Source organism: Paenibacillus nanensis, assembly GCF_003583765.1.
Lineage (GTDB): Bacteria > Bacillota > Bacilli > Paenibacillales > Paenibacillaceae > Pristimantibacillus > Pristimantibacillus nanensis.
This window is the reverse complement of sequence record NZ_QXQA01000001.1, coordinates 519,043-576,713: the sequence shown is the minus strand read 5'-3', so window position 1 is coordinate 576,713 and position 57,671 is coordinate 519,043. Positions and strand designations below refer to the sequence as shown.

40 protein-coding genes and 1 riboswitch (2 of these 41 only partly in view) are annotated in these 57,671 nt (G+C 53.0%); of the genes, 8 read left to right on the top strand and 32 right to left on the bottom strand.

Annotated elements, in window-relative coordinates; genetic code table 11:
- Positions 1-99: the 3' portion of an MFS transporter gene (locus tag D3P08_RS02420; RefSeq protein WP_119597808.1), read on the top strand. The gene continues 1,170 nt to the left of window position 1, outside the view; only the last 99 of its 1,269 coding nucleotides appear in the window; its start codon lies off the left edge, out of view; its stop codon occupies positions 97-99.
- Positions 100-151: 52 nt separating this feature from the next.
- On the opposite strand, the gene D3P08_RS02415 is transcribed toward D3P08_RS02420, so the two are convergent.
- From D3P08_RS02415 to D3P08_RS02400, 4 genes are all read right to left on the bottom strand, one after another.
- Positions 152-1,825, bottom strand: coding sequence for an alpha-amylase family glycosyl hydrolase (locus tag D3P08_RS02415; RefSeq protein WP_119597807.1), 1,674 nt, complete (start codon positions 1,823-1,825; stop codon positions 152-154).
- 4 nt (positions 1,826-1,829) lie between these two features.
- Positions 1,830-2,669, bottom strand: a complete 840-nt coding sequence (locus D3P08_RS02410; RefSeq protein WP_119598013.1) for a sugar ABC transporter permease — start codon at positions 2,667-2,669, stop codon at positions 1,830-1,832.
- Between the two features lie 2 nt (positions 2,670-2,671).
- Positions 2,672-3,985: a carbohydrate ABC transporter permease gene (locus tag D3P08_RS02405; protein WP_119597806.1), complete on the bottom strand. Its 1,314-nt coding sequence runs from the start codon at positions 3,983-3,985 to the stop codon at positions 2,672-2,674.
- Between the two features lie 82 nt (positions 3,986-4,067).
- Complete coding sequence (locus D3P08_RS02400) at positions 4,068-5,381, bottom strand: sugar ABC transporter substrate-binding protein (RefSeq protein ID WP_119597805.1); 1,314 nt, start codon at positions 5,379-5,381, stop codon at positions 4,068-4,070.
- Positions 5,382-5,823: 442 nt separating this feature from the next.
- Between D3P08_RS02400 and D3P08_RS02395 the strand changes: the two genes are divergently transcribed.
- The 3 genes from D3P08_RS02395 to D3P08_RS02385 all read left to right on the top strand — a co-directional run bounded on the left by D3P08_RS02395 (position 5,824) and on the right by D3P08_RS02385 (position 9,508).
- Complete coding sequence (locus tag D3P08_RS02395) at positions 5,824-6,852, top strand: LacI family DNA-binding transcriptional regulator (protein WP_119597804.1); 1,029 nt, start codon at positions 5,824-5,826, stop codon at positions 6,850-6,852.
- A gap of 8 nt (positions 6,853-6,860) precedes the next feature.
- The gene (locus tag D3P08_RS02390; protein WP_119597803.1) at positions 6,861-8,822 is read left to right on the top strand and encodes a glycoside hydrolase family 15 protein; all 1,962 of its coding nucleotides are present in this window, start codon (positions 6,861-6,863) and stop codon (positions 8,820-8,822) included.
- 251 nt (positions 8,823-9,073) lie between these two features.
- Positions 9,074-9,508: a Dps family protein gene (locus D3P08_RS02385; protein ID WP_119597802.1), complete on the top strand. Its 435-nt coding sequence runs from the start codon at positions 9,074-9,076 to the stop codon at positions 9,506-9,508.
- Positions 9,509-9,768: 260 nt separating this feature from the next.
- Here D3P08_RS02385 and D3P08_RS02380 read toward each other — a convergent pair whose 3' ends face one another.
- Together D3P08_RS02380 and D3P08_RS02375 are read right to left on the bottom strand one after the other, a co-directional pair.
- The gene (locus D3P08_RS02380; RefSeq protein WP_119597801.1) at positions 9,769-10,404 is read right to left on the bottom strand and encodes a fumarylacetoacetate hydrolase family protein; all 636 of its coding nucleotides are present in this window, start codon (positions 10,402-10,404) and stop codon (positions 9,769-9,771) included.
- A gap of 36 nt (positions 10,405-10,440) precedes the next feature.
- On the bottom strand, positions 10,441-12,381 hold the full coding sequence (locus tag D3P08_RS02375) for an ABC-F family ATP-binding cassette domain-containing protein (protein ID WP_119597800.1): 1,941 nt from the start codon (positions 12,379-12,381) through the stop codon (positions 10,441-10,443).
- Between the two features lie 162 nt (positions 12,382-12,543).
- Here D3P08_RS02375 and D3P08_RS02370 point away from each other — a divergent pair, with 162 nt between their 5' ends.
- Complete coding sequence (locus D3P08_RS02370; RefSeq protein ID WP_119597799.1) at positions 12,544-13,131, top strand: guanylate kinase; 588 nt, start codon at positions 12,544-12,546, stop codon at positions 13,129-13,131.
- Between the two features lie 207 nt (positions 13,132-13,338).
- Here the strand turns inward: D3P08_RS02370 and fumC are convergent, their stop codons facing one another.
- Positions 13,339-14,724, bottom strand: coding sequence for a class II fumarate hydratase (fumC, locus tag D3P08_RS02365; protein ID WP_119597798.1), 1,386 nt, complete (start codon positions 14,722-14,724; stop codon positions 13,339-13,341).
- A gap of 99 nt (positions 14,725-14,823) precedes the next feature.
- The gene (locus D3P08_RS02360; RefSeq protein ID WP_119597797.1) at positions 14,824-15,492 is read right to left on the bottom strand and encodes a bifunctional 2-keto-4-hydroxyglutarate aldolase/2-keto-3-deoxy-6-phosphogluconate aldolase; all 669 of its coding nucleotides are present in this window, start codon (positions 15,490-15,492) and stop codon (positions 14,824-14,826) included.
- Positions 15,493-15,716: 224 nt separating this feature from the next.
- Between D3P08_RS02360 and D3P08_RS02355 the strand changes: the two genes are divergently transcribed.
- Positions 15,717-16,391, top strand: coding sequence for a class I SAM-dependent methyltransferase (locus D3P08_RS02355; protein ID WP_119597796.1), 675 nt, complete (start codon positions 15,717-15,719; stop codon positions 16,389-16,391).
- 37 nt (positions 16,392-16,428) lie between these two features.
- Here D3P08_RS02355 and D3P08_RS02350 read toward each other — a convergent pair whose 3' ends face one another.
- From D3P08_RS02350 to D3P08_RS02335, 4 genes are all read right to left on the bottom strand, one after another.
- Positions 16,429-17,646 carry a multidrug effflux MFS transporter gene (locus D3P08_RS02350; RefSeq protein ID WP_119597795.1) on the bottom strand — a complete coding sequence of 406 codons (1,218 nt, stop codon included), beginning with the start codon at positions 17,644-17,646 and terminating at the stop codon, positions 16,429-16,431.
- A gap of 143 nt (positions 17,647-17,789) precedes the next feature.
- Positions 17,790-19,112, bottom strand: coding sequence for an ABC transporter substrate-binding protein (locus tag D3P08_RS02345; protein WP_119597794.1), 1,323 nt, complete (start codon positions 19,110-19,112; stop codon positions 17,790-17,792).
- Positions 19,113-19,134: 22 nt separating this feature from the next.
- Positions 19,135-21,771, bottom strand: a complete 2,637-nt coding sequence (locus D3P08_RS02340) for a putative bifunctional diguanylate cyclase/phosphodiesterase (protein WP_119597793.1) — start codon at positions 21,769-21,771, stop codon at positions 19,135-19,137.
- A gap of 146 nt (positions 21,772-21,917) precedes the next feature.
- Positions 21,918-22,003: riboswitch (cyclic di-GMP riboswitch) on the bottom strand.
- 77 nt (positions 22,004-22,080) lie between these two features.
- Complete coding sequence (locus D3P08_RS02335; protein WP_119597792.1) at positions 22,081-23,271, bottom strand: MFS transporter; 1,191 nt, start codon at positions 23,269-23,271, stop codon at positions 22,081-22,083.
- 164 nt (positions 23,272-23,435) lie between these two features.
- Between D3P08_RS02335 and D3P08_RS02330 the strand changes: the two genes are divergently transcribed.
- Positions 23,436-24,260, top strand: coding sequence for a 3'-5' exonuclease (locus tag D3P08_RS02330; protein ID WP_119597791.1), 825 nt, complete (start codon positions 23,436-23,438; stop codon positions 24,258-24,260).
- A 39-nt stretch (positions 24,261-24,299) separates the two neighbouring features.
- A complete protein-coding gene (locus D3P08_RS02325) occupies positions 24,300-25,208 on the top strand; it encodes a DMT family transporter (RefSeq protein ID WP_119597790.1) in 909 nt (302 codons plus the stop codon).
- Between the two features lie 66 nt (positions 25,209-25,274).
- Here D3P08_RS02325 and D3P08_RS02320 read toward each other — a convergent pair whose 3' ends face one another.
- The 20 genes from D3P08_RS02320 to D3P08_RS02225 all read right to left on the bottom strand — a co-directional run.
- On the bottom strand, positions 25,275-27,041 hold the full coding sequence (locus D3P08_RS02320) for a cache domain-containing sensor histidine kinase (RefSeq protein WP_338068697.1): 1,767 nt from the start codon (positions 27,039-27,041) through the stop codon (positions 25,275-25,277).
- Positions 27,038-28,606 carry a response regulator gene (locus D3P08_RS02315; RefSeq protein ID WP_119597789.1) on the bottom strand — a complete coding sequence of 523 codons (1,569 nt, stop codon included), beginning with the start codon at positions 28,604-28,606 and terminating at the stop codon, positions 27,038-27,040. Before D3P08_RS02315 ends, D3P08_RS02320 begins: the two co-directional genes overlap by 4 nt.
- A 141-nt stretch (positions 28,607-28,747) precedes the next feature.
- Positions 28,748-30,436 carry an extracellular solute-binding protein gene (locus tag D3P08_RS02310; protein WP_119597788.1) on the bottom strand — a complete coding sequence of 563 codons (1,689 nt, stop codon included), beginning with the start codon at positions 30,434-30,436 and terminating at the stop codon, positions 28,748-28,750.
- A 67-nt stretch (positions 30,437-30,503) separates the two neighbouring features.
- On the bottom strand, positions 30,504-31,400 hold the full coding sequence (locus D3P08_RS02305) for a carbohydrate ABC transporter permease (RefSeq protein WP_240647214.1): 897 nt from the start codon (positions 31,398-31,400) through the stop codon (positions 30,504-30,506).
- 32 nt (positions 31,401-31,432) lie between these two features.
- Positions 31,433-32,407, bottom strand: coding sequence for an ABC transporter permease (locus D3P08_RS02300; protein WP_119597787.1), 975 nt, complete (start codon positions 32,405-32,407; stop codon positions 31,433-31,435).
- A gap of 252 nt (positions 32,408-32,659) precedes the next feature.
- Positions 32,660-33,577, bottom strand: a complete 918-nt coding sequence (locus D3P08_RS02295) for a proline dehydrogenase family protein (protein WP_119597786.1) — start codon at positions 33,575-33,577, stop codon at positions 32,660-32,662.
- 707 nt (positions 33,578-34,284) lie between these two features.
- Positions 34,285-34,923, bottom strand: coding sequence for a hypothetical protein (locus D3P08_RS02290; RefSeq protein WP_119597785.1), 639 nt, complete (start codon positions 34,921-34,923; stop codon positions 34,285-34,287).
- A gap of 129 nt (positions 34,924-35,052) precedes the next feature.
- Positions 35,053-37,128 carry a beta-galactosidase gene (locus D3P08_RS02285; protein ID WP_119597784.1) on the bottom strand — a complete coding sequence of 692 codons (2,076 nt, stop codon included), beginning with the start codon at positions 37,126-37,128 and terminating at the stop codon, positions 35,053-35,055.
- Between the two features lie 32 nt (positions 37,129-37,160).
- A complete protein-coding gene (locus tag D3P08_RS02280) occupies positions 37,161-38,213 on the bottom strand; it encodes a glycoside hydrolase family 53 protein (RefSeq protein ID WP_240647212.1) in 1,053 nt (350 codons plus the stop codon).
- An 81-nt stretch (positions 38,214-38,294) separates the two neighbouring features.
- Positions 38,295-39,173, bottom strand: coding sequence for a carbohydrate ABC transporter permease (locus D3P08_RS02275; RefSeq protein ID WP_119597782.1), 879 nt, complete (start codon positions 39,171-39,173; stop codon positions 38,295-38,297).
- Positions 39,174-39,200: 27 nt separating this feature from the next.
- Positions 39,201-40,097, bottom strand: a complete 897-nt coding sequence (locus D3P08_RS02270; RefSeq protein WP_119597781.1) for an ABC transporter permease — start codon at positions 40,095-40,097, stop codon at positions 39,201-39,203.
- A gap of 203 nt (positions 40,098-40,300) precedes the next feature.
- Complete coding sequence (locus D3P08_RS02265) at positions 40,301-42,004, bottom strand: type 2 periplasmic-binding domain-containing protein (protein WP_119597780.1); 1,704 nt, start codon at positions 42,002-42,004, stop codon at positions 40,301-40,303.
- A 119-nt stretch (positions 42,005-42,123) separates the two neighbouring features.
- On the bottom strand, positions 42,124-43,737 hold the full coding sequence (locus D3P08_RS02260; protein WP_119597779.1) for a response regulator transcription factor: 1,614 nt from the start codon (positions 43,735-43,737) through the stop codon (positions 42,124-42,126).
- A complete protein-coding gene (locus D3P08_RS02255) occupies positions 43,730-45,493 on the bottom strand; it encodes a sensor histidine kinase (protein WP_119597778.1) in 1,764 nt (587 codons plus the stop codon). Before D3P08_RS02255 ends, D3P08_RS02260 begins: the two co-directional genes overlap by 8 nt.
- 151 nt (positions 45,494-45,644) lie before the next feature.
- Positions 45,645-46,604 carry an Ig-like domain-containing protein gene (locus D3P08_RS02250; RefSeq protein WP_119597777.1) on the bottom strand — a complete coding sequence of 320 codons (960 nt, stop codon included), beginning with the start codon at positions 46,602-46,604 and terminating at the stop codon, positions 45,645-45,647.
- A gap of 19 nt (positions 46,605-46,623) precedes the next feature.
- Positions 46,624-50,187: a glycosyl hydrolase 53 family protein gene (locus tag D3P08_RS02245; protein WP_119597776.1), complete on the bottom strand. Its 3,564-nt coding sequence runs from the start codon at positions 50,185-50,187 to the stop codon at positions 46,624-46,626.
- 1,026 nt (positions 50,188-51,213) lie between these two features.
- Positions 51,214-52,617, bottom strand: coding sequence for an aldehyde dehydrogenase (locus D3P08_RS02240; protein ID WP_119597775.1), 1,404 nt, complete (start codon positions 52,615-52,617; stop codon positions 51,214-51,216).
- 79 nt (positions 52,618-52,696) lie between these two features.
- On the bottom strand, positions 52,697-54,088 hold the full coding sequence (locus tag D3P08_RS02235) for an MATE family efflux transporter (protein ID WP_119597774.1): 1,392 nt from the start codon (positions 54,086-54,088) through the stop codon (positions 52,697-52,699).
- Between the two features lie 67 nt (positions 54,089-54,155).
- The gene (locus tag D3P08_RS02230; RefSeq protein ID WP_338068696.1) at positions 54,156-56,045 is read right to left on the bottom strand and encodes an LTA synthase family protein; all 1,890 of its coding nucleotides are present in this window, start codon (positions 56,043-56,045) and stop codon (positions 54,156-54,158) included.
- 230 nt (positions 56,046-56,275) lie between these two features.
- Positions 56,276-57,671, bottom strand: the 3' portion of a protein-coding gene (locus D3P08_RS02225) for an ABC transporter ATP-binding protein (RefSeq protein ID WP_119597773.1). 368 nt of this gene lie beyond the right edge of the window; only the last 1,396 of its 1,764 coding nucleotides appear in the window; its start codon lies beyond the right edge, outside the window; the stop codon is at positions 56,276-56,278.

The following is a 57,671-nucleotide window of genomic DNA, read 5'->3' as shown; positions in this document are numbered from 1 at the left end:
TTCGGACCTGCGCTTATCATTACGTACAGCGGCGCCGTCATGCTGCTCATCAGTATGGCCGCGTTCGTCTTTATGAAAAATACGAGAACGCTGGAATAGGTCCATCCAAACAAAAACGGCCCCGGAGCAATCCGGGACCGTAGACCAAAGCTTATTTCAAAATCACTGTCGAATATGGCGGCAGCGTCAGCGTTGTGCCGTCAAGCGCCGCTTCCTCCGAGGTGCTGTGCGCAAGCGTCTGGAACGCGCCGTACAACTCGGATGCGGCAAGCTCCGTCGTCTGGGCTTCGCCGGACAAATTATGCACGACAAGCACGCGCTCGGATTTCGTTACACGCACATAAGCGCTCAGCTTGCTGTTCTTCGGCTCAAGCTTGAACTCGCCGATGCCGCCGTCACGCAGAGCCGGCTCCTCGTTGCGCCAGCCGATCAGCGTCCGGTAATGCTCGAGAAGCGAGCCTGCCTGTCCCGACTGCGCATCGACCGAAACGGCACCTGCATCCTTGTTATAACGCGAAGCCATCCATTCGGTCTGCCCTTCTCCGCCGGCGGAATCGCTGTACCATAGCATTGGCTCCCGAATATATTCATCCGGCTTCATGCCTTGCATGCCGATCTCCTCACCGTAATACAAGTACGGCGTGCCCGGCAGCGTAAACAGCAGAGCAGCGGCCATCTTCGCATGGTCGGCATTGCCGCCGAGCTCGCTCATGACGCGGTTCTGGTCATGGTTGCTTAGGAAAGGAGCGTCCACGAAGCTGCCTCCGGACGATTTCTCATAAACGCCGTAAGCTCTGCCAAGCGAAAACGCCAGGTCCGGATCCGTCTCGCTCTTTGCCGCGTCGATCAATTTGCCTGCCAGATCGAAATGAAACGCGGAATTGAGCGCCTGGTCGAAATACGGCGCGATAATCGCCAGCGAATCCCATACCTCGCCGATCAAATACGCGTCCGGATTCACCTCATCCATGCCTTTGCGGAAATCCTGCCACCACGCTTTATTCGCCGCCTGCACGTCAGGCGTACTGATCGTGGACTTGAAATCGCCGAAAATGTGCTTTGCCGCGTCTAAGCGGAAGCCGTCGAGACCTTGCTCCAGCCAAAATTGTCCGATCTTGATCATTTCAGCACGAACCGCAGGCTCATCGAAATTCAAATCAGGCATCCCGCTCCAGAAGACGCCGAGATAACGCAAATGGCCATAGCTGTGCCATGGATTGCCGTCCACCGCGCCATCCGTCTGCAGCTTATCTTCCGCCGAAGCGATATGATACCAATTCCGGTAAGGACTGTTCGGATCCGCGAGCGCATCCTTAAACCAAGGATGCTCATTGCTGGTATGGTTCACAACGAGGTCCATAATGACTTGAATATCTCGCTTATGCGCCTCGTCCAGCAGCCGCTTCAAATCTTCAAGCGTCCCGTATTCCGGATTAACCGCGTAGTAGTCCGTCACGTCATAGCCGTGATAGCTTGGCGAGGCGTTGATCGGCATCAGCCAAATCCCGCCGACTCCTAGCTCCTTGAGGTAATCCAGCTTTTCCGTCACGCCGTTCAAATCGCCGATGCCATCGCCGTTCGTGTCGTAGAAGGAACGGACGAATATTTCGTAGAACACCCTGGACGGCTGCTCATCGACCTCGAAGGATGCAGGAACGGCAGCGTCATCCGCTGCCGCTCCTCCGTTCTGCGCCAAGTTTTCCGCCGCGTTATCGCCAGGCTTCTCGGCATTTCCGCCGCCCGAAGAAGTGCAAGCGGCAAGCAATGAGGCGATCAGCGCCAGCTGAAGCCATAAGATAGAAATTTTTCTCTTCTGCCGGAACATCCGATCATCCTTTCGAAGCGCCGGATGTCAAGCCTTGCACCAGGAAACGCTGCAGGAATACGAACAGCAGCGTGATCGGAATGGCGATCAGAACCGCGCCGGCGGCGAACAAGGTGAAGTTGCTGTTCTGCGACGTATTGACCAAATCCCACATCCCGACCGCAAGCGTCCAGTTCTCTTTACTGCGCAATACCAGTCTCGCGAAAATAAAGTCGACCCAAGCGCCGGTGAACGTCGTCAATGCGACGTAAGTCAGCATCGGCTTAGACAATGGAAGCATAATTTTCACGAACACTTGCAAGTGAGTCGCGCCGTCCATGCGCGCCGCTTCGTCCAAGCTGCGAGGGATCGTATCGTAAAATCCTTTTACAATAAACCCGCCAAGGACGGAGCCGGCAGAATAAACGAGAATGAGAGCCGCGTGCGTATCCAGCAAGTTAAGCTGCAGAAGCACGATAAAGACCGCGATCATACTCATGAAGCCTGGGAACATGCCCAGTACCAGCATGACCGTGAGCGTTGATTTTCTTCCGCGGAACCGGAATCTCGACAAGGCGTACATGCTAAGCGTCGTCAAGATCGTCGAGAAGATCATCGAAAGCGTCGCGATCTTGAGCGTGTTCAGGTACCAAGTGCCGTATTGAAACCGGTTGTTCGTGAACAGCTCTTTATAATGAACAAACGTAAACTTTTCAGGAAAAAACGTAGGACTGAACAACGACGTACCCGGCCGCAGCGAGGAGACCAGAACCCAAATCGCTGGATAGAGACAGCAAACCGCGATTGCGATAAGAATAATGTAGCTGACAGTCAAACGAAGCGCGTTCGCCGATTTAACGCCCATTTTCATTGGATCATATCCTCCTCTTTAAAGGATTTCGTGCGGCGGTAGCTGAAGATCGATATTGATGCGATGATGATGAAAATAATAATACCGATCGCTGCCGACATATTGAACTGGCTGTTGTTCAGCGTCAGCTTATACAGCCACGTGACGAGCAAGTCGGTGCTGCCCGCATACTGATAATCGCCGTTGACCGGATCCCCGTTCGTCAGCAGGAAGATGACGTTAAAGTTGTTAATGTTGCCCGCAAATTGCGTAATAAGAATCGGGGCTGTCGAGAACAAGATGAACGGTAGCGTAATAATTTTAAATTTCTGGAAGCCGGTCGCTCCGTCCACATCGGCAGCTTCGTACAGATCCTTCGGAATGGCGGTCAAAATACCCATAATCAGCACCATCGATACCGGAATGCCGACCCACATGTTCACGATAATAACGGTTACTTTCGCCCAGAGCGGGTCCGTCAGCCAAGGCAGCTTGCCCAGCCCGAAGTAGCTTAAGTACTGGTTGATCGGTCCGAATTGACCGTTGAACAGGTTCCGCATGACGAGAAGGGAAATCAGCTGCGGAATCGCGTATGGCAGAATGAAGATGGTGCGCCACATTTTTTTGAAGCGAACGCCCTTCGATTCAACAAGCAGCGCCACGAGCATACCGCCGAAATAAGTCGTAACGGTAGCGATGACCGCCCAAATAACCGTCCAAGACAAAACGCCAAAAAACGTGGCGCTCCATGTTTTGAGCGTTAACAGGTTCGTAAATGTTTCAAAGCCTACCCAGTCCACCAGTGATTTCGGCGGAATATGATTAGGCGACGCGTAGTTCGTGAAAGCCAGCATAATCATGAAGATAATCGGCATGATCGTAAAGAACAGTACGCCGAGCGCAGGCAGCGAAAGCATCAAATACGGGAAGTTTTTATCCGTCAAATGAGCCCAAGATTGTTTGAATGCCGCCGGCTGTCCCCCATTATCCCGCAATTTGCCCGTAACGTACGCATCGCGAATGTTCATAATGTAGAAAATCAGGAATACAGCAAATACTAATAACGTAATTAATCCGCTAATGAGCAAATAGATGGAATGATCGCCTTCCACCCGCACCATAACCTTGCCGACCTTTTGAAAGCCTTGCGTTTTTTCGCCCAGGGTAATAACGCCCCAGAAAGCCTTACCCAAATTAGGTATGAAGTAAAAGAGCGCTGCCGCTTCGACAACGATAAAGATTAAGCCTTTTATGAACTGGCGGTTATACAATTGGCCAAGCCCCATAAAGAGGAATGACAAAATACCTGCAATGCCGCGATGACGATTCATACCGCCGGGCTCCCTTCCTTTCATGTAAACATCGGTTCACCCGCCGGTCAGGCCGGCGGGTGGTCCCCATGCTTCATTTTTATTATTGAGCTGCTGTCGCGCCATTGTTGGCGTCTTTAATTTGTTGTACCGCGTTGTCCAGCGCTTCCTTCGCGTCTTTGCCGGAGTTCCATACATCGGAGAACGCCGCCGCGATTGGGCTCCATACGTTGCCCATTTCAGGAATGGATGGCATTGGAGTGGATTGGTTGAACTGCTCGACGAAGCCTTTTACGATTTCGTTGTTTTGAACGCTCGGATCAGCTGTTGCTTCCGTGTTTGCAGGGATAGCGCCTGTAATTTCGAAGTCTTTCAGCTGAGCTTCCTTCGTGGAAGCGAAACGCGCGAACAGACGAGCTGCGTTAGGGTATTTCGAGTAGCTGTTTACATAGAACGCTTTAATGCCAGAGAAAGAAGATGCCGGTTGACCGTTGATCGTTGGCAGCGGAGCTACGCCGAAGTCGATGCCAGCCGCTTTGTAGTCAGCGATTGTCCAAGGGCCGTTGATGTCGAATGCCAGCGTGCCGCCAGTGAACAGGCCTTTTTTGATGTCATACGTTACGTCGCCGGAGTTCATTGGAAGAATTTCCTTCAAGGAACCGTAGAATTTCAGACCTTCAACCGCGCCTTCCGTGTTCAGACCGATGTCGTCTTTGTTCGTGCCGTTGTCGCCGTATACATAACCGCCTGTGGAGATGAACGGATAGTTGAAGTAGAAGTTACCCACTTCCCACATCAGAGCGAATTTGTTAGCGTTCGGATCGTTGAATGTTTTAGCGAATTCGACGATTTCTTCGAATGTTTTAGGCGCTTCAGGGCTCAGCGCTTTATTATAGAACAATGCGTAAGTTTCAACGGAACGCGGGTAGCCGTACATAACGCCTTCATATGTTACCGCGTTCACTGCAAGTTCGGAGTTTTCGCTTTTGGATTGCTCTTCGTAGAAGTCGTTCGGAAGAATAAGACCCGCGGATACCGCTTTACCAAGGTTGTCGTGCGGGAATACCACAACGTCGGCGCCAAGGCCTGCAGGGCCGTCGGAGATCAATTTGTTCACTTGGTCAGCTGCGCCAAGCTCTTCGAATTTTACTTCTATACCGTATTTTTCAGTAAATTCCTTTGCGATTGCTTCAATGAATGGACGCTCTTCTTTGGATTCCCATACGAGAAGCGATGCGCCCTCTTCCGGCGTAATGTCCTCGCCTTCCGCTTCGGATCCAGCGTTATTAGCCGGTGCGTTTGTTGCCGTGTTGTTTGCTGCGTTGTTCGCGCTGTTTGTGTTGCCGCTGTTGTTGCCACCGCAAGCGGCGATGACGAACAATGCTGCAATCATCGTCAAAACAAGCATTTTCTTCATTGTTCAAGATCCCCTTCCGAAAAATATGGATATGCTCCGAATAAAGCCGCTTTCTAACCGTTTCTCTCTATGGTGACAGCCACCAAAATGCGCAAACGTTTGTACATTTTCCTCGAAAAAACGCGATTTCTTTCGATATCGCCTTTTCTGAAATCGCTTTTTCGATGAAAAATAGTTATGAAAGCGTTATATTCGTGTCTTCACTATACAACACGGCGGTGATTTTGTTAAAACGTTTGCACAGTTCGTTTTTCGGGATAATTACTTCCTTACCTCCGTTTACCTCCTTTTATCTCGTTTCTGCTTAGTTTTTCGTCATTTGTGCATTGCATGACCAAGATATATATTTACATGTGAGCAACAGTTGCATTAGGATGAACATATTATGAACGGATTTACAAAAATTTAAAGGCACGTCTGCTCATTGGGGGCCTAGCACAGCATGGTTACAATAAAAGATATAGCAAAAGCCGCAGGGGTATCGCCCTCTACGGTGTCGCGAGTCGTATCGAATCATCCGAGAATAAGCAAAGCGACTACTTTAAAAGTTAAAAAAATAATGGACGAGATGGGCTACCATCCCAACATGATGGCGAAGAGCTTGGTGTCCAAAACGACGCGGACACTAGCCATTATGCTGCCGCGTCCTGCCGAAGAGCTGTTCCAGGACTTCTTCTTCGGGGAGCTCCTCCGGGGCATTCTTACGCAATCGACCCGCGCGGGCTACGACATGCTGCTGGCGGCCGCCACCTCGCCCCAAGACGAAAGCGAAACGATCTCCCGCCTTGTTCTTGGCAGACGAGTCGACGGCGTCATCCTGCTCTCCGCGCGAACGAATGACCCGCTCATCGATCTGTTGAATCAGCACAACTTCCCGACGGTTCTAATCGGCCGTTCCGAAGGACATCACAACATTTTGTCCGTCGATAACAACAACGAACAAGCCGCATATGACGCGACACAGCACTTGATCATTCAGGGCCATGAACGAATCGGCTTCGTCAGCGGTCCTCCGAATTTAACCGTCTCGCATGACCGGATGGAAGGCTACCGCAGGGCGATGAAAGAAGCCGGACTGCCGATTCGTTCGGAATGGATCGTCGAAGGCGAATTTCTGCAGCAAAGCGGTTATCGGGCAATGTCGTTTATGATGGGTCTGCCGGAGCGTCCGAGCGGACTAGTCGTCATCGATGACGTTGTCGGATTCGGCGTTCTCCGCGGCTTGAACGAGCTGGGCTACTCCGTTCCGAACGACATCAGTCTTGTAAGCTTTAACAACATCGCGCTGTCCGAGCTTGCCACGCCTCCGATCAGCTCGGTTGACATCGGCACGTACCAGCTGGGGTATACCGCCTCTCAATTGTTGATCCGGCGTATTCAAGAAGACGAGATTTATCAGACGCGTATGGTTATTCCGCATAGGCTGATTGTCCGGGACTCTTCGATTCAAGCATTAAATAAAAGGAGCTGATTGTTTTAATGAATCCGAATAAACCTTACTTAGTAGACGCTATTATCGGCAACTCCACCCTGCTCGCTTCCATGGGGCGCACAGGGCGGATGTACCGTCTTTGGTGGCCGAATATTGATACGCCTCAGCATGTGGACGCGATGCGGACAGGACTTCAGCTGGAGGATGGACGCATCACTTGGTTCGACGCCGACCAGGACGGCTGGAAGCATGAATGCTCCTACTTGGACCGCAGCAATGTTCTGCGCGTAACCGCCAATGCCGCTGGCGAAGCGATTGCGGTTGACAGCTTGCACTTTGCGGTGCCGGAGAGCAATCTGCTGGTCCGCCAATATACGTTTACGAATACAGGGGAACAAGCGGCAAGCTTTCATTTCCTGCTTCATTCGTCGTTCCTTATTAGTGAAAACGGTCTCTACAATACGACCATGTTTAATCCTGAAGCGGACGCGTTAATTCATTTCCGCAGCGGTTATTTTTTTGCGGTTTCAAGTGCAAACGTATGCGCAAAATACCAGGCTGGTCTTTCGTGGGAGCAAGTCCAAAACGGAGAGCTGAACGGCAACCGCATCGATATGCGTCCTGACGGCGCTTTGTCTTGGTCCGTTCGCGAGCTAGCTCCGGGCGCAAGCGTAACGATCCCTGTCTACGTCGCGGCTGGCCGGAACGAAGAGCAGGCGCTTGAAGAACTGGCCGGCGCTCGGAGCAAACCGAGCGAGCAGCTGGCGGCATTGACGAACGAGTATTGGCATAACTTCGTGAATAACGCCGCGCCATGTCCGATTGACCGTCCGGACATTAAGGAAGTGTATGAGCGCTCCATCCTTATGTTCAAGCTCATGTCGGACGAGAAAACCGGCAGCATAATCGCCGCTCCGGAATTCGACGAGCAGTTCTCGCGCTGCGGCGGATATTCCTATTGTTGGGGACGCGATGCGGCATTTATTACAACGGCGCTTGATAAAGCGGGTCTGTCCGAGCTTTCCGACCGCTTCTACGCATGGACGCTCACTGCGCAATCGCCGGACGGCTCATGGCAGCAGCGCCATTACCACGATGGCGGATTGGCGCCGTCATGGGGCCTTCAAATAGACGAGGGCGCCTCGATTCTTTGGGGAATGTGGCAGCATTATATCGAGAAGCAGGATCAAGCCTTTGCCAAGCTGGTATGGCCTGCGGTCGAACGCGGCGCAGCCTTCCTGCTTAGCTTCATGGATGAATCGACAGGCTTGCCGAAGCCAAGCATCGACCTGTGGGAAGAGCGCGAGGCCTCGCATACGTATTCCTCTGCGGCTGTGTACGGCGGCTTGACAGCAGCGGCTAGCTTCGCGGAGCTGCTTGGCGAAGCAACCCTCGCGGCTGCCTGCCGCAATACGGCAGCCCGCATTGCGAAAGCGATTAAGGATGACTGCTGGAATGAAGATCGCGGCAGCTTCTACCGCGGTCTTAACCTAAAGGTCGGTGCTGATAAGTACGCGGAAGCAAAGGCAGCCGGTCTCGAAGGTCATATCGAGGAGCTTGATAAAGGGTACGTTAAGCATGTCCTGAAGCATGATCCGATTATCGACATCAGCTTGATCGGCGTTTCCGTACCATTCGGAGCTGTCGCGGCGGAAAGCGATCAAATGCGAAGAACGGCTGACGCCATTGAAGCGGCGCTGACCGTTCCGGGCGTAGGCGGCATCAAACGGTACGAGGACGATATTTATATCGGCGGCAATCCGTGGATTCTGACAACGCTGTGGCTGGCGCATTACCGTATTGCGACAGGCGACCTTGATGCGGCGCGCAAGCTGCTCGATTGGGCGATTGAGCATCGCACGGAAACCGGCTTGCTCCCTGAACAGATCGACAAAGTAACCGGTGAGACCGCTTGGGTTGTACCTCTTACTTGGTCCCATGCGATGTTTGTTCTTACGATCTTTATGCTGGCGGAAGCGGAAGCGAAAATATCCGCTGCTTCTAACTAATTTATATAAGCCATTCACAGTCTGAGCCGGCTGTGGGTGGCTTTTTTCGTTATTGAGATACAGATCCTTGACAAATCGCGATTATTTTATAATAATTATAAATAAGGAATTGATCTAAATTTAATGATCGTATTTTCTATCGTATCTCCGTATTTGAAACGGCGCTTTGGCAAAGACTAGCATAAGCGAATAAGCCGGAAGCCTTTTATACGGAACAATTATACTCCCCCATTTGAAAGGATGATATTAAGATGACTATTCAACAACATCTGAACCGCCAAATCGCCAACTGGAGCGTGCTCTATATTAAGCTGCACAACTACCATTGGTACGTGAAGGGCTCCCAATTTTTTACGCTCCACGAAAAATTCCAGGAGTTTTACGAAGAAGCAGCCCTGCATGTCGACGAAATCGCTGAACGTCTGCTTGCCATTAAAGGCCAGCCTCTTGCGAAAATGAGCGATTATTTGGAAACCGCCAGCGTCAAAGAAGCGGCGGGCAACGAAACCGCCGTCGAGATGGTCGACCAGCTGATCGAGGATTTCACCGTCATTATCGGCGAATTGAAGGAAGGTATGGAGGCCGCGCAAAGCGCCGGCGACGAGACAACAGCCGATATGCTCCTTGCGATTCACACCAGCCTGGAGAAGCATGTATGGATGCTGAGCGCGTTCAACGGCCGCTAATCTAATATGGCTTAATGGACGAACCGTGTAGGGTATGATTTCTGCGGTCACGCTTGTATCCAGATTCATTGAACAATCGTCCAAGATGCGATCCGGATACATAGCGGGCTGCGGCTGCCTACAAAAAGCTCCTTGCTCTTGTTTGTTGCTGGCATGGTCTATCCATGATAACAAAAATGAAGCCCTGATCAGAATGGAAGTTGGACTAACCGCCATTCTGAAAAGGGCTTCTTTTGTATTCGATATAAGCACTATAGATGTTATTTCATTGCGATCCGGCAGCTTCCAAGCTTCTCCTCGCCCCAGTATGCTTCAAGCACGTCGCCATCGCGAAGAGCTGCTACGCCGGCCGGCGTTCCGGTGAAGATCAAATCTCCCGCGCCAAGTCCGTAGTTGTCTTCAATATGGCGCACGATTTCGGCGATGCCGAAGATCATGTCCTTCGGGAATCCGTGCTGCGCCGTCTCTCCGCTGCGGATTAGCTTAAAGTCCCCTTCCGCAATAGCGGCTTCCCCGGGATAAGGGATCCACTTGCCCAGCGGCGCGGAGTTTTTGAAGCCTTTGGCCGCAAGCCACGGGTGACCCTTCTTTTTCAAGACGGATTGCACGTCGCGGAGCGTCAGGTCAAGGCCAAGCGTCATCGCGTCGAAGCACTCGTCAATCGGCATGCCCGGCTTGTAAGCTTCGGCTACGCGCAGAACGACTTCCAGCTCGAAATGAACCTCGCCTTGGTTCGCCGTAATTTGAATTTCCCCGCCGTTCATTTCCACAGCGGCATGAGACGGCTTCGTGAACATCATCGGCGAGTCCGGCACCTCATTGCCCAGCTCCAGCGCATGCAGACGGTAATTGCGTCCAATACAATACATGTTGCGAATCGTTGCGTTCGTAGTCATTGTCGTGTGTCCACCTTTTCGTCGTGTTTGTTCTTCCTAACGTTTCTGAGCTGCGATCCGTTCCGCCAGCTCATTAAGCTCGGCCCACCGGTCCATCAGCGATTCCAGCTTCTCCTCCAGCCGCTGCTGCTCCGCGGCCAGCTCCTGAAGCTTAAACGAGTCGCTGCTTGCAGCTTCCATCGCCTTCGCAACGTTAGCAAGCTCCGCTTCCGCCTCCGCGATCCAATCCTCGATCGACTCAAAGTCCTTCTGGTCCTTGTAGGACATCTTCAGGGCGCGCTCTTTCGCTTGCGGCTTCGCCTCGTCGGACGACTGCTCGGACGCTTTCGCGCCGGTCGTCTTCGCGGGGTTCGCTGCCGCAGAAGCGGTTGACGCTCCCCGTTTCTCCGCATAGGCCTGATAGTCGGAATAATTGCCCGTATGCATCGTAATGACCCCGTCGCCTTCAAACGCAATTATTTTCTCCACCGTCCGGTCGAGGAAATAACGATCATGGGAGACGACAAACACAACGCCCGGGAAATCGTCCAAGTAGTCTTCAAGCACCGTCAGCGTCGCGATATCAAGGTCGTTGGTCGGCTCGTCGAGCAGCAGCACGTTCGGCGCGCTCATGAGCACGCGCAGCAGCTGCAGCCTGCGCTTCTCTCCGCCGGACAGCTTGGCGATCGGCGTCCATTGCATGGCGGGCGGGAACAGAAACCGCTCCAGCATTTGGCCCGCGGATATCGCCGTGCCGTCCGCCGTCCTCACCTGTTCCGCTTCTTCCCGGATATACTCGATGACCCGCAGCGTCTCATCCATCTCTTCCCGCTCCTGCGAGAACCAGCCGAGCTTCACCGTAGGCCCAAGCTCGACCTTGCCCGCGTCAGGCTCAAGTCTGCCCGCAATCAGCTTGAGCAGCGTAGACTTGCCGCTTCCGTTGCGGCCGACGATGCCTACGCGGTCCTCCGGCACGGCAATATAGCTGAAATCGCGGATTAGCATGCGGTCCCCGTAGCTTTTGGATAGACCTTCAGCTTCCATAATCTTTTTGCCAAGGCGGGAGGACGCGACGGATACATCCAGCTTCCCGTCCGCGGCTTTGGGCGCCGCCGCCTTCAGCGCTTCGAACCGGTCGATCCGCGCCTTCTGCTTTGTTGTGCGCGCTTTGGCGCCGCGCCGGATCCAGGCGAGTTCGTTGCGCAATAGATTTTGCCGCTTCGCCTCCGATGCCGCCTCTCGCTCCTCCCGCTCCAGCTTCAGCTCCAGAAAGCGGCTGTAATTCGCTTGATAGAAATACGCCTCCCCCCGGTCCAGCTCGATCACGCGGTTGCTTACGCGGTCCAGGAAGTAGCGGTCATGCGTAATCATCAGCAGCGCGCCTTTGCGCTTCTGCAGCATGCCTTCGAGCCATGCGACGGACTCGTTGTCGATATGGTTCGTCGGCTCGTCCAGAATAAGCACATCCGATGGAAGCAGAAGCGCGGCCGCCATCGCCACCCGCTTGCGCTGACCGCCGGACAGCGTCTCTACCTTTGCGTCATATTGCTGGATGCCCAGCTTCGACAAAGCGGTTTTCGCGTCATTCTCCAGCTGCCATGCGTCCAGCTCATCCATCTTCGCGTTCGCCGCGATCAGCTCCGCCTGCAGCTTCTCGCTGCCCGGGTTCAGCGCGATCGCTTCCATCGCGGCCGCATAGGCCTGCACCGCGCGAAGCTGCGGGGAATCCCCTCCCAGCACATGCTCGAGCGCCGTCTCCCCGGCCTGGAATACCGGATCCTGGGTCAGCATCCGAACGACCACTCTGCCGCCAACCGATACCGTGCCGGAATCCGGGGGCTCGACACCCGCAATCACCTTCAAAAACGTCGACTTGCCGGTGCCGTTGACGCCGATAATGCCGATTTTATCCCCTTCCTCCACGCCGAACGTGACGTCTCGGAACAATACCTTCTCGCCATAGGTTTTCGTTATATGTTCAACCGATAATAAATGCATACTGTTAACCTACTTTTTCAAATAATAGAGCCGCTTGCTTGCGGCTATCTGTATCATAGCATAAAACGGCGCTCTTCCGCACGAAAGGCGGCGGCTTCTCCATTAAGAAAGCGGTCCGGAAGTCCGATATAAGACATAACGAGAGAAAGGAGCGTGCTTCTGATGATCTCTTCCCCTTACCTATTCGTTTTCACCGGCACAAGCGGTTCCGGACGGAAGACAGCAGCGCATCAGGCACTCAAGGACAGCGGCGTCCAGCATATTGTTTCATGCACGGATCGTCCGCCTCGCTGCATAGAGCAGCCGGACGGAGACTACCGGTACTTAAGCAAGGTGCAGTTTGAACTGATGAAACGGAATGATTTCTTCGCAGAATCGGTTCGTATCGACCAGTTTCATTACGGGATCGGCAAGAAGCAGCTCGATGCCGCTCTTCATTCCGGCAGGCACGTCTATATGATTTTAAATCGCGAGGGCTGCGATGTTATGCGGGAGCTTCACGGCGAACGGGTCATCCGGATCTTCCTCTATGTAGACAAGGCCACCGTACAAGAAAGATTGGAAGCCAAAGGCATGTCCTATGAGGTAATCGACCGTTACCTCGCGCATTACAACGACGAAGTCACCTACCGCAAACAATGCGAGCATGTCATTCTTAACGCGGACTTAAACGAGACGGTGCAGCAGGTTCGCGATATTGTCGGGCGGTATGTTGGCAGCACGAGGGCACCATACGATTCGGGGAATTGAGGCGGCCGCCGCCGGACATTGCCCAAGACGCCGCAGGTGGAATATTCGATTACAGAATATGGACGCGGCTCATCTGAGCATATCGATCAGAAAAATGAATACCAAATGAGGAGTTATTGACGTCCTTCTTTGAACACCTTTCCCAACCAATGCAAAAAACCAGCCCTCACAAACCAAGGGCTGGTTTTTCGCTTTCAAAGCTATAAATTAGCGTTTGCCGATCATATTCTCCGGGCGCACCCACTGGTCGAATTGCTCCGAAGTGAGAAGGCCGCTGGCGATTGCGGATTCCTTCAGCGTGAGGCCTTGCTTATGCGCGTTCTTCGCGATCGCCGCCGCGTTCTCGTAACCGATATGCGGGTTCAGCGCGGTAACGAGCATCAGCGATTGCTCCAGGTTGCGCTTGATCACCGCTTCATTCGGCTCGATGCCGACCGCGCAGTTGTCGTTGAAGGAGATCATGGAATCGGCCATCAACCGAACCGATTGAATGAAATTGTATAGGATAACCGGTTTGAATACATTCAGCTCGAAGTTGCCTTGGCTTGCCGCCATGCCGATCGCCGCGTCGTTGCCGATAACTTGGCATACCGCCATCGTCATCGCTTCGCTTTGCGTCGGGTTCACTTTGCCCGGCATGATGGAGCTGCCCGGCTCGTTCTCCGGAATCGTAATTTCGCCGATGCCGCAGCGAGGTCCGCTTGCCAGCCATCTCACGTCGTTCGCAATTTTCATCAGATTTGCGGCCAGCGCCTTAATCGCGCCGTGCGTATAGACCATTTGGTCATGGCTTGTTAGGGAGTGGAACTTGTTTTTCGCCGTAATAAACTTCTTGCCTGTCAGCGCCGTTACTTCTTCCGCTACCGCAACCGCATAGTCCGGATGGGCGTTCAATCCCGTGCCGACGGCCGTGCCGCCAAGCGCCAGCTCACGCATCGTATCTACGCTCTGAACGAGCATGGCGCGCGTATTGTCGAGCATCGAATACCAGCCGCTGATCTCTTGGCCGAATGTAATCGGCGTCGCGTCCTGCAGGTGCGTACGGCCGATTTTGACCAGGTCGGCGAACTTCTCCGCTTTCTCCTTCAGTGTGCCGTTCAGCACATCAAGCGCCGGCAGCAGAACGTCCTCTACCGCAATAACGCCCGCGATGTGCATTGCTGCAGGGAAGGTGTCGTTGGAGCTTTGCGAACGGTTCACATCGTCATTCGGGTGAACGCGCGTAGCGCTGCCTCTCGACTCCAAAATTTGGTTCGCGCGTCTTGCAACAACTTCGTTGACGTTCATATTCGTTTGCGTGCCGCTGCCTGTCTGCCATACGACCAGAGGGAACTCGTCATCCCATTTGCCGCTTAGAATCTCATCGACAGCTTCAGCGATAACGCCGGCTTTCTCTTCATCCAGCACGCCAAGCTTACGGTTCGCAAAAGCGGACGCTTTCTTGACGATCGCCATTGCATATACGACTTCAATCGGCATCCGCTCGCCGCCGATTTTAAAGTTCTGCAAGCTGCGCTGTGTTTGCGCGCCCCAAAGCCTGTCCGAAGGCACCTTAATTTCGCCCATCGTATCCTTTTCAATCCGGTAATCCATGTTCAGAACGACTCCTTTGCCTCTATTAGTCCAAAAAGAAAACTCTTTTTCTGTTATAACGCTAAACGCGGCGAGAAGCAAGCCGAGCGCGGACCTCTCCTACAGTCCTTTCGCTTCGCGGTAAGCCGCCATATACGAAGCCGCTTTCTTCTCGATCAGCGAGAGGTCGCCCGTCTTCACGGCTTCCTTCGTCAAGTCGGAACCGATGCCCACCGCAACCGCTCCGGCTTTGACCCAATCCTTCAAGTTGTCGAGCGATACCCCGCCGGTCGGCATAATGTTCGCTTGCGGCAGCGGGCCCTTAATTGTAGGAATGACGCTTGGGGAATAGAGGTTGCCCGGGAACAGCTTCACCACGTCAACGCCGAGCTCGAGCGCGCTTTGAATTTCTTGAATCGTCATCGTGCCCGGCATCACCGGCACCGCATACCGGTTGCAAAGCTTGATCGTATCCGCGTTGAGCGCAGGCGCAACGACATATTCGGCTCCCGCCAGGATCGCCGCTCGCGCCGTCTCCGGATCAAGCACCGTTCCAACTCCGATAATGGCATAGTTATCCGCATCAGGAGCCGCGTCGCTGGAATATTCCTTGGCCAGCTGCTCGATCGCCTTCAACGCGAAAGGCACCGTCATCGTTATTTCGATCGCTTTAATGCCGCCTTTTATCGCTCGTCTTGCCATTTCCGCCACTTCTTCCGGAGAATCCGCCCGCAGAACCGCAACGACACCCGCTTCCGTTAGTTGACGCAAAATTTGATGCTTTTTCATCCTTCCCATCCCTCTTCCCTTTTTGAATGTTTTTGTTCGAAAAAGTTCGTATTTCCTAGCGCCATTATAGACTTTTTCCCTATAGGCTTCAATATAAGAGATTGCTAGCCTCTTAAGATAAAACGGTCATAGATAGGAAAAAACTATTAAGATTATTGGTTTTATATATTTCCCCTATATCGCTTCCTGGCGTAATATGAAAACCAAATAAAGGAGGGATTACGATGGATCAACAAGTCAAAAAACAATTCGATGCGGCGGCAAAACAATACGATGGGCAGCGAAGGGGACTGATTCCTTGCTTCGACGGCTTCTACGGCGCAGTCGTGGAATGGACGGAAGTCCAGACCTCCGAGCCGCGCATCTTAGATTTAGGCGCCGGTACGGGACTGCTGTCAGCCATGCTGCTCGCCAAATACCCGGACGCCCGCATGACGTTAATCGACTTCAGCTCGGATATGCTGGAGCAGGCGAAAGCGAGATTTGCCGGAAACGATCGCATCGCCTATATTACGGCCGATTATACTTCCTATCCATTCGATGAGCCCTTCGACGCCATCGTCTCGTCGTTGTCCATCCACCATCTCCCTCATCCCCAGAAGCAAGCGCTGTTTAAGAGCATCCGCGGATGGTTAAAGCCGGGCGGACGATTCATCAATGCCGACCAGGCAGCCGGCGCCACGGAGCTGTTCGACCAGACCTATAGACAGCTTTGGCTGCGCGACTGCGCTGCAAGCGGCCTAAACGAGGACGCGATCCAAGCCTCCGTGAAACGCAGAAGCTTCGACATTAACGCCAAGCTTATCCAGCAGCTGGAGTGGCTTCAAGACGCAGGCTTTTCAGATGTAGATTGTGTGTTTAAATCCAACGAGTTCGCCGTATTCGTTGCGCAGGCGTAACAACAGCCATGGCTAAAGACGGACATCTTTTCCTTCTTTAGCCTTTTTTATTTCGTTTCGTCAGAAAAATAAAACAGCACACCGATGCCGCTACGAGCAGCAGCATGACGACGGCAAGCGGCATAGCCGTGCCTTCTCCGCCAAGCCCTACGAGAGGCGCGGCAGCGCCACCGAATATAAAGCTCAGCATGCCGAGCAGCGCCGAGGCGCTGCCCGCGTTGCGCCCCTGATCCTGAAGCGCAAGCGATGTCGTCGTTGTCGAGATAATGCCTACGCTGGATACGACGAGGAAAAACGCCGGTATGACCCCGGCTAACCCGAGATCCTGCCAAATGGAAACGAACAGCAGAATGGCTCCCGCAGAGGAAAGCGTAAGTCCGGCGGCAAGCAGCTTCCGCGCTTCCACTTTACCGGCCAGTCTGCCTGCAATCTGGCTCGCTATAATAATGCCCGCCCCGTTCAAGCCGAAAATCAAGCTGTAGCCGCGCGGCGTCACTTCATATATTTCCTGCAGCACAAACGAAGAACCGGAAATATAAGCGAACATCGCCGCCATCATTAACCCTTGCGTAACGGCGTAACCCATAAAGGCGGGATGGCCTAATAATCCCTTGAACGTCCGAAGCGTCGTGCCGACTCCGCCGCTTAACCGTCTCTCTTGCGGCAGCGTCTCCTTCAGCGCGGTCAGGACGGCCGCAAACATAAGCACTCCCGCGCCGGCAAGAACCGCGAACACGCCCCTCCACGAGGTAAAGGTCAAAATTTCCGCCCCGATCATCGGCGCAAGAATCGGCGCCGCTCCATTCACCAGCATCAGCAGTGCAAAAAACTTCGTTAACTCCGCCCCGGCGTACATATCCCTTACGCTGGCGCGCGCGATGACGATGCCCGCCGCGCCGGCAAGCCCCTGCACGAACCGCAGGCCGATGAAGGTCCAGATGTTCGGCGAGATTACGCAAAGCAGAGAGACGACCACGTAGACGGCAATGCCGATAAGCAGCGGCTTTCGGCGTCCCCTCACATCGCTGATTGGACCGACGATCAGCTGTCCAAGCGCGATGCCCAGCAGACAGGCTGTCAAGCTAAGCTGCGTGACGGATGCGGATGCGCCCAGCTCCTCCGACAGCGTCGGAAGCGCCGGCAAATACATGTCAATGCTTAGTGGCCCAATTCCGGACAAGGATCCCAGAATGGCTGCAATCATCAGCCTTCTCGAACGAGGTAAAGGCTGCGATATCGTTTGTTCCGTGTTCATTTCAAGCTGTGCACTCCCTTCTCTCTAGCTGCTAACAAAACATAAGTAACATTTTAACCCCGTATCAAGGATCTGACAATGAAAACAACGGCAGCGGCTGTCCGATCCGCTCGCACGCCGCTGCCGTAGCTCTAACTCCTATTTTATTGGGAACTCTTGGGCAAATAAGATTTCAAAATGTCGATCTCCTTGCCCATTTCCGTTAGAATCGCTTGCTCCGCTTCCGCAATAATCGCAGCCGCGTCTTTTTTGCGTTCAATGCCTTTATTGACCGCTTGGCTCCATATCCCCTTCGCCCGCCCATCGAGCGGAGTCAGCCGATGCTCCTTCATGTTTTCCGTAAGCTGCATGTTCAAGACATACAGCCTTTGGCCGCCGAAGAAATCGTCGGTCTCTTCCAGCTTCGCCGCATTCGCCTCCCGCGCCGGTATGTAGGCAGGAACGCTGCCGCCAATTCCTTTTAAAGGCCATTCCGTCGCTGCATATTCAATAAACGCCCATGCCCAAGCCTTCTGGTCGGAAGCGGACGGCAGCATGAAGCTGGTGCTGTTCGACCATCCATACAGGTGGAACGGCAGCCGGGTCGCTCTCCACTTGCCCGAGGTATCGGGAGCCCAGGCCTTAATCTGATCGGCGCCCCAAGTGCCCATATAAAGCATGGCAAGGTCGCCGTCGCGAACCGTCTGTGAGCCGGCTTCCGTCCATACGTCTACCAAGGACACTAACCCTTCCTCATGCACTTTCTTCACAAAATCGAGCGCATTCCGGTACGTTTCGTTATTACGGCGGAAAGCCATACTCTCGTCGAACACGCCTTGCGTGCTGTCATACAGCGCTGTAATCTCCGTCGCCCACTGTGCAATATAGCGGTCGTCCTTCTTCAAAGCTCTTGCGACAGCCAGCCAATTATCCGGATTCTCCATGAAGAGCGCCAGCTCCTCCGGCTCGGAAGGAAAACCGTACTGCTCCATAATATCCGCCCGATAATAGGTCATGAGCGTTGAGCTGCCATACGGGAAGCCGATCATGGATGTCCCGTCGAAGGAATAATTGCTGTCCCACAAGCTTTCGCGGAAATCCGCCCGGTATTGCTCAGCGCCGTAATCCGCCAAATTTTCCAGTCCCGCTATCGTCGTAAACTGCCCGAATTGCTCGCTGTCTACGACCATCACATCCGGCGTTTCGCCCGATGCGAGCGCTTCTTTGTAGACGGTCGCATAAGCATCGAAAGGAAAAGCTTTAACGGTTAAATCGACGTTCGGATATTTCTCTTCAAAGCCTTCTTCTATGGACTCCCAGCCCGCATAATAAGCCCATACCTCTAATTGAACCGGCTCCATCGAGCGCTCGCTGATCTTCTCGACCGCAGGCGGCGTCTCTACCTGAACGGTTGCATTGCCGCTGCAGCCGCTAATTGCAGCTGCCGCGAAGAGCATGCTCAACATGCTTGTCATTCGCTTTTTCATAGGCGTCTCCTCAATATTTTGCTTAGACTTCTCTTTCGTTGCGGCTTTGAATATACCGTTCAAAACGCTCCTTGGACAGCGGCTTGCTGAAATAATACCCTTGCAGCTCGTCACAGTTCAGCCCGGCGAAGAAGCTTCTCTCCTGCTCCGTCTCGATTCCTTCCGCCACAACCTTCAAGTCCATACTGTGCGCAAGCTCGATAACCGCGCGTACTACCGAGGACTTCCTTCTATCCCGGTCCGCATTCTCAATAAAATTCCGGTCGAGCTTCACGACGGAAATCGGAAGCCGCTGCAATTGGTTCAGCGAAGAATAGCCGGTGCCAAAGTCGTCAATCGAAACGCCAATCCCCATGTCGCGTATTTGCTTTAGGATTTCGATCACGTCATCAAGCTTGCGTATAAATACGCTCTCCGTAATTTCGATCCGAATAAACTTCCCTTCCAAACCCGTCTCCTGCAGGATTTGCCGGATGTTGTCCACGAGCGGAACTTGGCCGAAATGCTTCGCCGACAGATTGACCGATACCGGCAGCGACATCAGTCCCCCGTCCTGCCAAGCCTTTGTTTGCCGGCAGGCCTCGCGGAATACCCACATATCGATATCGATAATCAAGCCGGTAGATTCCGCGAGCGGGATAAATTTGGCCGGGGAGATGAAGCCTTTCTCCGGATGGTTCCAGCGAACAAGCGCCTCGAACCCGACCGGCTCGCCCGTATGGGGATCCACCTTCGGCTGATATTCCAAATAGAGCTGCCCGGCTTCGACCGCATTCCTCATGCCGTTCTCCAGCTCCATTTTTTCGCTTAACGAATCTTCAAGCTCCTGGTTGTAAAACTGGTACACGCTCATACCCTTGTCTTTGGCGACATACATCGCGATGTCCGCTTTTTTGACAATATCGTCAATGGATGTGCCGTGGTTGGGGTACACGCTGATTCCTATGCTCGTTGTCGTATACACGGAGGATTCGCCCAGCATAAACGGCTGGTCAAAAGCGGCGCATATGCGTTCCGCGAGCTCCCGAGGCGCGCGTTCTTCACGGAAGCGCTGCACGAACACAAACTCGTCCCCGCCTAACCGGTAGACGCTGCAGGAAGAATCGGACAGCGCCTGAAATCGCCGAGCGACATGGCACAGAAGCACATCTCCAGCCGCATGGCCAAGCGAGTCGTTAATTTGCTTGAAACGGTTCAAGTCAAGGAACATAACGGCGACGCGTTCGCCGCTTCCCTCCAGCTCCGAGAACATTGCGCCAAGCGCCTGTTGGAAATGATGCCGGTTCGGAAGCCCGGTCAAGCTGTCATAGTATGCCAGGTGATGAAGCTTCTCCTCGGATTCGCGCAGCTGCGCGTTCATACGCTCCGACTCCCGAAACATCTGCACCAGATTGTGCGACATGTCCTTTACGTTGTGGACAAGAGAATTAATTTCGAGAATGCTGCTGGTTGGCCAATCCAGCGATATTTTGCGCTTCAGCTTGTCCGGCAGGTTAGTCGTCGAGCCGGCTAGCTCCATCAGGCCGCGGCTCAGCCAGCGGCTCATGGCGAAAGCAAGCGCCCCCGCTGCCGCGACGCTGGCCAGCATATAGAGGAGATGATAGAGATAGTCTTTAAAAATTTGTTCCTTGTAGTTTTCAATTGGATAACTAATGGTCAGTAACAACGGGACACGGTCGCTTATATTCGCCTTATATACGTAACGCGCGTCGCGCCACTTCTGAGTAGGCAGCAGTCTAGATGATGAGCTCTTCGGCATCTCGATATAGAAGTTGTCCGCAATATCCTTGGCTGCCCGGATAGACAGCACGATCCCTTCAGCCCATGGTACAGGGTTTGACGCCGCCAGCAAGCGCTGCTCCGGGTTCATAACGGCTAAGTCGAACGCTTGATTCGCCGCGTGCCGGTCTACGATATCGTTCAAATAACTGAGCTGAATCATATTCTGCAATCGAAGACCGAGCATGTCTTCTTCGCTCCACTGTTTCAGTTCATCCGCAATCATATGCGCCGTATTGCGGGAAGCCTGATTAGCCGCATGCATCGTAGCATCATAAGAATTCCAGCCGCTGATCATCATGACGAGCAAAAACGGCAGCGTAACGGTAATAAGCGTTACGTTCATCAAAGCGCAGCTGAACGGAACCGACGTCCGTCCGCCGTCTCTCCCAAATCTCAACCTGCGCAGAATAGGCAAACAATCCGTCATCCCGGCGATGAGCGTATTAAAAAATCCATTCACCGCTGATATTGCCAGCAGTACAAAAAACTCCATCCCAGAAAACGGTCCCGTTCTTAGATAGATCAGCAAAATTAGCGGAAAGCCGAACACCGTCCAAAAGAGGACATCGGCCGCCAATACGGTAATTTTCCTCCTCGGGAGCAGTCCAAGCCAGCAAAGCTCGAGCAAAAAAATCAATATAAAATAGGGAGCGTCAAAAAAGAAAATCGCGACGGTGTAAGCGATTCCAGAACACGCCAAGCCTATCCGCAGGCCGTACAGCCTCATCAGCATAAGCAGCGGAATATTGGCGAATACAAACGTGATGCCGTAAATAAGCTGCAGATGCTGCGCAGCGCTAAAGATTGAAAGCGCGAATGCTCCTGCAAAAAACAGCCATCGGAGCATCAGCTGGGAGTGAACCTTCCGTTTCCACATAGGCACACGGCCCTCCTAAAGCGAGAAGTCTTCATCTTTGATGCAAAAATAAGGGGTCCGCAACGGTATGTATAGATTAGAAAAGGCCCAGCCGCTATTTCAGCAACCAGGCCCGAATGATCCAATGACAATGTAGGTAGAATCAGATGTGCAACCCGGCGATCATAAAAAAAGTTTTGTTAGACCCGTGGCTTTGCGTCCTATGCTTTCGCATAGTTTGCCTTTTTATTCAGTTTCAATTACTAATCCGATTTTACTAGATTCCATCTCATTTTCATAGATCCATTGTCCTATTTCGCAAAAATATTTTTAAAGAGCGGCGCCTTCTTCAACATGCGAGGCTCCGCGCCTGCGAAGCGCTGCAAATAAGACGGCAAAGCCAGCTAATCCGAGCGCCGCCATGACCGTACCCGCCATATACATCGCCGGCGCTCCCATCTCCTGGAACAGCCACCCTCCGATTAGCCCCGCCGCCAAGCCTGACAGCCCGCCGTAGACAAGCGCGTATACCGCTTGACCGGACGCGCGGAACTCGGCCGGAACGAGCAGAGCCGTCAGCTGGGTCCCTATATAATAGAAGCAGCCGAACGTGACGCTGTGCAGCAGCTGCGCCGCCATAATTTGCGCCGCGCTGTCCGCCCCCGCCATAACCAGCCATCTGACCGCGAATAGGAGGCTGACGAATATTAAGCAGAAAAGCATCGTCTTTACGTCTCTTTTCAAATAGCGGTCAAGCAGCAGGAATACGGGGACTTCAAAGATCGAGGATAAAAACGCCGCCCAGCCGATCATTTCGGCCTGACCGCCTAACTCCGCTATATACAAGCCTATAAACGTATGGTTCATCGAATTGGGAACGGATAGGACCAGCCCAACCATAAGGAACAAAATAAAAGTCCGATTCATAAAGACGGACCGGTAATTCACCTTCTTCTTTTCCGCTTGCGGCTTCGCTTCCCCTCTTGGAAGACCAAGGGCGAACAGCAGGGACAACAGCATCATCGCCGTAAATAAAATCCACAGCCGCGTGATTCCAATCTGTCCGATTGCAGGTCCGGCGGAAGCGGCCATGACCGCCCACCCCAATGACCCCCATAGACGAAACGTCCCAAAGCTATATTTGGTCCCTTCAATCGCATTCAGAATCAAGCTGTTGCTTTGCGAAAACAACGGAACCTGAAAGAAAAAGAAAAGAAGCATCGTGAAATAAATCAGCGTATGCGATTGCGCAAGGAAGACGATCTGCATCAGGACCGCCGCGCTGACCAGCATCACGATCAGCACCATCCGCAAATTGCGGAACCGGTCGCTCATGTAGCCCCAGAACGGATTGGCGAACAGCGATACGACGGGACCGCCGGCCATCAGCGCCCCAATCTCAAGCGTTGACCAGCCGATCTCCTGCAGGTATAAGGCAAAAAACGTGCTGTAAATCGATAACGCTCCAAAAATTAAAAAATTAAAAGCCTTGATGATGGAGTACCGGGTGTTCGATCTCATGCCTTCACTTCCGCCTCCGCTTCCGAAAACCGCTATTTGGCTCTAGTATAATGGAATCCCGGCCAAAATTATATAACGTTTCCGGCTTCCGCGCATAAGCGTTGCGCATTTCGGCTGCGAATCTGCTAGAATGGATACTGCGAGCAAAATTGGAGGTTGTTGATTTGGACTATATCGTACTCGACATTGAATTTAATGGGCGCAAATTCGCCAGCGATCTGCCAATGGAAGTCATCGAAATCGGCGCGGTGCGCCTGGACGCGTCCTTGAACCCGATAGACGAATTTACGGATTTCATTAAACCTGTGTATTTCGCCAAGCTGAATTCTTTCATTCAGAAAAAAACCGGCATTCCGCAAGAAAGCATCGATGCTGCCGAGGGATTCCCAAAGGTGATCCGCGATTTCCTCGCGTGGCTCTCCAAAAGCGAGCAGCCGATGCTCATTACATGGGGCGGCGAAGATCTGAAGCGGATAGTGCTCGATACCCGAATGCATAAATTGGATGACGCTTATTGGCTGGCCGTCCCGTACTTCGACCTGCTTAAGGGGTTTCTGCGCGTCAAAGGCTTAACGAACGACGTGAGCGTCGAAGCGGCGCTTGCCGATCTCGGGTTATCCTCGGAAGGCTCCGCCCACCGCGCGTTAGACGATGCCCGGATGACGGCCGACATCTTCCGTCAAATATACGATCAGCTCGATTTCAGTTACGTTCAGCACTATAAGGATCTGTTCACCAACGCGAAGGAGCGCAGGCTCGTGAAGAATGCGATCCGTCTGCTGCGCTCGCAGAAGCTCGAGCCGACATGGGAATCGTTCGCGGAGCATGTCTTGAAGGATAAGGTGAAGCTGGACGATCCCCGCAAGGAAGCCGAGATGAAGGAGTACTTCATGGCGGAGCTGGAGAAAAAAAACGCGAAAGCGTCCCCTCCCGGCAAAAATAAAGCCGCGGCGGCTAATGAACCGAATCAGCCGGCAAAAAATGATTAAGCATTACATTTTATTGGGTTATGGGGAGAAACAACATCGATGAATCACAACACGAAAAGCTTTATCGGAATTGAACTGCTGTATGTCATCGGCATTATCGCCATCTCGTTTTCCTCGATCTTCGTGCGATGGTCGGACGCGGATGTGGCGGTCATTGCCATGTACCGGCTGTATTTAACCAATCTTCTGCTGCTGCCCGTCGCGTGGAAATACCGGCATGTGCTGTTTCGGTTGACTGCCCGCCAGTGGGGATGGCTGGCTGCATCCGGCGCAATGCTGGCGCTGCATTTTCTGCTGTGGATGGCCTCGCTTCGATTAACGACGGTCGCCAGCTCGACCGTCATCCTGACGTTAGAGCCCGTGATGGTTATGGTCGGCTCTTACTTTCTGTTCCGTACGAGAACCAACAGCGTAATGCTCATCGGCATGGGAATCGCCATTGCCGGCTCGGTCGTTATCGGAGCAGGCGATTTCAAGCTGTCCGGGGACGCGCTGCTTGGCGACTTGTTATCGTTCTTCGGCACCGTTGCCGTCGCGATCCATGTGCTGATCGGCAAGAAGCTGATGGAGAAGATCGACTCCTTCCCTTACAGCTTCTGGGTCTTCGCGTTTGCGGCTACCTTCCTTGCCTTCTATAATGTCGCGCAGGGCAACCGCTTTACCGGCTACGAAGCGAAGGAATGGGGCATCTTCCTGCTGCTGGCGATCGTGCCGACGCTGTTCGGCCACTACTTGTTCAATTGGCTGCTGAAATATATGAATGCCACCGCCGTCTCCATGTCCGTGCTGGGCGAACCGGTTATCTCTTCCATCCTGGCATGGGTTCTTCTGAAGGAAGCGCTGACCGGCTATCAGCTTGGCGCCGGCCTCTTCATTCTGTTCGGCGTATGGCTGTTCATTCGGCACGGCGATCGCGCGAAGGCAACGAAGACGCTTAGCGCGTCATAAGAAAAGCATCCGCATAGGCATGGGCACCGCTGATCGAGCGGCCCTGCGCATACGGATGCTTTTTCCTTATCCGGCCAGCGGCGCGGCTTTCGCGAGCGGAATTTTGATCGATACCGTCGTGCCGATGCCTAAGCGGCTGTATAAACTTACGCCGTACGCGCTGCCGTAGTACAGCTTGATGCGTTGGTTGACGTTGCGGATGCCGTATCCGACGCTCGTGCCCTCCTCCGGATCGTTCATCTGCTGCAGCAGCTCCGCGCTTATGCCGACGCCGTCATCGATTACTTTAAATAAAATATGATCTTCCTCAAGCGTGCCTACGATACGGATATGAATGCGGTCCGCGCACCAAGCATGCTCCAGCACGTTCTCGATGAAAGGCTGGATGATCAGCTTGATCGTCGTAAACTCCATAATCCGGGGATCGATATCGAAGGTGACGCCCATTCGCTCTTCATATTTAATCTTCTGGATATTGATATAAGCTCTGGCCTGCTCCAGCTCCTCGCCAATCGGCAGCAGAATGCGGCCCTCGTTCAATGATAGACGGTAAAACTTCGCAAGATCCATCACCATTTGCTGCAGCTTCTCAAGCTCCCCGAACTTGGCAAGCCGATTGATCGACGATAAGGTGTTGTATAAGAAATGAGGATTGATCTGGGCTTGCAGCATATCCAGCTCCGCCTCTTTTTTGTCCAAGTCGGCAACATATACCTTATGAATAAGCTCCCCGATATTTTGCCCCATCTCATTGAGCGCCCTGGAAATTTGGCTGAACTCGTCGTTCCCTTTGAAATTAATCCGCTTGTGGAAATTGCCCTCCTGGAAGGAGTCCAGCACGGAGACGATTTTGTTCACTTTCCTCGAGAAGTAGTTGGACATCAGCGCGCCCGAGACAAAATATACGACCGTAAACACGAAGCAAATCAAAAACGTCAGCCAGCGAACCTCATTTACCTTATTTTCAAAAATCGTATTCGGAATAACGGCGGTGATGCTCCAGTTCAGCTTCGGGATGACTTTATCGATGATCAGATGACCGGCAAAATCCTGCTCGTTCCACGTATCCCCGACTTGATAGATCGAATTGCCGGAAACTCTCATGACACGGTTGCTTGCATCTTTAATGTAGATCGTGGCTTCGTTGCCGATTTTCGAATAATTCACCGTCTCGAACAAATCCGACAGATAGACGCTTTGCCGAATAAATCCGATCTCTCCCACCTTGTCCGCAACTTGCACGTTAACCAGCCGTCTCAGCAAGGAGATCCGGCCGAATGCAGCATCATCCTCAACCTGCTTCCACACGATCGTCTGCCCGTATAATTCCTCGGGGAAGTCCCGGTACCAATCTCTATTCTCGATTCGCGTAATATGGTAGAGATCGTAAGGATTCTCCAGGTGCTTCAGCGGATCGGTCCCCCTGTAGTTCCGGTAAATCTCCGGAAAATCAGGGTTGTGAATATAAACCGAGAGCCACAGCTTAATGCTGGACGCCTCTTTGTATGCCGTAATTTTGGGAAGCACCAAATTGGTCGTCGCCTCGTAGCCTACCCAGCCCATCTCGAAATTGCGCAGCGCGCCCGCTAACGCCTGGTCATAATAAAAAAAGTCCGAAACGCGAATCAAATCTTCGATTTTATAAGAAACGTTGTCGTTAATTTGGCTTAGCGTTCCGTTCGCGCTGCTCTCCATCTGCTCCCGTATCGACTTCACGTAGATGGAATTCGCAATATACCCTATAACAAGCACCGGAATGACAATAAATACGCAATAAGAGAGCATCAGCTTATAGCCGAACGGCAGATACCGGTATTTTCGCATCATTTTCATAGCTTTCTGCGGTACTCCAGCGGCGTTTTGCCATGATAGTCCTTGAACTGCCTGCTGAAATACGGTAGGTAACGGTACCCGATCAGACCCGCGATTTCATACACCTTCAGATTCGTCTCCATAAGCAGAGTCCCTGCCTTCTCCATGCGAAGCATCGATACATAATCGCTGAAATTCATATTCATTTCTTCTTTAAAGATCTGGCCCAAATAATTGGGGGAGAACGAATATTTCTCCGCGACATCCTTAAGCGTTATGTTTTCATGCAGCCGCTGCTTCACATCGCTCACAATATCTTGAACCAGCTTCCAGTTTTTTTTCTGTTTTTTGTTCTGCAGCAGCTCCGAAAGCTCGTAAACCCGGTAACGCAGCCACGTATGAATCTCATCGATCGTCTCATATTGAAGCAGCACATCCAGGCTGTTAAAATCCAAATTCAGCATTTGGAACAAATCCTCGTTGCTCTTCTGCAAGTACGCGTCCAGCTTCATCAACAGGAAAATCGTAAAATTTTGAATCGAAAACTTCGACCGCATATTGTTCGCAAGACCGTACAGCATCCCCAGCTCATCGTGCACCTTCACTAGATCATAGCTGGTCATCGCTTCAAACAACGCGTCGAGCTGGATGTCCAGGCTCTGCACATCCTTCATTTGCGACGCTTGAACAGCATCGTGGTGTATAACCTTTCCTTTTCCGTAAAATACTTTATAGTCCAGCGCGGCCAGCGCTCTCTTATACGAGTCCTTCAGCGCATACGGCGTATGCACGGCCTCTCCGACCCCTATCGTTACCGTAAAAGGAGCCTCCAAAGCATCTCTGCCCAGCTCCTGCCGGAGCTGCTCCAAAGGAACGGCCGCCTCTAGCAGCAGCCCCATGCGCCGGTCTGTCACCCGGCAAAAATGCCGGATGCCGAGCTTCTTGCATTTGCTTAGAAGCGCACTCCAAAAAACGTTCGACATCTCCGCCTCGTCCAACGTTACGTTCGCATTTTTCATTCGAATCCAATCATCCCGCTCCGCGATGACGACCTGAACCGGCCAACGCATTTGGGTGAGCCCGTATTCCTCCATGAGCGAATCTGATGTGCTCAGATTCCAAGAGCCCTCCAGCAATTGCAGCATATATTCATTTTTGGCCATCGGAACCATGCGCTTGTACAGCTGCTCCGTCTCGAGCAGCTTTTTCTCCTCGTCCAGCTCGGCGCGGAGCTTACGCAGCGATTCGATCAATTCGTTATCATCCATCGGCTTCACGACATAGCTGCAAGCGTTAAGAGATAAAGCTTGCTTGACGTAATGGAAGTCCTGATATCCGCTTACAAAAATAATTTTGATCTTCTCGTGAATATCCAGCGCCTTCCGGGCAAGCTCCAACCCCGACATGTTGGGCATGCGCACATCGGTAATGAGAATATCGATTCTTTCTCTCTCAATGACCTCGCTTGCGGCAAAACCGCTCGTGACGGCCGCAACGACCTCCATGCCAAGCTCAGCCCATGGAATAAACGTCTGCATGCCCCTTAAATCCAAAATCTCGTCATCGACTAGCAAAACCTTATACATGGGTATCTCATCTCCAAGTCTATCGTCTAGTAAGAGCTGTTCATACGGCAAAGGTTATAAAGTCTACTCAATGACAATCCAAAAAGGGTATACTTTTTTACAGTATACCCTCTCGGTATAATTTTTTGAATATTGTAATAACTAGTTCCCGGCGATAATGGCTTTATTCTTCTGCCAAGCTTCCGTACGGAATGCGAGCAGATCCGCGTATCCAGCCTCTTGCGCGTCCTTCTCCGCTTTATCCAGAATCGAGTCGACTTCAGCATCGTCCTTCGCCATTACAGCTTGCGCATACGCCTGATCCCAGATATCGTCCACGCGCTGCTTCACGATACCGAGCTCGCTGTCCGGCAGCGGATCAAGGTTAATGAATTCCGTTGCGTTCGCCTGCGTAAGCCATGTAATCGTGCTTTGGTAGCGAGCGGCCCAGTTTTGCTCCTCCGGCGGAAGCTTCGCTTCATATTTCATTTTCGCTGGATCGATGTAGCCTGTGTTGCCGTTCCACATGATCGGGTCATGCGCTTTTTGAAGCTCCAGCACCTCAGCCGCGTCATATTGGTCTGTGAAGATCGGGTGGCCGTCAGCGTCAAAGCCCTTCCAGTTCTTGCCCTCCGGACCGAAGAACAACAGGGATTGACCTTCCGGACCTGTATACCAGTCAAGGAATGCGAATATTTTTTCAGGGTCCTTCGCGTTTTTCGTAATGACGTTTACGTTCCAGCCCAATGCCGTGTATGTGCCTGGGAAAATTTTATTTTTATCCAAGCCCGGTTTGTGGATCGGCCAGATCATGAAATATCCCGCGTTCGGATCTTGCTTCGCCAGCTCTTGGTGAGCCTGCATCGCGATCGTCGTCGGGCTGGAGGAAGCGAATACCGCTACGCGCCCTTGCATTACTTTTTCTTCGATTTGGTCTACGGTTTGCGTGAAAGCGTCTTGCGAGATCAGCTTCTCTCTGTACAGCTTCGCGATATATTTCATCGCCTCGCGGAACACCGGATCCGTAAAGAGAGACGTTAATTGCTCGCCTTGCGGAACAGCGCGAAGGCTTGCGTTCAGGTAGGAATAAAGATAATTTTCTCCGAATGCGGTGTACAGCACGCCGAGACCTTGCAAGTCTTTCGCCAGATGCGGCTCGTAAGGCACGACGGTATCGCCGTATTTCGCTTTCACAGCCGTTAAGTAATTGTAAAGGTCATCGGTAGTTTCAAGCGGCGGCGAACCGAGCTCTTCATAGATCTTCTTGTTGATGACATAACCGGCGTTGCCGTTCGGACGGCCTGTGTACCAGTTCGGGAATTGATAGAGCTTGCCGTCTTCGGAACGAAGCAGGTTGAGGTCTTTCCCCATCCATGTCTTCAGATTCGGGTATTTATCCAAGTAATCGTCGAAAGGAACAAGCATACCGGCCTGGCGCAATCTTTCTACGTCCGCGCCGCGGTCCATCCACATTACGTCGGGGAGAGACTGCGAAGCGATCATGGTGCTCAGCTTCTGCTCAGGGTTGCCTCCGGCGGAGACCGGAACGATGTTAAGCTGCTTGTTCTCTTTCAGCCATCTGCCCGCAACGGTGCTGTCCCATGCCGGAACATCGTACCAGCTGTAGTGGCCGTACATGCTGAATTCAAGCGGTTCGGAACCGAATTCCCATACATCGGAAGGCGCCTCTGACGGAGTTTCATTGCTGTTGCTTGGCGTGTTTGAGGCTTCGCTTGATGGCGAAGGGCTGGGCTCGTTCTTGTTGTTGTTCGAGCTGCATCCCGCAAGCACTGTTGCCAGTACGAGGATAGCGGATACAAGAAGCATTGTCGTTTTTCTAACTTTCGTCATGCTTGTACTACCCCTCTCATTGTCGTTTTTATGTCCAAAGCTACTATCGCTTTAAACCGTAGTCAGCCTACTCCTTCAGCGAGCCGATGAGCACGCCTTTCACAAAATACTTCTGAACGAACGGGTACACCAGCACGATTGGAATGGTGGCCACCATCATGGTCGCCATTCGGAGCGATTTGGTTGTAACCGTGCGCAGGCTTTCTATACGCGCCGCAGACGCTGTATCTAAATTGCTGGACATTTCCGTTACGATATTGGCGTTCAGTATTTGTTGAAGCATCGTTTGGATCGGAATCAGCTTTTCGTTCGAAATATAAATGCTCGGCACGAACCAATCGTTCCAATGCGCAACCGCAGTGAACAGCGAAAGCGTTGCGATAACAGGCCCCGACAGCGGGAGAACGATTCGGAATAAGATCCCCCAATTCGTAGCCCCATCCATTTGCGCGGATTCTTCAAGCCCTACCGGAAGGCTTTTAAAAAACGTTCTGAATATGATCATGTTCCATACGCTGATGAGCGCGGGAATGATAAACACAAGGAATTTGTTCATCAGTCCCAAGGAACTGATAAGCAAGTAAGTCGGAATGAGACCTCCGCCGAAATACATCGTGAACACAAAGAAGAACATATAAAAGTTTCTGCCGATCAGCTCTCTCTTCGTCATGCCGTAGGCTAGAATGGCCGTCATTAGAATCGATGATAAAGTTCCGACAACCGTCCGGCCTACCGTTACGAAGAAACCGTTAATCAAACGTTCGTCCTTGAACACGATCTCATAGTTTTCCAAGCTGAACGCCCTTGGCCAGAACGTCACGCCTCCTTTGGAGGTGTCGATGCCGAGATTAAAGGATACGACAAGCGCGTTCCAGAACGGATAAAAGCAGCTGAAGGACAGTGCTATGAGAAAGACATATATCAGGATAATCATGGTTCGGTCGCTAAACCCTAGTCGCTTCAAAGCCGTTCGCCTCCCTGTTATTCATTATTCGATCACCACAAGCTGTTGCCGGATCTCCGGGCCAAATAGTTCGCCATCGTGAGCAGTCCGATACTGATCACCGCTTTGAACAGCCCTACTGCTGTGGCATAAGAATAACGGAAGTTTGAAAGCCCTACGCGATAGACGTAGGTGTCTATAACATCAGAGACCGGCCGGAGCACGGGATTCGTTGCCAGAAGGAGGATATCTTCAAAGCCCGCGTTCAGCAGGTTGCCGATCGAAAGAATCATGAAAATGATAATAACCGGCAAAATCGAAGGAATCGTAATGAAGTAGATTTGCCTAAATTTGCTTGCGCCGTCGATATCCGCCGCTTCATACAGATGCGGATCAACGCCGGAGATGGCGGCTAAGTAAACGATTGAGCCGAACCCGATCTCCTTCCACACATTCGCCGATACGAGTATCGACCAGAAGTATTCTTTTATCGATAGGAAGTTGACCGGTTCATCGATAAGCCGGATCTTCTCCAGCAGCATGTTCACGCTGCCGTTCTCCGTCGAAAGCATCGCCATCGTGAGACCCGCTACGATAACCCAAGACATAAAGTGCGGCAGATACGTAATGGTCTGCACGACGCGTTTGAAAACCATATGCCTGACTTCGTTCAGCATAAGCGCCAAGGCGATCGGCGCCGGGAAACCGATTACAAATTTCAGCAGGCTAATGACAATCGTGTTGCGCATGACTTCAAAAAATTCAGGGGCTTCGAAAAACATTTTAAAATGCTTAAATCCAACCCACGGATTGGCCCAAATATTGCCTCCCGTAAATATGCTGTAGTCCATAAATGAGGTCAAAACGCCATACATCGGCAAATAGGAAAAGACGAAAACGAGCAGTAAGCCCGGCCACACCATCAATTGAATATCCCATTGCTTGAACATGCGGACGACAATGTTCTTATTCTTCTTGGGCTTTCGGTCTAATGCTGCAATCGTTGGTTCTGTTGATGATTGTGCCATAGGTTTCCTCCTTGCTGCTGTTGATAGGTCTATTGTATCGGACAGCTAACGGAGCTTTCTATTTGCCTAAGCAACAAAAAATGATACTTTGCAACGATTATCTATAAAAAATCGAAAAAACGGAAATGAAATCTATCATCTAGGACGGATTATTGACAACTATGCTCATAAGTTTGATAGAAAGGGACAAAATTGAATAAAAAAACCGCTTCTTCCGGGAAGAAAGCGGCTGGTCGCCATCGTTGATTCGTATCATTTTTTTCTTCGCATATGCTTTAGCAGAAACCAGACGTTGGCCGGACGCTCCGCCAATCTGCGCATGAAGTAGCCGAACCAATCCTTCCCATACGGGACGTAGACTCGGACGCGGTATCCTTCGTCCGCCAGCTGCTTCTGCAAGTCTTCTCGAATGCCGTAAAGCATTTGGAATTCAAACTTTTCGTTCGGGATGTTGTTATCCGCGATCCAGCGAAGCGATTGTTCGATAATCGCTTCATCATGCGTCGCAATCGCCGCATAGCCTTGCTTCAGCTGAATGCGAATGAGCTTGGCGAAGGCTTCATCGACGTCTTTTTTTAGGGGGTAGGCGACTTGAGGCGATTCTTTGTACGCTCCTTTGACGAGTCTTAAGTTCGCTCCATTTCTCCCGAGCGTCCGCACGTCGAGCTCCGATCGTCTCAAGTAGGCTTGGATCACGATGCCGAAATTCGGGTAGTCGCGCTTCAGCTTGCGATAGAGGTCAATAGCAGCCTGGCAATGCGCGTAATCTTCCATATCGATCCGGACGAAGATTCGCAGCTCGTTGGCGCGGCTTAGGATCGCGCGCATATGCGATTCGCATAACGCCGGGTCGATATCGAGGCCGAGACTTGTCAGCTTCAACGACAGGTTGGCCTGAAGCCCTTCGTTATGGATCAAATCCAGCGTCATCAGGCACATGTCAGCCGCAAGCTTTGCATCCTCCGCATGACGGACAAATTCGCCAAGGTGATCGACAGTTGCCAGGAGGCCCTCATCGTTCAGACGCTTTACCGCCTCGGCCGCATCCCGCAGCTCCGTCCCCGCGACAAACCGCGCCGCCCCCAGCCTTGCCCCATAACGCCTCATCAGCCTCGCCGCGCTCTTGTTGAGCCCTATTGCCAGGAACAGCTTTCTCAGCAATGTCTCCATCCCCGTCGCCCCTCCCTTAACCGCCAGAGAACTTACAAAACTAACATATTCATCTCCGTACATCCTATTCATTCCCGGTTAAGGGGGAACTGTAACCTGCTTTATCGGCGTTACTGCGCCGTCACTCTTACTCGGGCCTACCCGTAACCGCCTTTTTCATCACTATCGCGCATCTGTGCTGCTCCCTACGAACCAGTAACCTCCTTTTTCGCCGTTACTGCACCGCCACTCTTACTCGGGCCTGCCCGTAACCGCCTTTTTCATCACTATTGCAAATCTGAGATACTCGCTGCGAACCAGTAACCTCCTTTTTCGCCGTTACTGCCCCGCCCAACTTACTCGGACCTGCCCGTAACCGCCTTTTTCATCACTATCGCGCATCTGTGCTGCTCCCTCCGAGCCAGTAACCTCCTTTTTCGCCGTTACTGCACCACCACTCTTACTCGGGCCTGCCCGTAACCGCCTTTTTCATCACTATCGCGCATCTGTGCTGCTCCCTCCGAGCCAGTAACCTCCTTTTTCGCCGTTACTGCCCCGCCCAACTTACTCGGACCTGCCAGTAACCGCTTTTTTCATCACTATCGCGCATCTGTGCTGCTCCCTCCGAGCCAGTAACCTCCTTTTTCGCCGTTACTGCACCACCACTCTTACTCGGGCCTGCCCGTAACCGCCTTTTCATCACAAACGCGCATCTGACTGCTTCTTTCTCATAAGCCGTTCTCCAATACATAGGCATGGTTACGAAGCTTGTCCGGACGAAGTGGCCTCAGTTTCTTTTTTGAATGAAGCTCTTTTAACACTTTGCGGCTTAACGCCTCTCCCTTACCTAGGCATACACATACATCCGAAACGCGAATAGGTCTGTTAATATATGAAGCGTACTGTAGGACAGTCCTTTCATAGAGGGATAAATCCTCACTCGCCCCTCTAAGCTTACCAAGCAACTCAAACAAACTAGACCTGCAAGCTTCGGGCTTTTTATTCAATTCATCCCAAGAGTAGGGGAAATAAATATATCCCTTGTTTGCCATTGTTCGAATACGAAACCGTTCAAAATCGAACCGGTCACGTGTTATGTTTTCCGCATGAGCTACAAACCCCTCACTCTCAAACGCAATACCTAACGGTACGTAGAAGGCATCAATGTACATCGTAACCCCATTTGCCCCGATCATTTCATACTGCATAACAAAACCTTCAAACGATCGAAATACTGGCCAAATCAGCTCACGAAAAAGCTTCTTCTCCCCTGTCATATCCTTTTGCAGCATTTCCAGACGTCTTCCTTTGGCACCTTTTTTCTGGGCTTCCACAAACTTTTTGAATTCAACTTCAAAGCTACTCATATTCAGACCTCCTCGTCATCTAAGCACAAAAAAAACGCCGCTCATCCCAAATAGGATAAACGGCGTGTTCTTCACGCTGTGATTTTTTAAATGATTATACCACAAATTTTGGAATCTGCAATAAGTATCTTACCGAGCTGCCCGCTTCAGCACCGCCACGCCATGTGTCGCGAGCTTGAGCTCGGGGCCTGCGGCGGCGCCGGTCTCCATGTCCGTGTAGGCGCGGTTGTCGAGCGCCACCGTCTGCGGCTTGCCGCTGAAGTTGAGCAGGAACACGTAGTCCTGCTCGCCGTCCGTGCGTACCTGCGCGGTTACGCCAGCCGGGAGCTCGCTCTCTACGGCCCGTGCCAGCTCAAGCTCGGCGGCAACTGCGCCGTAGAACGCGTCGTAGAACGGCTCCTTCGCGCGCGTCGCCAAGTAGTACGCGCGGCCTGCGCCCAGCTTGTTCACCGTCAGCGCCGGACGGCCCGCGTAGAAGTCGTCTGTGTAAACGCCAAGCGGCTCGGCCCCTTCCAGATGAATAAGCTCGCACAGCTCATGCGATTCGAACGTGCCGCTTAAGCCGAGCGCGTTGCCTTCCGACAGCGCGATGCCGTTGCGGTCGTGATCGTACAGCCCCTCCGCTTCTTCGGCCCAAATGCCAAGCGTCTTGCGCAGCGGGCCCGGAAAGCCGCCCAAGAAGCAAAGGTCGTTCTCGTCGACGACACCTGACCAATACGTGCCGACGAACGTACCGCCAAGTTCGACGAAACGCTCGATCCGTTCGCCGACGCCGGGTCGGACCATATACAACATCGGCGCGATAACCAGCTTATACTTCGAAAAATCCGCGTCCATCGAAACCACGTCGGCCGGCACGCCCTTCTCCCACAAGGCGCGGTAATGCTGCAGCACCGTCTCCTCGTAATGGATGCCCATGTTGCGGGGACCTTGCGCGTCCTTCACCGCCCAGCGGTTCTCCCAGTCGAAAATAATGGCCGCCTCCGCAGGAACGCTTGTCCCGATTACCTCCGTCAGCTTGCCAAGCGTTGCGCCGAGCTCCGCCACATCGCGGAACACCCGCGTATGCTCGTGGCCGACGTGATCGACGACCGCGCCGTGGAATTTCTCGCTGGAGCCGCGGCTTTTGCGCCATTGGAAATACTGCACCGTGTCCGATCCGTGCGCGACGGCTTGCAGCGAAGACAGCTTATGCATGCCTGGCCGTTTCATCTTGCTGACGCCCTGCCAGTTCGTCAAGCTTGGCGTGCTCTCCATCAGCATAAATGGCCGGCCGCCTTTTAAGGAGCGGAAGATGTCATGGTTCATCGAGAACCAAGCCGCGAGCCGCCCTTCATTGCCTTCCACTCCTTGATCATGCCAAGTCGGATAAGCGTCCCAAGAAATGACATCAAGCACATCCGCAAACTTCCAATAATCTAAACCCTCGAACAGATCCATCATATTCGCCGTCACCGGCAGATCCGGATTGATCTCGCGGAGCGGCGCGATTTCATGCTTGCAGAAGTCGACAGTCTGGTCGGTAACGAACCGCTTCCAGTCCAAATTCATGCCATGCACCATGCTCTCCCCATGAGGAGCGGGCGATTCCACCTGCGACCAGCTTGTATACGTATGGCTCCAGAACGTGGTCCACCATGCCTTGTTAAGGGCGTCCAAGCTGCCGTATTTGTTCTGCAGCCAGCCGCGGAACGCCTCTTGGCAATAATCGCAATGGCACTCTCCGCCATATTCGTTCGAAATATGCCAGCCCACCACTGCCGGATGGTTCGCGTACCGCTCCGCCAGCTTGCGGTTCATGACCGCGACCTTCTCCCGGTAAACCGGAGACGTATAACAATGGTTGTGACGCGCGCCATGCAAGTTGCGCACCCGGTTCGCTCCGACGCGGAGCACCTCCGGGTATTTCTCCGACATCCAGGCAGGCCGCGCTCCGCTCGGCGTCGCGAGCCAAGCATAAATGCCTTCCTGGGCGAAACGGTCCAATACGCGATCCAGCCAGCCGAATGCAAACCGGCCTTCTTCAGGCTCCAGCGCCGCCCACGCAAAAATGCCGACTGCCATAACATTGCAGCCCGCCAGCTTCATCAGCCGAATATCCTCCTCCAGCACCTCCGGCGAATCCAGCCATTGGTCCGGGTTATAATCGGCTCCATGCATAAATACCGGCAGCTTGCTGCTGATCGGCGCATATCGTTTCGTCATCATGTCCATCTCCTTCAATTTGTGCGTGTGTATTAAGCTTCCTTCTCCTTCAAAACATCCATCGACGCCAGCTTCTCGCCGCGGAAGTCGAACAAGGTTAGATTCGACCAATTGTTCGGATGACCGACCGACCATTCCTTCTTCGACGGTATCCATGCCGGCTCCCACCAATAGAAGCCGTCGCCCAAACCTCCCGGGACGCCTCGCACGATTGCAATAAAATCCCTCAAATACTGCGCTTGGCCCTCGACCGTCGCCGGATAGCCGGCATGAAGCTGCTCGTCCTTCTCCACGATAACCGGCATCCCCTCCGGCTTCTCCAGCGTCCAAGGATAAGCCGTCTCCACCACATTAATCGGCTTCCCGTACAGCTCCGCAAGAGCGGTCAAATTCCTTCGCAAATCGTCCAACGTGCCATGCCACCAAGGATAATAAGACTGGCCGATCCTATCAAATTCCACGCCATGCTTCAGCATCCGGTCGAAAAACTTCCGGCTGGAAGCATGGTCCCCGCCGCGGTCGATATGAATCATAATTTTCACATCCGGGAGCGCGTCTTTGGCGCCTTGAATGCCCGACTTGAGCAGTCTAGTGAACTTATCCCATTGCTCATCCGTGTCGTATTCGCCGTCAACCTTGCCGTCGTTCCACAGCATGCCTGGCGTAACCTCATTGCCGATTTGCACCGTGTCCGGAGCGGCGCCTGCGGCCTTCAGCATGACAAGCACTTCGCGCGTATAAGTCCCGACGGCTTCGCAAAGATCCTCATAGCTAAGCCCTTCCCAAGCCTTCGGCTTCCACTGGTTCGCGGGGTCGGCCCATCGGTCGGAGTAGTGAAAATCAAGCAGGAAATGCATACCCGCAGCCTTAATCCGCTGGGCGATCTTCATCGTACGCTCTACATTGCAATAGCCGCCGACCGGCTCGTTCCAAATCCGCAGTCTCGCGGCATTTACCCCGCTTTCTTTCATGATGGCAATCACATCGCCCTTGACCCCATTCAAAAAGTAGCTTCCGCCTTCGCTCTCCACTTCGTCAATAAAGGAAATATCCATTCCGTTAATAAAAACCTGCTCCTGCTCCATCCCCATTCCCCTTTCCTAAGATCAAGCGGCCATTTCCGGTCCGAGAAAAAAAGCAGCCCCGCTAGAAGCTGCGAACCCTCCCTATTCCTTCACCGAGCCAAGCACGAGTCCTTTGACAAAAAACTTTTGAAGAAACGGATAGATGACTAACACCGGCAGAGCGCCTAAAAAAATTTGCGCCGCATTCACCGTCTTCTGCGACAACAGCTCCATCTCCTTCGGGTTAATGGACATCGAGCTCATATCCTTCTGCACGATAACCGTCTGCAGAAACGTCGCAAGCGGGTAATCCGCTTTGTTATGCAAATACAGCAGGCCGTCAAACCAGGAGTTCCAATGGAACACCATGCTGAACAGACCAAGCGTTGCGAGAGCCGGAAGCGATACCGGCAAGTAGATGCTAATCAGTGTGCGGAAATGTCCCGCTCCGTCGATCAAAGCCGCTTCCTCCAGCTCCTTCGGCACCCCGCGGAAGAAATTCAAAAGCAGGATGGTCAGCCACACGTTAACCGCAGCCGGCAGAATAAGAACCCAAAAGTTATTCATCAGCCCCAGCTTTTGAATGACAACATAGAACGGCACCAAGCCCCCGCTGAAAATCATCGTGAACACGAAGACCCAGGCGTAGACGTTTCTGCCTTTGAACACCGTGCTTTCCTTGGACATCGGGTAAGCGGCCAGACAGGCAAGTCCTAGCGTCAGGACCGTTCCGATGACCGTCCGTTTTACCGCAACCCACAAGGAGCTCAGGAAGACGGGATTATTGATCGTTTTTTCGTAAGCAACCGTTGTAAAGTCAACCGGCCACAAATTAACCAAATTCGCATCTGCAGCCGATTTGGCGCTGAACGAAACAGCCAGCACATGGATGAGCGGCAGCACGCATAACAGACCAAGCAGCAGCAGGAACGCCGTGTTGAATAGATTGAAAATCCGGTAGGGAACCGTTTTGTGATACATCGTATTTCACTCCGTTTCAGTTGAAGTCTAGAACACGCGGTAGTTGGCTACCTTGTAGGCGATTCGATACGAGATGACGATCAAAGCCATGCTGACTATCGATTTGAAGAGCCCGACTGCCGTCGCAAAGCCGAACTTGCCTTCCATAATCGCCGTACGGTATACGAAGGTATCGATGATATCCCCTTTTTCATAGACCAGCGGGTTATACAGGTTGAAGATTTGGTCGAAGCCCGCGTTCAAAATATTGCCGAGAGACAACGTGCCTACCACAACCGCCATTGGAATAAGCGAAGGAATCGTAATATGCAGCGTCTGCTTCCAGCGCGACGCCCCATCCACTTCGGCCGCTTCATACAGCGAAGGATTGATGTTCGCTAGAGCCGCGAGGAATACGATCGTTCCATAGCCGAATTCCTTCCACACTTCCGATGCGATTACGGTGAAGCGGAACCAATTGCCCTCGCCGAGGAAGAAAATCGGATCAATGCCGATCGCCCCTAGAGCCCGGTTCACAAGACCGCCGTCCGTGGACAAGATGTTGAGCAAGATGCCGCCTAAAATGACCCAGGACAGAAAATGCGGCAAATAGACAAGCGTCTGGATCGTCCGGCTCAAAAACGCTTTGCGAACTTCATTCAACAGAATGGCAAACGTAAATGGCGCCAGGAGGTTGAAAATAATTTTTAATGCCGCGATAAAAAAGGTGTTCCATATGACTTGAAGGCTGTCCTCGCGCTCGAACATCGTCCGAAAGTTCTCAAGCCCGATCCACGGAGAGCCGAATATACCGCCGCCTAGCAGCTTAAAGTCTTGAAATGCCATCACAATGCCCGCCATCGGCAAGTACGCAAATACGATCAGAAAAAGAAGAGACGGCAATATCATAAGATGAAACTGCCAACTGCGTTTGAACCCTCTCATTCTTAAGCCCCCTCATAAACTCTTTAATAACGTCTTGCTATAAGTATACAGACCGCCGGATAGGCTCAGATAGCGCACAAAACCAATATTCATGGCACGTTTGCAACATGTTTGCGGGCGCCCCCTTCCCTTCCTGCCGGCCGAATAAAAAAACGCCCTCCATTCGGATCCGTAACCCAAATGGAAGGCGTTAGCCTCAGCTTTTATTTGACGGAATCATACCAAGTGTTCACTTCTTCTGTAATCTTGTCGCCGCCGCCGGATTTCCACGTGGAGACGAAATCGTCGAACGCGTCAACAGGCTTCTGGCCGTAAATAATTTCATTGAACGTTTGCAGCTCGATCTTGTTCAGGTAATCCAGCTTGGAGCTCATCGTTTCAGTCGGAGGACCCGTGAACATGTTCTTGAACGAAATATCTTCTTGCGACAGAAGAACCTTGGCCGCTCCAGGCGTTTCCAGACCGTATGCCGTCTGCACTTCCTTCTCCAGGCGGGTTGTCGCTTCTTTACCGTCCGCCAGATTCAGCAGCGCCTTCATCTGCGCGTCAGGAATACGTGCGCCGTCGCGAACGAGCAGGTAACGCACCGAGTTGACGTATCCGCCGGGAATATCCTCCCAACGAAGCAGCGTTCCGTCTTCCGCAATATCGTAGTCGTAGTTTTTGAACAGGCCGTTATCGAATACGCTGCCTGGCTTCGGATCCGCGTAATTATCAAACATATAGTTCTGGTACGTGAACAAAGCTTCCGGATGCTCCATCTTCGCGCTGATCAGCGTTACGCCGTTCGTGAAGTGCGTGCCATGGCGCATCGCTTTGCCGTCCGGTCCCGCAGGAATCGCGTACGGTTTCCATACCGCGCCCGGAACGTTCTTCGCCGTATCCGACAGCGGCCAGCCGCTCATCCAGTAAGGTCCAGGGATAATGCCCGCCGTGCCCGCAACTGCCGGCTCAGCCGTTTTGTTCTCATCCCACAACGCGGCTTCTTGAGGGATGTAGCCTTTATCGTGCCAGCTCTTCAGCGTCTCGAGGCCTTGCTTCATGCCCGGGTTGATGGAGCCGTATTCCAGCTTGCCGTCCGCGCCCGCATTCCATTGCTCAGGCAGCGTGCCGTATGCGCCGAACACCCACGACGGGTCGCCCATCCACGTGCTCATCTTGTTTTTGAAGCCGATGCTTAAAGGAGTGACTTGATCCGGCGACAAGCCGTCCGGATTTTCGTTCTTGAACTTCTCCATCACCGTCTCAAGCTCAGCAAGCGTCTTCGGCGCCTGCAAATTCAGCTTATCCAGCCAGTCTTGGCGGATCCACAGCAGGTAGTCATGGTTATACGCGTAGTCGAGCACCGGAATACCCATGCGCTTGCCGTCTCTTGTATAAGGGTTCCATACGTTTTCGTCGATCGCCATCGCGGCTTTCCACGTATCGTTCGCATATTGATCGAAGAGCGAGCCCACTTCGCGGAACAAGCCCGAATCAATCAGATCCTGCGCCAGCTGAGCGTCGCCGATTGTGACAACATCCGGGATTTCTTCGCCGGAAGTCAGCGCCAGACGCATCTTCGTTGCGAAGGCGTTGTTCGAATCCGTTACGGACCACAGCGATTTAATCTCGATGCCGAGCGTATCCATCGCCCATTTCGTCGCAACATTGTTTTCGATCGTCTCGCCGTTTTTGAATTTCAGCTCCGGGTCAACGCCCCAGACTGTCGTAATCGTAACCGGCGGATCGTATTTGTCTTTGTATCCGTTGCCGGTTTCTGCTGTTTCGCCTGCATCGTTGGCGCCGCCGTTGTTCGCGCCGGCGTTATTGCCGTCATTGTCCGCTTTACCGCATGCTCCAAGCAGCGATATGAGCATCATACATGCAACGGCGAGGAGTAACCCTTTTTTCGTAAAGGCTTTCATTTTGTCGTTCCCCCTTGCGATAGATGGTTTGTTCTACACTTCTCATTATAGGGAAGGCATAAGGGGCCGCCTATGACACTATACGAACATTTCTGCACCTTTCACAATCTGTTAACCGCTTATTGATCCCGATATTCATTGGGCGTCATGCCGTAATATTTTTTGAAGATTTTGCTGAAGTATTGCGGGTTCTGATAGCCTAGCTCGGACGTAATCTCGTAAATCTTCTTATTCGTCGATTTCAGCATATAGACCGCCTTCTCCATACGCATGCGGATAATGTAGTCGCCCAAGCTTTCGCCTGTCTCGCTTTTATAAATCTTCGATAAATAGACCGGATGAAGGAAAACCTTGTCCGCAATCGTCTTGACGGAGGTCTCTCCCCCAAGATCGCTCATGACAAGCTCTTGCACCTGCTTAATGATATGTTTTTTATTGTACTTCTCGTGATCGTACCGCTCGCTTCTCAGCCTGCTCAGCATATCCTCCGACCACGCTTTCAGCTTGTCCGGCGATTGCATCATGGAAGGGTCGATCAGCATATTGACGCCTGCCGAATTGGCGCGGTAAAGATCGATTCCCTGTTTGTTCGCGATGTAGAGATAAGCGTTCGATACCGATAAAAACACTTCATAAAGCTGCTCTCTTGTGGCGTGAGAGCTTGCAAGCGCATCGAACAGCGCATGAAGCTTGACCGCGGCCCCGTCCCATTGCCCGGACTCCAAGAGCTGAACAAGCGTCGGAGGCCGGTACAAATCCTCGACAAGCTTGGCGGCAGAAGGCTGCCTCTCCGGCACTTCCTCCATAAATAGAAGCGACGCCTCCTCCTGATGCAGACGATACATCGCGGCCAGCACGCTTCGGTACATGCCCGCAAGCTCCTGCGGGAAGACGAACCATTCTGAAAACACGATGGCGATGCTGCCTTTCAAATAATCCATCACTTTTTGCTGGAACTGCAGCCCAAGCGCCCGAATCCTCTCTTTGCGGAACACGGAAGAGTCTCCGTCCGAATCGGCGGATACGATAATCGCCAGACAATCATGCGGCGCTTTGCCGTGCCATACCCGATAAGGCGCTGCAAATATTTCCTCCGCAATGTTGCCGATCGCATACTCCATGAGGCTGACGGATTGATGATCCATTCCGCGGAAGTGCTTGCCGAGCTGAACGGCCATAAGCAGAGCCGAGTCGTCAATGCGGACCTTCACCTCGTATTGATTCAGCTTCGCCGCCGCAGAAGCGCTGGAACCCGGCCTGCCGAGCAGCAGCTCATGCAGCAAATTTTGCCTCAAGACATTATAGTCCGACTTCATCGTGTAGACGAGCTGGTTATACTTATCCGCTCTCTCCCACTCTTCCTTCAACGACTCGATGCAGGAGGATAAGCTATTCATAAATGCGTTATCGTCCAGCGGCTTCAGCAAATAATCGACGGCTTGCAGCTGAATCGCTTTTTTGGCGTATTCAAAGTCGGAATGCCCAGTCAGCAGCAGACATCTTGTGTCCGGCCACCTCTCCGTCACCTGCTCAATAAGCTGCAAGCCGTTCATCTCCGGCATCCGAATATCGGTCACCAGGATGTCAATCGATTGCTCCTCCATAATGCGGAGCGCTTCGGATGGTGACGCCGCCTGATAAATCGCTTGAACGCCAAGCTCCGCCCAAGGGATCGTCGCCGCTATACTTTCCGTTACATACGTTTCGTCGTCGACCAGCAACACTTCAATCATGTTTTTCCTCCTGACTGCTATCTCTGTCCCCGATCTGCCATGACAACGCCGCTCGTAATCCGCCTAAAGGAGATCTCGTCAGCGTCAGCCCGGCGCCTTCCCCGAACCGCAGATTGAGCCGCTGATGCACATTCCATAAGCCGCAGCTCATCTCCTCGTCCATTGGCAGCGACAGCTTCTTCATGAGCTCCGCGATCTCCTTCTCCGTCATTCCCTCGCCGTCATCATCCACCGTTACGGTAAGGCGTCCATCCTTTTCATCCGCGCTGATTATGACCCGTCCAGCGTTCAAGCTTGGCTCAATGCCATGCAAAACGGCGTTCTCTACAAGGGGCTGTATAACAAGCGGCGGCACGGGCTGGCGCTTCAGCCAAGGCGGCAAATGCACCTCATAGCTGAGCCGTTTCATGCGCATCCGCTGAATGTCCAAATAATGGACGAGCAGATCCATCTCCTCGGACAAGGCGACAAGCTCGCGTTCCTGCCGCGTCGCGTACCTGTAATAATGGGACAGGTTCTGAGACATCGCGACGATCGCCTCATAGTTTTTGAGCTTGGCCATGCTCGATATAAAAGAAAAGCAATTATAAATAAAATGCGGATTGATCTGTGATTGCAGCTGCTTCAGCTTCGCTTCCCGCACATGGATTTTCTCCAGGTATACCCGTCCGAATAAATCCTGAATCTGCGCCACCATCGAATTGAACCGCGTGAACAAAAAGCTGAACTCACTGTTCCCTTTCGGCTGCAGCCTGACCGAATAATCCTCGTTCTTCAGCTTCTGAAAGCTCGTAACCAGCTGCCGCATCGGCACCTGCACCTGAGCGTACAGCATGTAGGCGACAATAATGCCCATAAGGAGCAGCGCGGCAACCGAACAATAAAACAGCCGGTTCGATTTCTCGATCGGAGCCATCACCTGCGCAAGCGGCAAATAATCGACCAGCGTCCAGCCGATCGTGCCGGATACTTCCGCGTTAAGCAGATACGATTGCCCGTCGATCTCTACGACTTGATGCTCCGAATTTTCCATCGGCAGTCCGTTCAAATAGCCGACCATTTCTTCGGCCATTTCCGGATCGGATTGGCTGTTGAAAATAATGCCCGATTCTTCATTATAATAGAAAGGATTGCGTTCCCCGTCGCCCTTAAACGTATCCAGCATTCTTTGAATATCGCTGCTGTTAAATCGGACTTCAATGATCAGATTGGCATCCTCCGGCCGATGGAAGGAAGAATACGGCGTTACTGTAATCAGCGAAAAGACATAATCGACTTCGCCGCTTTCGTTCTCTACCCGCTGCACCTGCCAGCCTTGCTTCAACCGGTTTTTCAAATCCGTATGGTCATAGCTCGACACATCGCTGGCTGTAATAACGCGCCGCAGGGAAGGCGAGTAGATCATAAGCGAGCTGTCCCAATTCAGCGAGTTTTCTTGGGTGCTGATTTTCTGCTGAATCCGCTTTACGAGCGTGATCGTGTCTAAATCGAGATACGGCTCCTGGCTTTCAAATATATCCTTAAGGGCCGAAATATCGGGGTCGTGCAGCAGCAAATTCGGCCATAAGCTGATCGACTGAATCGTTGTGTCGACCTGATGCTGAAAAAACTGCAATTGGTTCCGGCTGGATTCATGCAATTCATCCCGAAGCACATTGGCGTTCGTTCGGTTGGAGTAAATATATAACCCCATGATTAAAATGAGCATAATCACAATTAACGCCATCATTTTTTTGAACAGGTTCGATCTTGGCATAACTTCTCTCTCCCCGGGCTGCAGCTTCTTCTTGTTTAAGCTCTATTCTAGTGAGTCAATCGGGATTGGACAATCGCCCTGTTCATCATGCTTGGAAAAAGACGCGGAAGCACCGCCTCTATATGTAAGAGGCGGTGCAAAGATGCTTTGCTTACGGCTGCAACAGCCTATCGACGATTAACCGGATATCCTCGTCATCGACCGTTCCGTTATTATTCAAGTCCGAGTCTTGCGCTTCCGATCCGCTGTTACCGGCGCCTGCTCCCGCGTAATAGGACACGATCGCGGCGTCGCCGATATCCACTTTGCCGTCTCCGTTCACGTCGTACGGACGATAGTTGACGCGAATCATCGCTTCCGCCTGCAGCTCCGTGCCGGTAACCGTACCGGTAAGCTGGAAGCTTCCTGCCGTAGAGAGCAGCGCAGGCTCGTAGTCGCTCCACGCGACAGCCAGGCTTGCGGTTGAGCCGTCGCTGTATACGGCTGTCACCGTTGCCGGAAGCCATGGTGTTTCGCGGACCAGCGTATCGATCGTAACAGGACGAATTTCGGTAATCTGCGCAGGCTCGGCGTCTAAATCTCCGACTCGCACAAGAGTGAAATCGTCGATGGATCCCCACTGCCCCGCCGAGCCGTTAAGCTCGAGGCCGATTGTCACTTCCCCGTCGCTGCCGGACTCGGAGGACACCGCAATATTCGAAACCGTTGTTTCGATCCAATTCAAATACCCCGTATTGGCGAAATTGGAACTGAGCTTACTACCGCCCGACTCCGCGAAAATCAGCGCCTTGCTTTCTCCGCCTCCGCCTTGCGAATAGGCTGCCAGCTTATATATCCCATCAGGCAGTCCCGTAACGGTCTGGCTGACCTGTACCGTAAACTCGGCGTCATCCCACCAGTTGAACGCGTAGCTTCCGGAATGCGGGTTCGTTGTGTTCGCCCACGAGGTCGACGCATTGGACGAGGGATCAAGCGTCCAGCCCGTCATTTCCTCTTCGAAGCCGCCGTTCGTCAGGGCATTGGGACTATCAGCAGCCCCGGCCGGATCAGCGGATGATACGATCATGGCGAACAGGGTTAGGGCGACTAGCATAAAACTGAACTTTTTCATCGGTTATCCATCCTCTCGCCTACTCGTCTAAGCTTTCGAGTATACGGTCGATCATGACCGCTGCTTCCGCGCGGGACAATAAACGCTCTGGCAGAAGCTTTTGCTCGTAGCCTCGAAGAATGCCTGCATTCACCGCATGTATGGTTGCGGTTCTTGCGTACGGCGCAACATGGGCTCCGTCGGTATAATGGTCCAGAGCCTGCGCAGTCTCATCCGGCTGCCAGCCTTCCGCCTCCAATGACCGAACCGCAAGCAGCACCGCATCCTGTCGTGTCACATACGCTTCCGGCTGGAAGCTTCCGGTGCCGTCGCCCTGCGCGATGTTCAGCTTCTGCAAGGCGTTTAACGATTCCGCATAATAAGCATCCGCTTCGCTGTCCGCGAACGTATGGTGACCGGTCGCGAACAAACCTAGCGAGCGGGCTAACATCGTAGCGAACTCAGCGCGGGTAACCGGCGCGTCAGGGTCGAACTTACTTCCGTCTCTTCCTTGCAGGACGCCGCGAGCAGCCAATGCTTGAATTGCGTCTTCCGCCCATTGCAAACCGCTAAGATCGCTAAAGCTTCGTTTCGACTCCGCAATCGCGTAATAGCTGAAATGCGTCGTCCGGAATGTAACGGTTCCGCTCTCGCGGTCGTACCGGCCATTCGGCACATCCCACACGCTGCCTTCACCGTCGATATACCGGATTACAATTTCATTTTTATTTGCCGCATCGATCTCATACGGCAGCCTTACCGTAACTGGCGCGTCCGGATTGCTCCATGCCATGACGTCACCATCGATCGACAAAGAGATATCGACCACGGTTTGAATCGTATCGTTCGAAGCAGCAGCGACTTCATTCTTGTTGGATGTATCGGCTTGAGCCATGCTTACAAGCAACGAGCCGTCTTGCGCCGCTAAGTCAGCCCCCTCCAGCATACGCGCCGGTAGAATAAGCTCGCCCAAAGGCGTTATAAGCTGTATGGAGGAAACTCCTTTACCGCTGTCGAACGCCCCTGCAGGCAGCTTAACGCCATAACCATCCGCGCCCGCTAATTCGGCGACTTGAATCGTTAGCCGCTTCCCGTTCGGACCGCTTTCTGCCGCATCGAGCAGCTTAGTCAGCAGCGCTTGATCGACCTCAGCTTCCGCTCTTCCGTGCTCGTTCGCCTTAGGCGTAAGCTTCACGGAGGACGCCCCATCGCTACCTGTCTGCACGGTTGGCGTTTCATTCGTTTGGCCGCCGGTTACCGGCGCGTAAACAGGCGGCTGCTCGGTTACGCTAACCGATACGCCGTGAAGCTTGGCCGGCCTAAGCACATTGCCTTCGGGCATCATCCCCAGCTCAGCGGATGCGACCGCAATATCGCCCGCTCCCGTCGCCGCGTTCGGCTTTGCCTTAAATGTCAATCGAACCGTACTGCCCGGGGCGCCCAAGCCTTGCGGATAAGCGCCGATGATGCGGACGGTTCCGACAGCGTCGTCAGAAGCTTGAAGGTGGGCCGCATAATAGGTTCCCGATGCCGCGCTTACGAATTCGAATCTCGCGCCGTCATAGGTAACCGTCAAGTCCTGCGCATATGCCATGCTTGCCAGACCCGCAACGCCCGCTTCGACTGTAAAGCTGTCGCCCTTTGCCACCTGTCCCGGCGCAGCCAGCGTTACTTCGGACGCGTCCCGGTACAGAGAGATCTCATCGATATTGCCCCAATTGCCGTTGTTTGCGTTCGCTGTCACACCGATTTCGCAAGCGTCGCCTTGCGAAATTTCAATATTTTGAATCATCGGATGCTTCCACTCATGCCAGCCCGTATGAACAATGTCCGCCGTCCTTTTCTCGCCGCCGCATACCGCGTAGAGCTGAAGCGCATTTTCCCCGCCTCCGCCATGCGATCTTGCGCTTAACGTGTACGTGCCGGCCGGCAAATTCGAAATGGTTTGCTTGGCCGAGAAAGTAAACGCGCTGTCCATCCAATAATGTAAGGAATACGTTCCGTTGTACGCGTTCCCCGCCGGTGCCGCTGAATGTTCCACGCCTAGCGCGCCAGCCTCGTCCGAAATTTCCCACCCCGCGAAGCTTCCCGATTCAAAGCTAGGATTCGTGACATAGTTGGTCGCGCCTTGCACGGTTATGGTGACCGTCGCTTTCTGCGCAATGCCGCTCACGGTTCCTTCTACGGTAAAGGCGCCGGGATATTGGAGCCGCGCTGCGGGAATGTCGCTCCAAGTGACGCTTTTTGTCTCTATCCGGTCGTTGCTGTACTCCACCTTAACCGTCGCCGGCAGTACCGGCGTTTGCCCAACGGAAACATGGACAGCCTCCGGCCGCACAGCCGTAACAGCCGCAGGCTCGCCTGCGCCGCTATAGATCGGCGAATCGATGTTGAACACCTGCAGGGAGGGAAGCTCCTTGCCCGCAAAATCAAACATCGCCTGGTTGTCCCACGCATTGCCTTCGCCCGTCTTCCAGCCGGCGCCCTCTACCGGAATCCATGCCGGCTCCCAATAGAAAATACCGAGCCCGCGGTTATTCGGCACTTCCGCCACAGCCTCCATCACATCGCGAACGGATGTTGCCTGCCCTTGCAGAGTCGCCTTATAGCCTCCGACATTTTCTTCATTCGGCCCAAAAATATTGCCGTGACTGTCGCCGTTCTCGAACGTATGCGCGTAAGCCGTCTCAACGACCATAACGTCCTTGTTGTATCTGGCGCTGATGTCATTCATGTTTGCTTTCAGCTGCTCTAGTGTTCCGTGCCAATACGAATAATAAGATAGTCCGATAATATCGAAGTCCACGCCTCTTTCCGTAAGCTCGTCGAACACATCGCGGTACAGCTTGTTATTCCCGCCATTGGCCAGATGAAGCACGATTTTGGCTGCCGGCGCGTTCTCCCGTACAGCTTGGGTGCCTGCGCGAATCAATTGCACCCACCCGTCATATCCGCCGATGACTTCGCTTGGCGTCTCCTGCCACGTCTTACCGCTCGGCCATACCATGCCGCCGTTCGTTTCGTTGCCGATCTGAACCATGTCCGGCGCTGCGCCTGCCGCCTTCATTCTCGTGATGACGTCGCTGGTATAAGCATGCAGTGCATTTGCCAGCGCCTCTCCGCTTAAATGTTCCCAAGCCTTTGGCGTTTCCTGCTCGCCCGGGTCGGTCCAGAAGTCGCTGTAATGGAAATCGAGGAGCACTTTCAAGCCTTTCGCCTTCGCCCGGCTAGCCAGCTCTACTGTTGTTTCTGTATCATTATTGCCGCCGCCAAGAGGAGCTCCATGCTCGTCCGTCGGGTCGACCCATGTGCGGAGCCGAATCCAATTCACGCCGTTCGCCTTAAGGATGTCGAATAAATCGGCCTGAACGCCATCGGCATTGTAATAGCTGCCCCCTGCGCTTTCGATTTGCTTCAGCATGGACACGTCCACGCCGCGGATAAAATCATCCCTGCTCTCGAGCGCCGCAATCGGCTGCAGCGAGATAGACGTTTGCTGCGCGGTACCTTCTTCCCCTTGCGCATGAACCCCTGCCCCGAAGCTGCTCGGAAGCAGCAGAACTGCAGCCAATACGCCGGCCATTAGGGATTTCCATCGTTTCATGCCAAATACCCCCTTTTACACTTCTCCCCTTTCATTGTAAGCGTTTGCGATTTGGGGTTATAGAACACGATCGAAACATTTATGCAGTTTTTATAACCGCCTGCTCATCAAAGGAGGTCCCGTAAGGGGCTGAATAAGTCGTAAAAATCGGCTTACAGAGGCGTGGGAGTCAACATGCGGCGCAATAAGCAGCAAAAGTCGGCTTACTGAACGCTTGCGAGGCCGCGGAGGCTCTGTAAGACGCAAAAATCGGCTTACTGGGGCGTGGGAGTCAACATGCGGCGCAATAAAGCAGGAAAAGTCGGCTTACTGACCTCTTGCGAGGTCGTGCGAGCTCAGTAAGATGCAAAAATCGGCTTACTGGGGCGTGGGAGTCAACATGCAGCGCAATAAGCAGGAAAAGTCGGCTTACTGAACGCTTGTGAGGCCGCGCGGGCTCAGTAAGTCGTAAAAATCGGCTTACTGGGGCGTGGGAGTCAACAAGCGGCGCAATAAGCAGCAAAAGTCGGCTTACTAAACGCTTGCGAGGCCGCGCGGGCTCTGTAAGACGCAAAAATCGGCTTACTGGGGCGTACGAGACAAAGTGTGGCGCAATAAGCGGCAAAAGTCGGCTTACTGACCTCTTGCGAGGCCGCGCGGGCTCTGTAAGACGCAAAAAATCGGCTTACTGGGGCGTGGGAGTCAACATGCGGCGCAATAAGCGGCAAAAGTCGACTTACTGAACGCTTGCGAGGCCGCGCGGGCTCTGTAAGACGTAAAAATCGGCTTACTGGGGCGTGGGAGTCAATATGCGGCGCAATAAGCGGCAAAAGTCGGCTTACTGACCGCTTGCGAGGCCGCGCGGGATCTGTAAGACGCAAAAATCGGCTTACTGGGGCGTACGAGACAAAGTGTGGCGCAATAAGCAGCAAAAGTCGGCTTACTGACCTCTTGCGAGACCGGCAAAGACTCGCCCGCGGGCTTGCCCTGCAGCTCCCCCTCAAATAACAGAGGGGCATGCCGCCCCTCCCCCCGCGTAAATATCCGCTATTTCAACACTTTCCGAATCCATTTCAGCTTATCTTTATACGGCGGGAATAAGATGCCCGGCTCGAATTTGGTGCTTCTCGTCAGCACGCTCTTGTGATGGGAAAACAGCTCGAAGCTATGCTGCCCATGATAGCCTCCCATCCCCGAATGGCCGACGCCGCCGAACGGCATATGGTGGTTGACGAGATGGGATATCGTATCGTTCACGCATCCCCCTCCAAAGGATAACTCGCCTAGCACGCGCTCCCGTACCTCTTTATCTTCCGTAAACACGTAGAAAGCAAGCGGTTTCGGACGATTGCGCACCAGTTCGATCGCTTCCTCGAGGCGCGAGTAGGCCAATATCGGAAGCAGCGGACCGAACAGCTCATCCTTCATCGATTCGGCTTCAAGCGCCTTGCTAGAAGACGCGTCTCCAACCGCAAGCAGCGTCGGTTCGATATACAAATCGTCGCGATCGAGGCGCCCGCCATGGACCACAAGATCACGGTCGGCGTCAAGAATGGCCGCGAGCCTATCAAATTGCCGCTCATTCACGATTCGGCCGAAATCCTCGCTTGCCTGAGGATTATCGCTATAAAAGCTGCTGACGGCCTCCTTCATCTTATTGACGAACGCAGCCCTAATCTCCTCGTGCACAAGAACATAATCAGGCGCGACGCACGTCTGACCAGCGTTCAGCCACTTGCCCCAGGCGATCCGTTTCGCGGCTAAATCAAGGTTTGCGGTTTTGTCCACGATGACCGGACTTTTCCCGCCAAGCTCAAGCGTAACGGGCACCAAATTTTTCGCCGCGGCTTCCATCACGATTTTACCCACAGCGATGCTGCCCGTAAAAAATATATAATCGAACGGAGCACGGATCAGCGCCGACGTCACTTCCTTCTCCCCTTCGACCACTCGGACATACGCAGGCTCGAACGTCTCCGCGATCATGCGGCTGATGACGGCGGACACATGCGGAACGCTCTCCGACGGTTTAAGAACCGCGCAATTCCCTGCCGCAATCGCCCCGATCAATGGCTCCAAAATGAGCTGCACCGGGTAATTGTACGGTCCGACAATCAGCACCGTGCCATAGGGCTCGGGGATAATCCTGCTGCGCGCTCCGGCCAAATAAATAGGCGTTCTCACCTTCCGAGGCTTCATCCATTTCTTCAAATGCTTGGCTTGATACGTAATGCTGCTTCGGACAAACCCAAGCTCCGAGCTGTACGCCTCCATCTCGCTTTTACGCAAATCCTTGCGAAGAGCATCTAACAGCTCCCGTTCATAACGAATAATCGCCCTGCGCAATTTGTGTAATTGCTCGATCCGAAAAGCTGCATTCGCCGTTTTTCCTTGACGGAAAAAGCTTGTATGCTCCTCCAGCATTTGAAGCACGCTGTCATTCGTAACCATGTTTGCCCCCCCTTGGCCCCTATTCCTCCAAACAATTATACGCTTCTATTGCCTACCATTTCCCCCGCCAAGCCTTGGGTCAAACCGGCTGTTTATCCGCGGTTGGCAATACGGCGGTGTTCCCGCTCCGAATGCGACGCTGCACCGCTAACAAACGAATAAGGAAACCAACGGCGGCGCACGTCAGTCCAATAATAATGCCGACCCAAAACCCGAACGCTTCAAGGTTCGTCCGAGCCGCCAGCAAATAGCCGGAAGGCACCCCAATAATCCAATACGACACGAACGCGATAATAAAAGGCTGACGCACATCCTTATACCCTCTCAGTACGCCGAGCAGCGAAGCTTGCGCCGCATCAGACAGCTGATAAAAAATGGCGAAAACAAGAAACTGCGCAGCCAGAACAGCCACATCCGTCTCCTCCGTGTAGAGAGAAGCAATCGGTTCGCGGAAGAAATAAAGCAAAATTGCGATGAATCCCATCAAGCCGACACCGCCGCAGACACCAAGCAGCGTATATTGCCGCGCATGCTTCCACTTCTCTCCGCCAACCGAAAAGCCGATTACAATCGTAAGCGCCATAGATATACTAAGCGGGATCATAAAGACAAGGGACGAGAAGTTAAGGGCAATTTGGTGAGCTGCGGTCATCTCCGTATCGAAGAGGTTGCCCACGAAAATCGTCACGATCGAAAAGATACCGACTTCGAAAAAGATGCCGAGTCCGATCGGAATGCCAACAGCCAGCAGCTCCTTCCAAGCCTTCCAGGATGGAAGCGCCCATTCTCGGAACAGACGGTATTGCCGCAGCGCCGCATGTCTAAACGCGACTGCCGCGCTGACCGCAAACATTAGCCAATACGTAATCGCAGTGGCATAACCGGCGCCGACACCGCCAAGCGCGGGAAACCCCATCTTGCCAAATATAAAACCAAAGTTCAGCAGGACGTTGAACGGAACCGCGATCAGCGTAATGAACATGGAGATCCGGGTAAAGCCCTGCGCATCGAAAAAATACCGCAGCACATTAGACGCAAACAGCGGCACAATGCCGATCAGCAGCGCCAGCAAATAGTTGTAAGCAATATGCTGGACCTTGCTTTCGAGCTGCATCGCATCCAAGATCGGCCGAAATGCCGCAAGTCCAACCGCCGCAACGATTAGCGCGATAATGACCGATACATAAAGTGCCTGGCTGACCGACTTTGCGACCTCTCCCCGCTTGCCGGCCCCGATCAATTGGGACACGATCGGCGTGACCGCAAGTAATATGCCGTTAAGCCCGGTAATAATCGGCATCCAAATGCTTGACCCGATGCCTACGCCGACCAAATCTTCGGAGCTGACGCGCCCCGACATCATCGTATCAGCCAAATTCATGGCGTTCAGCCCTACCTGGGTGATCAAAATCGGCCACAATATTTTGAGCAGCAGCTTTGTTTTATCTTTCCACGTGTCCGCGTGATACATGGTTCATCCTCCAAAGAAAACACCCTCCTGCCTTGGAGGGTGTTCACGAATTACCGAATGAGAGTGATTATTCCGTACGTTTCGGCAGCAGCTTCACATATTCATCCGAAATTTTCATTAATTCTAAAATATAATCGTAATCTTCCCGGTACCGGCTGAAATCCTCTACCGGCTCCAGCGTCTTCAGATCAATCGCAGTGCCGTCCTCGAAGCCTTTCCCCGGGACGAACATAATGTCGTTGTTAAAGAAGGATCCCGTCGGCATATAGTAGCGCATGCCAACGACATTTTTCGTCGTGTTCAGCAAATCCTTGCCGAATACCGTATAGCCTTCGTCCTTAAGCGAAATACCGAGCAGGTTGGCGACAGTCGGCACGATATCGACTTGTCCGCCTGTGCCTTCATGAATTCCGCCTTGCACGCCCGGCACATGAACCAGGAATGGAATATTAAAGCGGCTTACACGGTCATCGTATGGTACGCCCAGCACTTCCTCGACCCATTCCGGATCATTCTCTTTTGTCTGAAGGCCGAAGTGGTCTCCGTAGATGACAAGAATGGTATCTTCCCACATGCCGTTCGCTTTTAAACCGTCGATCAGCTCGCCCAGCGCTTTGTCCGTGTAATTGATCGCCGTAATGTAATGGCCGAGCTGCTTGCCGACCAATCGCTGCGGCAGCGTAATGTTTACGAACTCTTTCTTCACCCAGAACGGATGATGGCTGGAAGTCGTTACGAACTGCGCGTAAAACGGTTGTCCTTGCTGATGAAGCTCGGTAAGCTTCTCTAGCCCGACACGGTACATTTCGCCGTCGGATGCGCCAAGCGCGTTGAACTCGTCGTTGACGAAGTTAGGTTTGTCGTAATACTTTGTAAATCCAAGGGCAGGATAAAGCTTATTGCGGTCCCAGAACGTGACATCGTTAACATGGAACGTATTGGACACGTAGTTCTGCCTTGCAAGCAGCCTTGGCATACTTGGGATTTCCCTGTCTCCGAAGCCTTTGGACATTGCGACTGTACCCGTCGGATAAATGCCTGTATTGGCTAGAAATTCAGCGTCGGACGTGTTGCCTTGTCCAATTTGCTGGAAGATGTTCGGGAAGTAGAAGCTTCCGTCTTGAATCAGGTCATTCAGAACGGGCGTTACTTCCTGACCGTCCACTTCAAGCCCTACCATGATGTCTTGGAACGATTCCAGCTGAACGACAATGACGTTCTTGCCCTTAGCCGCTCCATAATATTTGGGCGTGCCCGCTTCCGTTACAGGTTCTTCGTTGCCGGAATAACTATCCTCCAAATGCTCCAGCGTCGCTCTTGTTTCATCCGTTGAACCGTTTTTGATCGCGTTGTTCTCTTTCGTTTCATTAATCGCCATCGCCACCTGGTAGTTCAGTACGCCCAGGCGGTTCGCCTGCACAAGCTCATTCGGAATGTCCAGGTCGGTGCGGATATAGAAAAATGATGCAAGTATTGCGATAACAAGCGCCGCGCCGACATAAAGAGGCTTTGCCGCCGGCTGGCTTTTCTGCTTCTCGCCTTTGCTTTTTAACGTAACCAGATAAAGGACGAGCAATACGGCAAGATCTAGGAACATCGTGTAAAATTTCGGGTGGATGGCGGACTCGACGCTGTCCTTGACCGCTCCAACCTGATCAATGCTGTACAACGCCGTATAGGTCGGAATGCTGCCGAAAAACGAGAAATAAACGCAGCAAGCGAATAATATCAGAGACATCAAGGCGTTCACAGCGCCGAATACGGCCGGTTTCCATCTGGAGGTTGTAATCAGCTCGAATACGCACAATAGGATGAGCACCGCGGCCGCGTCGGAAAGAAGCCTTGTAACCTCGATACTTCCGAACGTAAATTGGCGGAATAAGATCATTTTCAGCATAATCAGAATAAAAGTCGCCCAGAACGGCGCTTTGCGGTATACATTCATAACATAATTCAAGACAATCTCACTCCCTGTCGTTAAACTCCCCTGGTTCTTCATGAGCCATCCAAAAAGAAAAACCGTCAATCGACGGTCCTGCACTTCAAAAAATGTTAACTTTATATTAACGCATCCGGTGGAAGAAATAAATAGGGCCTCACAGTTAATCTTTGTAAGGAAAACGGCTGTCTCTGCGCCGAATAAGAGCAATCCGGGGCAAAAACAGCCGTATGTTCGGGTGAATAGGGTTACCCTTCTTCCCCTTGCCACAATCTGCGGAACGAATCGCTTGTAGCTAAGAGCTTATCCAAATCTCCTTCCGCTTCCACTCGTCCGTCCTTCATGACCAAAATGTGATCGGCCTGCGCGAGCGCCGCCTTTCGGTGCGAAATGACCAAGCATGTTGCGTCTCCGCGCTCCTCGAACAAGCGCGCCCACAGCTTCTGCTCCGTCTCCACGTCCAGCGCGCTGGACAAATCGTCGAAGACGTACAGCTCCGCTTCGCGGACGAGCATGCGCGCAGCCGCGGTGCGCTGCGCCTGTCCGCCTGACAGCTTGACGCCGCGCGGCCCGATGACCGTCTCCAGCCCCGCGGGAAGCTGCTTCAAATCCTCGTCCATAACCGCCGTATGGATCGCTTTATCCAGCTGCCCGCCCCGGTCCCTATGCCCGAGCAAAATATTTTCCCGCAAGGAGTCGCTATATAGTCTTGGAACCTGAGCCGTGTAGGCGCTAACTGGAGGGACAAAAAACGAGCCGGGATCATCAACCTCTGCTCCGTTCCATTTGACCGAGCCGCTGTCCTTCGGCAGCAGACCAAGCAGCGTTCGGGCAAGCGTCGTCTTGCCGGATCCGATCGGTCCGGTCACAACGGTAAACGAACCTCTTTTTAAGGTCAAATTAACACCCTCCACGCCCCGACCGGTCTCCGGATAGCGATATGTCAGTCCGTTAACCTCCAGCATCTGCAACCGCTCGTTGGGCTTGAGCGTCTCACCCTGCTCCGCATCGGCGCTTTCCTGCCGCAAATAGAGCGGCTTAAATGCCGTCAGCACCCGGGCCGGCGCGCCTTGCAGCAGCCAAGTGAGCCGGGACAAAGCGACGCCCATCTGCTTAAAGTAGGTCAAAAACTTCCCGAAGTTCGCAATAAATTGCGTCACGAACGTTAAATAGTAGACGAACAACGCAAAGTCGCCTACCGCAAAATCTCCCCCGCGCATCTTCGAGCCCGCGAGCAGCAGGATGAGTCCGGTCCCCAGATTGACCGTATTCGAAAAGATCGAATCGAGCCCCTCTGTCATCAGCTTATCCTTCAGCATCGTTTTCCTTCTCGTATCGTTCAGCTCTCTGAAGCGGTCGACAACCCGCTTCTCGGCTCCGGCTACTTGAATCGCCTGCACATTGCCGAACATATCGCTGATCGCGCCCGTCACTTGGGACGTTGCCTCACGGCTGGCTGAGCGGTATTTCTGCAGCCGGGTGGTCGCCAGCTGCGCCGCAATGACGACAAGCACCAGCGGCAGGAAAACAAGCAATGTCATTTGGGCGTCGATGCGGATCAGAATAAAACAAGATACAACCGCGAAGCAGGTCATGCCGAACACGTCGACCGACCAGCTGACCGCTTCTTCGGATTGATCGACA

Excerpts from the sequence above, each read along its gene's own strand:
- D3P08_RS02315 (WP_119597789.1), bottom strand. The coding sequence starts at position 28,606 with ATGTATAAGGTTTTGCTAGTCGATGACGAGATTTTGGATTTAAGGGGC.
- D3P08_RS02375 (WP_119597800.1), bottom strand. The coding sequence starts at position 12,381 with ATGCATTTATTATCGGTTGAACATATAACGAAAACCTATGGCGAGAAG.
- D3P08_RS02240 (WP_119597775.1), bottom strand. The coding sequence starts at position 52,617 with ATGGTTACGAATGACAGCGTGCTTCAAATGCTGGAGGAGCATACAAGC.
- D3P08_RS02385 (WP_119597802.1), top strand. The coding sequence starts at position 9,074 with ATGACTATTCAACAACATCTGAACCGCCAAATCGCCAACTGGAGCGTG.
- D3P08_RS02335 (WP_119597792.1), bottom strand. The coding sequence starts at position 23,271 with ATGAGATCGAACACCCGGTACTCCATCATCAAGGCTTTTAATTTTTTA.
- D3P08_RS02250 (WP_119597777.1), bottom strand. The coding sequence starts at position 46,604 with ATGAAAAAGTTCAGTTTTATGCTAGTCGCCCTAACCCTGTTCGCCATG.
- D3P08_RS02415 (WP_119597807.1), bottom strand. The coding sequence starts at position 1,825 with ATGTTCCGGCAGAAGAGAAAAATTTCTATCTTATGGCTTCAGCTGGCG.
- D3P08_RS02360 (WP_119597797.1), bottom strand. The coding sequence starts at position 15,492 with ATGAAAAAGCATCAAATTTTGCGTCAACTAACGGAAGCGGGTGTCGTT.
- D3P08_RS02340 (WP_119597793.1), bottom strand. The coding sequence starts at position 21,771 with ATGTGGAAACGGAAGGTTCACTCCCAGCTGATGCTCCGATGGCTGTTT.
- D3P08_RS02320 (WP_338068697.1), bottom strand. The coding sequence starts at position 27,041 with ATGAAAATGATGCGAAAATACCGGTATCTGCCGTTCGGCTATAAGCTG.
- D3P08_RS02295 (WP_119597786.1), bottom strand. The coding sequence starts at position 33,577 with ATGGAGACATTGCTGAGAAAGCTGTTCCTGGCAATAGGGCTCAACAAG.
- D3P08_RS02285 (WP_119597784.1), bottom strand. The coding sequence starts at position 37,128 with ATGACGAAACGATATGCGCCGATCAGCAGCAAGCTGCCGGTATTTATG.
- D3P08_RS02260 (WP_119597779.1), bottom strand. The coding sequence starts at position 43,737 with ATGATTGAAGTGTTGCTGGTCGACGACGAAACGTATGTAACGGAAAGT.
- D3P08_RS02300 (WP_119597787.1), bottom strand. The coding sequence starts at position 32,407 with ATGGCACAATCATCAACAGAACCAACGATTGCAGCATTAGACCGAAAG.
- D3P08_RS02350 (WP_119597795.1), bottom strand. The coding sequence starts at position 17,646 with ATGAACACGGAACAAACGATATCGCAGCCTTTACCTCGTTCGAGAAGG.
- D3P08_RS02405 (WP_119597806.1), bottom strand. The coding sequence starts at position 3,985 with ATGAATCGTCATCGCGGCATTGCAGGTATTTTGTCATTCCTCTTTATG.
- D3P08_RS02290 (WP_119597785.1), bottom strand. The coding sequence starts at position 34,923 with ATGAGTAGCTTTGAAGTTGAATTCAAAAAGTTTGTGGAAGCCCAGAAA.
- D3P08_RS02310 (WP_119597788.1), bottom strand. The coding sequence starts at position 30,436 with ATGACGAAAGTTAGAAAAACGACAATGCTTCTTGTATCCGCTATCCTC.
- D3P08_RS02270 (WP_119597781.1), bottom strand. The coding sequence starts at position 40,097 with ATGAGAGGGTTCAAACGCAGTTGGCAGTTTCATCTTATGATATTGCCG.
- D3P08_RS02245 (WP_119597776.1), bottom strand. The coding sequence starts at position 50,187 with ATGAAACGATGGAAATCCCTAATGGCCGGCGTATTGGCTGCAGTTCTG.
- D3P08_RS02280 (WP_240647212.1), bottom strand. The coding sequence starts at position 38,213 with ATGGAGCAGGAGCAGGTTTTTATTAACGGAATGGATATTTCCTTTATT.
- D3P08_RS02355 (WP_119597796.1), top strand. The coding sequence starts at position 15,717 with ATGGATCAACAAGTCAAAAAACAATTCGATGCGGCGGCAAAACAATAC.
- D3P08_RS02410 (WP_119598013.1), bottom strand. The coding sequence starts at position 2,669 with ATGGGCGTTAAATCGGCGAACGCGCTTCGTTTGACTGTCAGCTACATT.
- D3P08_RS02370 (WP_119597799.1), top strand. The coding sequence starts at position 12,544 with ATGATCTCTTCCCCTTACCTATTCGTTTTCACCGGCACAAGCGGTTCC.
- D3P08_RS02255 (WP_119597778.1), bottom strand. The coding sequence starts at position 45,493 with ATGCCAAGATCGAACCTGTTCAAAAAAATGATGGCGTTAATTGTGATT.
- D3P08_RS02400 (WP_119597805.1), bottom strand. The coding sequence starts at position 5,381 with ATGAAGAAAATGCTTGTTTTGACGATGATTGCAGCATTGTTCGTCATC.
- D3P08_RS02345 (WP_119597794.1), bottom strand. The coding sequence starts at position 19,112 with ATGAAAAAGCGAATGACAAGCATGTTGAGCATGCTCTTCGCGGCAGCT.
- D3P08_RS02265 (WP_119597780.1), bottom strand. The coding sequence starts at position 42,004 with ATGAAAGCCTTTACGAAAAAAGGGTTACTCCTCGCCGTTGCATGTATG.
- D3P08_RS02275 (WP_119597782.1), bottom strand. The coding sequence starts at position 39,173 with ATGTATCACAAAACGGTTCCCTACCGGATTTTCAATCTATTCAACACG.
- D3P08_RS02325 (WP_119597790.1), top strand. The coding sequence starts at position 24,300 with ATGAATCACAACACGAAAAGCTTTATCGGAATTGAACTGCTGTATGTC.
- fumC (WP_119597798.1), bottom strand. The coding sequence starts at position 14,724 with ATGGATTACCGGATTGAAAAGGATACGATGGGCGAAATTAAGGTGCCT.
- D3P08_RS02380 (WP_119597801.1), bottom strand. The coding sequence starts at position 10,404 with ATGACTACGAACGCAACGATTCGCAACATGTATTGTATTGGACGCAAT.
- D3P08_RS02390 (WP_119597803.1), top strand. The coding sequence starts at position 6,861 with ATGAATCCGAATAAACCTTACTTAGTAGACGCTATTATCGGCAACTCC.
- D3P08_RS02395 (WP_119597804.1), top strand. The coding sequence starts at position 5,824 with ATGGTTACAATAAAAGATATAGCAAAAGCCGCAGGGGTATCGCCCTCT.
- D3P08_RS02235 (WP_119597774.1), bottom strand. The coding sequence starts at position 54,088 with ATGTATCACGCGGACACGTGGAAAGATAAAACAAAGCTGCTGCTCAAA.